The organism is Aminobacter sp. MDW-2 (assembly GCF_014250155.1).
GTDB lineage: Bacteria > Pseudomonadota > Alphaproteobacteria > Rhizobiales > Rhizobiaceae > Aminobacter > Aminobacter ciceronei.
In genome coordinates this window covers 56,272-112,704 of sequence record NZ_CP060198.1, presented here as the reverse complement: position 1 = coordinate 112,704, position 56,433 = coordinate 56,272, and the positions used below count along the sequence as shown (strand labels likewise).

At 63.3% G+C, this 56,433-nt stretch carries 55 protein-coding genes and 2 pseudogenes (2 of these 57 cut by a window edge); 52 read left to right on the top strand and 5 right to left on the bottom strand.

The window, feature by feature from the left end; genetic code table 11:
- On the top strand, positions 1 to 931 hold the 3' portion of the coding sequence (locus tag H5P29_RS29245) for a glycine betaine/L-proline ABC transporter ATP-binding protein (RefSeq protein WP_067967283.1). 314 nt of this gene lie to the left of the window's left edge; the window shows 931 of its 1,245 coding nt (coding positions 315-1,245); the start codon falls outside the window, past its left edge; its stop codon occupies positions 929 to 931.
- Between the two features lie 42 nt (positions 932 to 973).
- Here H5P29_RS29245 and H5P29_RS32745 read toward each other — a convergent pair whose 3' ends face one another.
- A complete protein-coding gene (locus H5P29_RS32745) occupies positions 974 to 1,147 on the bottom strand; it encodes a hypothetical protein (RefSeq protein WP_246787058.1) in 174 nt (57 codons plus the stop codon).
- A gap of 6 nt (positions 1,148 to 1,153) precedes the next feature.
- Here H5P29_RS32745 and H5P29_RS32740 point away from each other — a divergent pair.
- The 22 genes and pseudogenes from H5P29_RS32740 to H5P29_RS29135 form a co-directional block, all read left to right on the top strand.
- Positions 1,154 to 1,449: pseudogene (locus tag H5P29_RS32740) on the top strand (GMC oxidoreductase); the annotation flags it as partial.
- 397 nt (positions 1,450 to 1,846) lie between these two features.
- On the top strand, positions 1,847 to 3,061 hold the full coding sequence (locus H5P29_RS29235; RefSeq protein ID WP_067967289.1) for an ROK family transcriptional regulator: 1,215 nt from the start codon (positions 1,847 to 1,849) through the stop codon (positions 3,059 to 3,061).
- Positions 3,058 to 4,317 (top strand): M20 family metallopeptidase, encoded by a 1,260-nt coding sequence (locus H5P29_RS29230; RefSeq protein WP_067967291.1) that lies wholly within the window; start codon positions 3,058 to 3,060, stop codon positions 4,315 to 4,317. The genes H5P29_RS29235 and H5P29_RS29230 overlap by 4 nt, the downstream gene beginning before the upstream one ends.
- A gap of 33 nt (positions 4,318 to 4,350) precedes the next feature.
- Positions 4,351 to 5,406 carry a substrate-binding domain-containing protein gene (locus tag H5P29_RS29225; protein ID WP_154384508.1) on the top strand — a complete coding sequence of 352 codons (1,056 nt, stop codon included), beginning with the start codon at positions 4,351 to 4,353 and terminating at the stop codon, positions 5,404 to 5,406.
- Positions 5,407 to 5,478: 72 nt separating this feature from the next.
- Complete coding sequence (locus H5P29_RS29220) at positions 5,479 to 6,537, top strand: substrate-binding domain-containing protein (protein ID WP_154384450.1); 1,059 nt, start codon at positions 5,479 to 5,481, stop codon at positions 6,535 to 6,537.
- 37 nt (positions 6,538 to 6,574) lie between these two features.
- Positions 6,575 to 7,552: an ABC transporter permease gene (locus H5P29_RS29215; protein ID WP_154384451.1), complete on the top strand. Its 978-nt coding sequence runs from the start codon at positions 6,575 to 6,577 to the stop codon at positions 7,550 to 7,552.
- Positions 7,553 to 7,562: 10 nt separating this feature from the next.
- Positions 7,563 to 8,777, top strand: coding sequence for an alanine racemase (locus H5P29_RS29210; RefSeq protein WP_067967301.1), 1,215 nt, complete (start codon positions 7,563 to 7,565; stop codon positions 8,775 to 8,777).
- Complete coding sequence (locus H5P29_RS29205) at positions 8,774 to 9,532, top strand: ATP-binding cassette domain-containing protein (RefSeq protein ID WP_154384452.1); 759 nt, start codon at positions 8,774 to 8,776, stop codon at positions 9,530 to 9,532. The genes H5P29_RS29210 and H5P29_RS29205 overlap by 4 nt, the downstream gene beginning before the upstream one ends.
- Before the next feature lie 502 nt (positions 9,533 to 10,034).
- Positions 10,035 to 10,931 (top strand): LysR family transcriptional regulator, encoded by an 897-nt coding sequence (locus H5P29_RS29200; protein WP_067968402.1) that lies wholly within the window; start codon positions 10,035 to 10,037, stop codon positions 10,929 to 10,931.
- 105 nt (positions 10,932 to 11,036) lie between these two features.
- A complete protein-coding gene (locus H5P29_RS29195) occupies positions 11,037 to 11,840 on the top strand; it encodes a carbon-nitrogen hydrolase family protein (RefSeq protein WP_154384453.1) in 804 nt (267 codons plus the stop codon).
- A gap of 14 nt (positions 11,841 to 11,854) precedes the next feature.
- Positions 11,855 to 12,517, top strand: coding sequence for an RraA family protein (locus H5P29_RS29190; protein WP_067967307.1), 663 nt, complete (start codon positions 11,855 to 11,857; stop codon positions 12,515 to 12,517).
- A 57-nt stretch (positions 12,518 to 12,574) separates the two neighbouring features.
- A complete protein-coding gene (locus H5P29_RS29185; RefSeq protein ID WP_182574692.1) occupies positions 12,575 to 13,630 on the top strand; it encodes an ABC transporter substrate-binding protein in 1,056 nt (351 codons plus the stop codon).
- Entirely contained in the window at positions 13,630 to 14,736 is a 1,107-nt protein-coding gene (locus H5P29_RS29180) for an ABC transporter ATP-binding protein (RefSeq protein WP_067968408.1), read from the top strand. Before H5P29_RS29185 ends, H5P29_RS29180 begins: the two co-directional genes overlap by 1 nt.
- Positions 14,733 to 15,596: an ABC transporter permease gene (locus H5P29_RS29175; RefSeq protein ID WP_154384454.1), complete on the top strand. Its 864-nt coding sequence runs from the start codon at positions 14,733 to 14,735 to the stop codon at positions 15,594 to 15,596. Before H5P29_RS29180 ends, H5P29_RS29175 begins: the two co-directional genes overlap by 4 nt.
- Positions 15,597 to 15,606: 10 nt before the next feature.
- On the top strand, positions 15,607 to 16,401 hold the full coding sequence (locus H5P29_RS29170) for an ABC transporter permease (protein ID WP_067967319.1): 795 nt from the start codon (positions 15,607 to 15,609) through the stop codon (positions 16,399 to 16,401).
- 40 nt (positions 16,402 to 16,441) lie between these two features.
- Positions 16,442 to 16,952 (top strand): annotated as a pseudogene (locus tag H5P29_RS29165) (CbbBc protein); the annotation flags it as partial.
- Positions 16,949 to 17,206 (top strand): hypothetical protein, encoded by a 258-nt coding sequence (locus tag H5P29_RS29160; RefSeq protein ID WP_154384455.1) that lies wholly within the window; start codon positions 16,949 to 16,951, stop codon positions 17,204 to 17,206. The pseudogene H5P29_RS29165 and the gene H5P29_RS29160, both read left to right, overlap by 4 nt.
- 542 nt (positions 17,207 to 17,748) lie before the next feature.
- Entirely contained in the window at positions 17,749 to 19,275 is a 1,527-nt protein-coding gene (locus tag H5P29_RS29155) for an ABC transporter substrate-binding protein (RefSeq protein ID WP_154384456.1), read from the top strand.
- A 77-nt stretch (positions 19,276 to 19,352) separates the two neighbouring features.
- The gene (locus H5P29_RS29150) at positions 19,353 to 20,294 is read left to right on the top strand and encodes an ABC transporter permease (protein WP_067967325.1); all 942 of its coding nucleotides are present in this window, start codon (positions 19,353 to 19,355) and stop codon (positions 20,292 to 20,294) included.
- Positions 20,294 to 21,169, top strand: coding sequence for an ABC transporter permease (locus H5P29_RS29145; protein ID WP_067967330.1), 876 nt, complete (start codon positions 20,294 to 20,296; stop codon positions 21,167 to 21,169). The genes H5P29_RS29150 and H5P29_RS29145 overlap by 1 nt, the downstream gene beginning before the upstream one ends.
- 1 nt (position 21,170) lies before the next feature.
- A complete protein-coding gene (locus H5P29_RS29140) occupies positions 21,171 to 22,376 on the top strand; it encodes an amidohydrolase/deacetylase family metallohydrolase (RefSeq protein WP_154384457.1) in 1,206 nt (401 codons plus the stop codon).
- 87 nt (positions 22,377 to 22,463) lie between these two features.
- Positions 22,464 to 22,901 (top strand): RidA family protein, encoded by a 438-nt coding sequence (locus H5P29_RS29135; protein ID WP_067968411.1) that lies wholly within the window; start codon positions 22,464 to 22,466, stop codon positions 22,899 to 22,901.
- 9 nt (positions 22,902 to 22,910) lie between these two features.
- Here H5P29_RS29135 and H5P29_RS29130 read toward each other — a convergent pair whose 3' ends face one another.
- A complete protein-coding gene (locus tag H5P29_RS29130) occupies positions 22,911 to 23,729 on the bottom strand; it encodes an IclR family transcriptional regulator (protein ID WP_154384458.1) in 819 nt (272 codons plus the stop codon).
- A gap of 95 nt (positions 23,730 to 23,824) precedes the next feature.
- Between H5P29_RS29130 and H5P29_RS29125 the strand changes: the two genes are divergently transcribed.
- From H5P29_RS29125 to H5P29_RS29100, 6 genes are all read left to right on the top strand, one after another.
- Complete coding sequence (locus tag H5P29_RS29125; RefSeq protein ID WP_154384459.1) at positions 23,825 to 25,021, top strand: aminotransferase class V-fold PLP-dependent enzyme; 1,197 nt, start codon at positions 23,825 to 23,827, stop codon at positions 25,019 to 25,021.
- A gap of 37 nt (positions 25,022 to 25,058) precedes the next feature.
- Positions 25,059 to 26,891 (top strand): ABC transporter ATP-binding protein, encoded by a 1,833-nt coding sequence (locus H5P29_RS29120; protein ID WP_154384460.1) that lies wholly within the window; start codon positions 25,059 to 25,061, stop codon positions 26,889 to 26,891.
- A gap of 182 nt (positions 26,892 to 27,073) precedes the next feature.
- Positions 27,074 to 28,027 (top strand): DUF1403 family protein, encoded by a 954-nt coding sequence (locus H5P29_RS29115; protein WP_154384461.1) that lies wholly within the window; start codon positions 27,074 to 27,076, stop codon positions 28,025 to 28,027.
- Positions 28,028 to 28,029: 2 nt separating this feature from the next.
- The gene (locus H5P29_RS29110) at positions 28,030 to 28,707 is read left to right on the top strand and encodes an SMC-Scp complex subunit ScpB (RefSeq protein WP_154384462.1); all 678 of its coding nucleotides are present in this window, start codon (positions 28,030 to 28,032) and stop codon (positions 28,705 to 28,707) included.
- A gap of 188 nt (positions 28,708 to 28,895) precedes the next feature.
- Positions 28,896 to 29,267, top strand: coding sequence for an antitoxin Xre/MbcA/ParS toxin-binding domain-containing protein (locus tag H5P29_RS29105; RefSeq protein ID WP_067967357.1), 372 nt, complete (start codon positions 28,896 to 28,898; stop codon positions 29,265 to 29,267).
- A complete protein-coding gene (locus H5P29_RS29100) occupies positions 29,260 to 29,778 on the top strand; it encodes an RES family NAD+ phosphorylase (protein ID WP_154384463.1) in 519 nt (172 codons plus the stop codon). The genes H5P29_RS29105 and H5P29_RS29100 overlap by 8 nt, the downstream gene beginning before the upstream one ends.
- A gap of 170 nt (positions 29,779 to 29,948) precedes the next feature.
- On the opposite strand, the gene H5P29_RS29095 is transcribed toward H5P29_RS29100, so the two are convergent.
- The gene (locus tag H5P29_RS29095) at positions 29,949 to 32,366 is read right to left on the bottom strand and encodes a bifunctional diguanylate cyclase/phosphodiesterase (RefSeq protein WP_154384464.1); all 2,418 of its coding nucleotides are present in this window, start codon (positions 32,364 to 32,366) and stop codon (positions 29,949 to 29,951) included.
- A 10-nt stretch (positions 32,367 to 32,376) separates the two neighbouring features.
- Positions 32,377 to 32,907, bottom strand: coding sequence for a molybdopterin-dependent oxidoreductase (locus tag H5P29_RS29090; RefSeq protein ID WP_154384465.1), 531 nt, complete (start codon positions 32,905 to 32,907; stop codon positions 32,377 to 32,379).
- 218 nt (positions 32,908 to 33,125) lie between these two features.
- On the opposite strand from H5P29_RS29090, the gene H5P29_RS29085 reads away from it, so the two are divergent.
- The gene (locus H5P29_RS29085) at positions 33,126 to 33,497 is read left to right on the top strand and encodes a 6-carboxytetrahydropterin synthase (RefSeq protein ID WP_067968412.1); all 372 of its coding nucleotides are present in this window, start codon (positions 33,126 to 33,128) and stop codon (positions 33,495 to 33,497) included.
- A gap of 36 nt (positions 33,498 to 33,533) precedes the next feature.
- On the opposite strand, the gene H5P29_RS29080 is transcribed toward H5P29_RS29085, so the two are convergent.
- Positions 33,534 to 34,943 (bottom strand): PLP-dependent aminotransferase family protein, encoded by a 1,410-nt coding sequence (locus H5P29_RS29080; RefSeq protein WP_154384466.1) that lies wholly within the window; start codon positions 34,941 to 34,943, stop codon positions 33,534 to 33,536.
- A 247-nt stretch (positions 34,944 to 35,190) separates the two neighbouring features.
- Here H5P29_RS29080 and H5P29_RS29075 point away from each other — a divergent pair, with 247 nt between their 5' ends.
- The 22 genes from H5P29_RS29075 to H5P29_RS28970 form a co-directional block, all read left to right on the top strand.
- Positions 35,191 to 36,327, top strand: a complete 1,137-nt coding sequence (locus H5P29_RS29075) for an ABC transporter substrate-binding protein (RefSeq protein WP_210252506.1) — start codon at positions 35,191 to 35,193, stop codon at positions 36,325 to 36,327.
- A 114-nt stretch (positions 36,328 to 36,441) separates the two neighbouring features.
- Positions 36,442 to 37,302, top strand: a complete 861-nt coding sequence (locus H5P29_RS29070) for a branched-chain amino acid ABC transporter permease (protein WP_067967374.1) — start codon at positions 36,442 to 36,444, stop codon at positions 37,300 to 37,302.
- A gap of 25 nt (positions 37,303 to 37,327) precedes the next feature.
- Entirely contained in the window at positions 37,328 to 38,347 is a 1,020-nt protein-coding gene (locus H5P29_RS29065) for a branched-chain amino acid ABC transporter permease (RefSeq protein WP_185910444.1), read from the top strand.
- Positions 38,340 to 39,110, top strand: a complete 771-nt coding sequence (locus H5P29_RS29060; protein ID WP_067967381.1) for an ABC transporter ATP-binding protein — start codon at positions 38,340 to 38,342, stop codon at positions 39,108 to 39,110. The genes H5P29_RS29065 and H5P29_RS29060 overlap by 8 nt, the downstream gene beginning before the upstream one ends.
- Positions 39,107 to 39,823, top strand: a complete 717-nt coding sequence (locus H5P29_RS29055; protein ID WP_067967384.1) for an ABC transporter ATP-binding protein — start codon at positions 39,107 to 39,109, stop codon at positions 39,821 to 39,823. The genes H5P29_RS29060 and H5P29_RS29055 overlap by 4 nt, the downstream gene beginning before the upstream one ends.
- 9 nt (positions 39,824 to 39,832) lie before the next feature.
- Positions 39,833 to 40,576 (top strand): aspartate/glutamate racemase family protein, encoded by a 744-nt coding sequence (locus tag H5P29_RS29050; protein ID WP_067967388.1) that lies wholly within the window; start codon positions 39,833 to 39,835, stop codon positions 40,574 to 40,576.
- 38 nt (positions 40,577 to 40,614) lie between these two features.
- On the top strand, positions 40,615 to 41,523 hold the full coding sequence (gene puuE / locus H5P29_RS29045) for an allantoinase PuuE (protein ID WP_083948812.1): 909 nt from the start codon (positions 40,615 to 40,617) through the stop codon (positions 41,521 to 41,523).
- A 25-nt stretch (positions 41,524 to 41,548) separates the two neighbouring features.
- Complete coding sequence (locus H5P29_RS29040) at positions 41,549 to 42,796, top strand: allantoate amidohydrolase (RefSeq protein ID WP_067967393.1); 1,248 nt, start codon at positions 41,549 to 41,551, stop codon at positions 42,794 to 42,796.
- Positions 42,796 to 44,058 (top strand): ArgE/DapE family deacylase, encoded by a 1,263-nt coding sequence (locus H5P29_RS29035; RefSeq protein WP_067967395.1) that lies wholly within the window; start codon positions 42,796 to 42,798, stop codon positions 44,056 to 44,058. The genes H5P29_RS29040 and H5P29_RS29035 overlap by 1 nt, the downstream gene beginning before the upstream one ends.
- A gap of 267 nt (positions 44,059 to 44,325) precedes the next feature.
- The gene (locus H5P29_RS29030) at positions 44,326 to 45,480 is read left to right on the top strand and encodes a transporter substrate-binding domain-containing protein (RefSeq protein WP_154384469.1); all 1,155 of its coding nucleotides are present in this window, start codon (positions 44,326 to 44,328) and stop codon (positions 45,478 to 45,480) included.
- 13 nt (positions 45,481 to 45,493) lie between these two features.
- Positions 45,494 to 46,102 (top strand): ANTAR domain-containing response regulator, encoded by a 609-nt coding sequence (locus tag H5P29_RS29025; protein ID WP_067967401.1) that lies wholly within the window; start codon positions 45,494 to 45,496, stop codon positions 46,100 to 46,102.
- A gap of 488 nt (positions 46,103 to 46,590) precedes the next feature.
- Complete coding sequence (locus H5P29_RS29020) at positions 46,591 to 47,838, top strand: transporter substrate-binding domain-containing protein (RefSeq protein ID WP_154384470.1); 1,248 nt, start codon at positions 46,591 to 46,593, stop codon at positions 47,836 to 47,838.
- Positions 47,839 to 47,910: 72 nt separating this feature from the next.
- Complete coding sequence (gene urtB, locus H5P29_RS29015; protein WP_154384471.1) at positions 47,911 to 48,801, top strand: urea ABC transporter permease subunit UrtB; 891 nt, start codon at positions 47,911 to 47,913, stop codon at positions 48,799 to 48,801.
- A gap of 25 nt (positions 48,802 to 48,826) precedes the next feature.
- Positions 48,827 to 49,987, top strand: coding sequence for an urea ABC transporter permease subunit UrtC (urtC, locus tag H5P29_RS29010; RefSeq protein WP_154384472.1), 1,161 nt, complete (start codon positions 48,827 to 48,829; stop codon positions 49,985 to 49,987).
- A 3-nt stretch (positions 49,988 to 49,990) separates the two neighbouring features.
- A complete protein-coding gene (urtD, locus tag H5P29_RS29005; protein ID WP_154384473.1) occupies positions 49,991 to 50,785 on the top strand; it encodes an urea ABC transporter ATP-binding protein UrtD in 795 nt (264 codons plus the stop codon).
- A complete protein-coding gene (gene urtE, locus H5P29_RS29000) occupies positions 50,778 to 51,473 on the top strand; it encodes an urea ABC transporter ATP-binding subunit UrtE (RefSeq protein ID WP_154384474.1) in 696 nt (231 codons plus the stop codon). Before urtD ends, urtE begins: the two co-directional genes overlap by 8 nt.
- Before the next feature lie 51 nt (positions 51,474 to 51,524).
- Positions 51,525 to 51,977: an urease accessory protein UreE gene (ureE, locus tag H5P29_RS28995; RefSeq protein ID WP_154384475.1), complete on the top strand. Its 453-nt coding sequence runs from the start codon at positions 51,525 to 51,527 to the stop codon at positions 51,975 to 51,977.
- Complete coding sequence (locus tag H5P29_RS28990) at positions 51,974 to 52,657, top strand: urease accessory protein UreF (protein WP_067967419.1); 684 nt, start codon at positions 51,974 to 51,976, stop codon at positions 52,655 to 52,657. Before ureE ends, H5P29_RS28990 begins: the two co-directional genes overlap by 4 nt.
- Positions 52,658 to 52,669: 12 nt before the next feature.
- Complete coding sequence (locus H5P29_RS28985; RefSeq protein ID WP_067967422.1) at positions 52,670 to 53,365, top strand: urease subunit beta; 696 nt, start codon at positions 52,670 to 52,672, stop codon at positions 53,363 to 53,365.
- Positions 53,366 to 53,379: 14 nt separating this feature from the next.
- Entirely contained in the window at positions 53,380 to 55,092 is a 1,713-nt protein-coding gene (ureC, locus tag H5P29_RS28980) for an urease subunit alpha (RefSeq protein ID WP_067967425.1), read from the top strand.
- A 25-nt stretch (positions 55,093 to 55,117) separates the two neighbouring features.
- Positions 55,118 to 55,744, top strand: a complete 627-nt coding sequence (gene ureG, locus H5P29_RS28975) for an urease accessory protein UreG (protein ID WP_246341083.1) — start codon at positions 55,118 to 55,120, stop codon at positions 55,742 to 55,744.
- Positions 55,741 to 56,433 carry the 5' portion of an urease accessory protein UreD gene (locus tag H5P29_RS28970; protein ID WP_067967430.1) on the top strand. 186 nt of this gene lie beyond the right edge of the window, so only the first 693 of its 879 coding nucleotides appear in the window; its start codon is at positions 55,741 to 55,743; its stop codon lies beyond the right edge, outside the window. Before ureG ends, H5P29_RS28970 begins: the two co-directional genes overlap by 4 nt.

The window sequence follows — 56,433 nt, the reverse complement described above, 5'->3', positions numbered from 1 at the left end:
GTTTCGCCGCAGCGGCATTTCCATGGTGTTCCAGCGCTTCGGTCTGCTGCCGCATCAGACGGTGCTGGAGAACACGATCTGCGGGCCGATCCTGCAGGGCGTGGATCGGCGCGAGGCGCTGACACGCGGCATGGAGCAGCTCGAACTCGTCGGCCTCAAGGGGTTCGAGCACCGCTTTCCCCGCCAGCTCTCGGGCGGCATGCAGCAACGGGTTGGCCTCGCCCGGGCGCTTGCGACGCAGGCAGACGTGCTCTTGATGGACGAGGCCTTCAGCGCGCTCGACCCGCTGATCAAAAGCGACATGCAGGAACAGCTGAAGCAGATCCAGGCACGGCTGAAGAAGACCATCATCTTTATCACCCATGATCTCGACGAAGCCCTGCATCTCGGTGATCGCATCGCCATTCTGAAGGATGGCGAGCTGCGCCAGGTCGGCACCGGCGAAGAGATCCTGTTCCGCCCGGCGGACGACTATGTCGAGCGTTTCGTCCGCAAGGTCGACCTGTCGCGCGCGCTCCATGCCAACGACGCCTTTGCCAAGGTTCCCGTTTTGGCGCAGGCGGAAGCCACCGGCGGCCGGGCGGCCGCGCTGTTGCGCCAACATCCGGCGGTGATCGTCACGCATGGTACGGAGATGCGCGTTGTTACCTCAGGCGAGCCGGATAGTGCGAAGAGGGCTGCATGCATCGACGCTGCGGCGACACTTCGCCAGAGCTTTCTGCTCCTGGCGGATGAAGATGCCGTCGTGGTCATGGACGGTGGAGCGCCCGCCGGAGTCCTCACTCGCGAATTGGCATTTAAGGCGCTGTGTCGGTCGAGCGGCGCCGCCTACTTGGACCATCGCCAGAGACCGCAGGTGCTCGATGATGTTGTAAAGCGATCATCGAATGCGGCCGATGATCGCCTGGGCCAGGGTCTCTGCCGCGCGTGAGGCGCGAGCGGGGGTAGGCGATGTAAAACGGATCCTCGAAGGTCATGCGCTCGGGCAGCAGGAGCTGCAGATCGCATTTGCCACCGACTCCTCGGCATAATGGTCGGGGAGAAAGCCGATGTAGGCGCCGGAAAGCAACAGCAGCAGCGTGCCTTCCATGTGCGGGGTCGCCGCAGCCCAGGCGAAATCGACGCCGCAATTTGGAGTTTCGGTCACGTAGGTGCGCCCCGGCCCCAACATGTGCGCGACAATGGCGATATCGACGCCTGGGTGCGCGAGACGATGGAAAGCACCTACCACCCTTGCGGCTCGTGCCGCATGGGCGAGGATGCGATGGCCGTCGTCGACGGCCAGCTGAAGGTGAGGGGCATCGAGGGCCTCAGGTGATCGACAGTTCGGTCTTCCCGACCGAGCCGAACGCCGACGACATCGTGCGCGGCAACCTCCTGCTCGCCGCATCGAACGCCGCCATCGGGATCGCGCCCGGCGTCGGCCGGACCCAGCGCGCCAGCGAGCCAGCAGCCGGTTTCGTCGCCTTCAGCCTGAGCGCCGTAGCATGGGCGTGCAGCGTGCCTGGCACGCATCTGACGACTACTGCGCCAACGCCGTCAACGATTTCGACAACTCTTCCATCCGCGCGTCGTTGTTACCCGATGCGGACGGCGTAATCGGACACTGAGATCGCCGATCTCGAACGCGACATCATCGCCCATCCTGAAGAGCCTATCGGGCCGGTCGTACTGGAAGACCCGTGTTGGCGGAGCTGCAGCCAGGTCGGTCTGCGCTCGCGCCACACTGCGGACTGGCGCCGAAGGAGGAGGCAAGCCTTCGCCTGGCGACACAGTTTGAAATCATCTTGACGAAGCAGGTATATTGATATTTAGTTCGGTGACAGAACGAACTAATAGAGCCGATATGACCGATGCACCTCGTATCTCCCGGCAATTCTCGCAGCGCTCCGTCATGGAAGCGATCGTTCAGGGTGGGCCGATTTCGCGCGCCTCCATCGCCAAGCTGACGGGGCTCTCGAAGCAAACGATATCCGAAATCGTCCGGGACCTGGAGGATGGCGGTTGGGTGCGCGAGACCGGGCGCACGAGTGGTCATGTCGGGCGTACGGCAGTTACCTATGAGCTGGTCGTCGATGCCGCTTTCATCGTCGCCGTCGACCTGGGTGGCACCAAGGTTCGTGTGGCGGTGACCGATCTTGCCGGACAGATCGTCATCGAAGATACAGCTCCGACTGATCTGCGCGGAGGCAGGCCGCTCGTCACGCAGATCGCCGGTATGGCGCTTTCGGCCGCTGAAGGGGCCAAGGTGGCGCGTGACAAACTGCGGCTTGCAGTCGTGGGCGTTCCCGGTGCGCCCGACAACCGCACCGGCCGGGTGCTGCTTGCGCCGAATATCCGCGATTTCGACACCATGGATGTGCTGGAGGCCTTCAGGCAAGCGCTTGGCTTCGACGTCGTTCTTGAAAACGACGTCAACCTCGCGGCACTCGGCGAAAGTTGGCAAGGCCAGGGGCAGGGTATCGACAATCTTGCCTATGTGGCGCTCGGCACGGGTATCGGCAGCGGGCTCATCCTTGGAGGCAATCTCGTGCGCGGCGCTGCCAACGCGGCCGGCGAAATGGGCTTCCTGCCGATTGGCGCCAATCCATTCGATCCGGAGTCGCTTCGGGTCGGTGCCTATGAACGCGCGGTCGCCACGCACGGTATCATCGAGCGCTACGAAACTACCACCGGCGAGAACATAAGCGTTCCCGTCATATTTGAACGCGCCGCAGCCGGAGACGCAGCGGCCGTTGCCGCCATCGACGAAACATCGCGCCAGGTCGCCTGCGGCATTGCCGCTATCTGCGCCATCGCCAACCCGCAACTCGTGATCCTCGGCGGCTCCATCGGCCTTCGACCAGAAATCCTGGAGCGCGCACGCCATTTCCTGCCGCAGTGCTTTCCCTACCCGGTCGACGTCGTCTCCGGCGAACTTGGGGCGCGGGCGGCACTTGTCGGCGCGACGGCGGTTGGCCTCAGCCAGCTGCACAACACGCTCTTCGGCGTCGCAACGCCGAATGCCGGCCTTTCCCTTCCGCCTACCGGCGCGGAATCCTCCCAGGAGGCCGCAGAATGACGGTAGAAAGCGACCTTTTCGGCCGTCTTCGCGCGGCACTCGATGGCGATGCAGCCATCGACCTGTTCCGCGGTGCGATCCATCGCGACAGCATCACCGGCAACGAGGCCAATGTCGTCGCCTATCTTGCCGACGCGATGCGCAAGCTCGGCCTCTCCGACGTGACGACGGCAGACTTCCTGCCCGGGCGGCCGAATGTCTGGGGCGAGCGCAAAGGCGCCGGCGGCGGCAAACGCCTGCTCTTCATCGGCCATACCGACGTCGTCCATGTCGATGGCTGGCGCGAAAACTGGGCCGGTACCGAGCGTGAGGATCCCTTTGGCGCGGCCATCGTCGACGGCGCGATCTGGGGCCGTGGGGCAGGCGACCTCAAGGCCGGCATCACTTCGTCGCTTGCTGCCATGGCGCTTCTCGATGCGGCAGGGATCCAGCTTGCCGGTGACGTTTCTTTCGCCTTTGTCGGCGACGAGGAGAGCGGCCAGCCGGGCACCGGCGTCTCGGCCGGCATCAAGGACTACGTGGCACGCATGGAGGCCGGCGAGGTCGAGCGGCCTGATTTCGTCATCTATGTCGAGCCGACGCAGCTTGCCGTTTACCCGGCGCAGATCGGCTTCTTCATCACCGACATTACCATCACTGGGCGCTCGGCCTATTTCGGTGTGCCGGAACTCGGCAAGGATGCGCTGCGCGCCAGCCACGCGGCGATGAGCGCACTGTGGAAACACTCCGAGGTAATTTCCGCTCGCGCCGAGCACGCGCTTGTCGGCCGTTCCTTCCTGCTGATCACCGGGCTCAGCGGTGGCGGTTACATCGCCGTCCCGGAAAAATGCGAATTGTCGCTGATCCGCAAGCTTCTGCCGGGCGAGTCGCTCGACCAGGCAGCCGCAGAGATCGAAGCCGCCGTGCGTGGCGCCATCGACGACCCGGATATCGCGGTGGACTTTTCCTACCCTGCCGGCCGAGACCATGCACTCGGCGGTACGGCAGCCGAGATTGATGCGGGCTCCCCTGAGGTCGCGATGCTGTCGCAGGCGATCGGTAGCGCGCTGTCCGGGCGCGGCACCATTCAAGGGGCGCCGTTCTGGTCGGAATCGCCCTTCTTCGTGAACCGGCTCGGTATCCCCGCGGTCTATTGCGCGCCCGGCGATATCCGGAATTGCCACACCTACAACGAACACGTCGAGATCGAAGAATTTCTCGCGGGCGTCATCGGCTTTGCGGCCTTCATGGCGCGTTTTTGCGGAACAGTTGACTGAACCATCCGAACCAAAGGGAGTGAGACCATGCAGATGACAAAATGGCTGACCGGAGCCTTGACCGCCGGTCTTATCATGAGCGCCGGAACTGCCATTGCCCAGACCGTCGGCCCGGCCGGTGAGGCAGCAACGCCGAGTTCCGAAGTCACGCTCAGTGACGCTGACATCGCGGCGCTGAAGGACAAGGGCTACAAGGCAGCACTGCTCTGGCACACCTCGTCCGACTTCACCAATGCGGTCGGCCAGGGCGCGACCGATGAGTTCAAGCGCGCCGGCATCGACATTGCCGTGACGACGGATGCCCAGTTCGACGCCGCGCGCCAGCGCAGCGACATCGAGACAGCACTTGCCGCCAAGCCGAACGTCATCCTGGCATTGCCGCTCGATCCGGTGACGTCGGCCGAAGCGTTCCGCCAGGCCGTCGCCGACGGCGCCAAGCTGGTGTTCCTGTCGAATGTGCCAAAGGACTACAAGCACGGTACGGACTACGCCGCGATCGTTACCGACGACCTCTACCAGATGGGCAAGCAGGCGGCCGATGCGTTGGCCAAGTCCATCGGCGGCAAGGGTACGGTCGGCTACATCTTCCACGACGCCACCTACTACGTCACCAACCAGCGTGACCAGGCATTCAAGTCGACCATCGAGAAGGACTATCCTGACATCAAGATCGTCGCGGACCAGGGCATTTCCGATCCGGCGCGCGCCGAGGAGCTGGCCAATGCGATGCTGCTGAAAAATCCGGATCTCGACGGTATTTACGTCACCTGGGCCGAGCCGGCGGACGGCGTGTTGGCGGCGCTGCGCGGCGCGGGTAACACCAAGACGAAGATCGTCACGCTCGATCTCGCCGAGCCGGTCGCCCTCGACATGGTCAAGGGCGGCAATGTGACGGCGCTGGTCGCCGACAAGGCCTATGAACTCGGCCGCGCCATGGCGGCTGCCGGCATGAAGTCGCTGCTCGGTCAGGAGACGCCGGCCTTCGTCGTTGCCCCGGCGCTGACGGTCACCAAGGACAATGTGTCCCAAGGCTGGAAAGACTCGCTGAACCGCGACGCGCCGCAATCGGTGCTCGACGCAGCGAAGTGACCGCCTGACTGCGGCGGCGCCAGGCCGCCGCAGTCCCGTAACCCGAGTATCGCAGTTTCACGGGAGGAAACCATGCGCATTGCAACGACACTGGCCTTGATGACCGGCCTTCTTGGCGCTCACGCCTACGCGGCAGACGGCGCGACGACAGGACCGCATGGCGAAGGGCCGACGGCCGCAAGCACCGTCACACTGACAGCCGAGGAAGAACAGAACATCAAGGATGGCAGGTTTACCGCTGCCCTCGTCTGGCACGAGATGAGCGAATACACCAATGCGGTGAATGCCGGTGCCCAGGACGAATTCAAGCGCCTCGGCATCGAGGTCGTTGCGCAGACCGATGCCGGCTTTGACGGCGCGCGCCAGAAGGCCGATGTCGAGACGGTGCTGGCCAAGAAGCCATCGATCATCGTGTCGCTTCCGGTCGATCCGGCCAGCGCCGCCGCCGTCTACGATCCAGCCCGCGCCGCCGGGGTTAAGCTCGCCTTCGTCGACAATTCGCCGGCCGGCTACGAACATGGCAAGGACTATGTGACGATCGTTTCCGACGACCTGTTCCAGATGGGCAGCAAGGCCGCCATCGCGATGGCCGACGCCTTGGGCAAGAAGGGCAAGGTCGGCTACATCTTCCATGACGCCGATTTCTACGTGACCAACCAGCGCGACCAGGCCTTCAAGAAGACCATCGAGCAGGACTATCCTGACATGAAGATCGTCGCCGAGCAGGGCATGGCCGATCCCGCCCGCAGCGAGGAGATCGCCCAGGCGATGGTGACGCAGCACCCCGACCTCGACGGCATCTACGTTACCTGGGCTGAGCCGGCCCTGAGCGTACTGTCCGCGCTGCGCTCGGCGGGCAACAGCCACACCAGGATCGTCACCCTCGACCTCAATGAGCCGGCGGCGCTCGACATGGTCAAGGGCGGCAGCGTCGCGGCGCTGATCGCCGACGAGGCCTACAATATCGGCGTAACCGCAGCCCGCTCGGCGGCCGGCGCGATGCTCGGCAAGGAGGCTGCGCCCTTTCTCGTCGTCGATTCCCTAGCCGTCACCAAGGCCACGGTGAAGGAGGGCTGGAAGACGTCGCTGAACAAGGACGTCCCGCAATCCATTGCCGATGCCCTGAAATAAGCCACGTCCGGTCGGCTCTCATTCACGGAGATAAATCATGTCCAGTACCAATCAGGGTGCCGCGGTCCGCGCGGCGGGGCTGGCCGGCCGCGTCAACCTGCAGCAATATGTCGTCTACGTCGGCTTCCTGGCGATCTTCCTGTTCTTCGCCATCGTGCTGAAGGACAGCGGGTTCCTGACCGTCCGCAACCTCTCGAACATCGTGCTGCAGACCGCGCCGGTGACGATCATGGCCATCGGCCTCGTCTTCGTCATGTCGGCGGGAGAGATCGACCTCTCCATCGGCTCGACGGTTGCCGTGGCAGCGCTTGCTGCCGCGGTCACCATGCAGGGTTACGGCCTCGTCCCCGGCGTCTTGGCGGGGCTCGGATGCGGCCTGTTGATCGGCCTCGTCAATGGTGTGCTCGTCGCCTATGTCAGGCTGCCGTCCTTCCTTGTCACGCTTGCGACGCTGGGACTGTTTGCCGGTGTGTCGCGATCGATGACAGACCTGCGCAGCATTCCCGTCACTAATGAGGCCTTCACCGGCTTCTTCGGTTCCGGATCGCTGCTCGGCATTCCGTCGCTCATCTGGTGGACGGCGATTGCGGTCGCCTTCGGTCATATCCTGTATCGTGAAACCCGTTTCGGCGCGCATGTCCTGGCGATCGGCGACAATGCCCGGGCGGCCAGTGTTTCCGGCATTTCGGTGCCGAAGATGCGGCTTGCCGTACTGATGATCTCAGGTGCGCTCGCCGGCATTGCCGGCCTGCTCTATGCCGGTCGCCTGCAAGCCGCGAAATACACGCTCGGCGAGACCGACCTGATGACGGTCATCGCTGCCGTCATCGTTGGTGGCACGCTGCTCAATGGCGGCAAGGGCTCGATCATCGGCGCGCTCGTCGGCTCGCTGATGATGGGCATGCTCAACAATGGTCTCATCCTGATGGGCCTTTCCGTTTCCGACCAGATGATCGTTCGCGGTCTCATCATTCTTGCCGCAGTCGCCGTGTCGCTGCGCGAAAAGTCCCGCTGAGGAGGATCGAATGTTTCTCGACGTCTTGCGCCGGCGCAATCCAGGCTTCGTCGAAGCAGCGCAAAAACTTCACCGCGAGGGCAAGATCCCGGCCAATGCCTATGTGATCGACCTCGATACGATCGAGCGTAACGCCGGTGTCCTCAAGGACGAGGCGACGCGGCTCGGCCTGAAGATCTTTGCCATGACCAAGCAGTTCGGCCGCTCGAGCTCGGCCTGCCAGGCGATCCTGCGCGGCGGCATCGAGCGTTCCGTGGCCGTCGATATGGCCTGTGCCAAGGCGACCCACAGGGCCGGCCTCAAGCTTGGCCATCTCGGCCATCTCCAGCAGGTCGCCCGCCACGAGGCCAATGGGGCTGCAAGGGTGCTTCAGCCGGATTACTGGACCGTGTTCAATGAGACAAAGGCGCGCGAGGCCGCAGCCGGCGCCAAGGCTGCCGGGCGCGTACAGAACCTGCTCGCCCGCATCCATGCCGAAGGCGATACGTTCTACCGCGGTCACGAAGGCGGGTTCGAGGCGGCCGACGTCGTTGAGGTCGCCGGCATGTTCGACAGCCTCGATGGCGGCCGTTTCGCCGGCATCACCACCTTCCCGGCGCTGCTCTTCGATCACCAGGCCCGCAAGGTCCTGCCGACGCCCAATCTCGCAACGCTGACGAAAACCGCTGAGGCGCTGGCGAGGGTTGGGCGCCGGAATATCGAGGTCAACGCTCCCGGCACGACCTCAAGCGTGCTGCTTGCCGCACTGGCAGAAGCCGGCGCCACGCAATGCGAGCCTGGCAATGGCCTGCATGGCACCACGGCCCTTCATGTCGTGGATGACCTGCCGGAGTTGCCCGCCATGCTCTATCTCACCGAAGTCTCCCACCTCTCGGGCGGCAAGGCCTATTGTTTCGGTGGTGGCTTCTACATCGACCCGATTTTCCCGGACTACGACGTCAAGGCCATCGTCTCCGACGAGCCGACGGTCGCGGCAGGCGCCTTGCGCAGCGTCGAAATCCCGCCGCCCTCGGCCATCGACTACTACGCGATGATCGACGCGACCGGCCCTGGCGCGCCAAAGCCCGGCGACACGGCCGTCTTCGGATTCCGCGGACAAGCGTTTGTCACCCGGGCCTATGTCGTCGGTGTGTCCGGCATTTCGTCAGGCGTGCCGAAGGTGGAGAGCATCGAGAATTCATTCGGCGAAACCACCGCCTGGCCGATCGAAGAGGGCAGAGCATGAAGACGAACGCTGCCGTCAGCGGCCGCCCCGTTCTTGGGCTCAATGATATCCGCAAGACGTTTGGCGGCATCGTCGCCATCGAGAACTTTTCGCTGGAGGTCTATCCAGGCGAAATCGTCGCCCTGGTCGGCGACAACGGCGCCGGCAAGTCGACGCTGATCAAGATCATCTCGGGCGTGTACCTGCCGACTTCCGGGTCGATCGCCATCGAGGGCGAAACCGTCGCCATGTCCAATGCGACGATGGCGCGTGCGCATGGCATCGAGGTCGTCTACCAGGACCTCGCGCTCGCCGACCAGCAGACGGTCTATATGAACATGTTCCTTGGCCGCGAGCCGACGAATGCCTTAGGCCTTCTCGACCGGCGCCGGATGATCGCCGAGACGGAAAAGCTGGTGACGGAACTCGATGTCCGCATCCCCTCCGCGCATTCAACGATCCGCGACCTTTCAGGCGGCCAGCGTCAGGGTGTCGCCATCGCCCGCGCGACGCATTGGGCCAGCAAGCTGATCCTGCTCGACGAACCCACCGCCGCGCTTGGCGTCGCGGAAACCGCCAAGGTGGAAGAGATCGTCGCCTCGCTGAAGACCCGCAACATCGGCGTCCTGATCATCAGCCACAGCCTCGATCAGGTCTTCAAGCTCTCCGACCGCATCTGCGTGCTTCGCCGCGGCAAGCAGATCGGCGTGCGCGAGACCAAGAAGACCGACAAGAACGAGATCATCGCAATGATCACCGGTCTGCAGCAGAGCTGACTGCGCGCCCGGGTTTTGGAGCCGGCAAAGCGAATGACTGAAACTCAAATGTCGCGCCAGATCTGAAATACTCGAGAGCTTGTCGAGCAGCAGGGGAATCTCGCCTGGGCTCCCGCCGGCGACGATCGGTTCTTCCAGAACGCCCCGTCCACGATGCGCCGCTGCGGCTAGAACAAGCTGCCTTGCTGACAGTGTCCCCTCCGGCGGCCGTCCGGATTTGGTAAGGGGCTCCCAGTGTACTCGGATATGCCAAAACTATGGACCCGCGGTGTTGCCGTGGGTCTTTTTTGTGAGCGGTTTTGGCCGCTTGGCGCTGGAACGCACGTTGATGCAGGGCATTGTCGAAATGCTATGCTGAAAGTCCTTGACCAGTTGGGTGCCGACCTGCGGCGACAGCGGATTGTGATCGCCACTTCTCGTATGTCGAGCAGCTACAGGCGCGATGGTGACGAAGTGCCGACTTTGATTTGTCTTGGCCGATTGGCTGGACTATGGATCGGCGATGAACCTGCGCTTCGTCGAAACCTTCGTCTGGGTCGCCCGGCTGGGGAGCTTTCGCGCCGCGGCTGATCGGCTGAACGCGACGCAAGCGGCCGTTTCCAATCGCATCGCCAGCCTGGAAGCGGAGATGGGCTGCGAGCTGTTCGAGCGCTTGCCCGGCGGCGTGCGGCTGTCGACGATCGGGCAGCGGGCGTTGCAGCCGGCCGAGGAACTGCTCAAGGCGGCGACAAGTTTCAAGGTGGCGATCGGCAGCCCGCAGCAGCTGAGGGCAACGGTGACGATCGGCACCATCGATTCGATCGTGCATGCCTGGCTGCCCAACTTCATCGAACGCGTGAAGGAGCGTTTTCCCTCGCTCGGGCTCGATCTCAATGTCGACACGTCGCTGGCGATCGGGCGCGAGGTGAGCGAGCGGCGGTTGGACCTCGCGCTGCTGATGGGCCCGGTGCTGAGCCCGGGCCTCAAGAACATCGACCTCGGCAGCATGGAATGTGTCTGGGTCGCCGCGCCCTCCTTCGGTCTTGGCGACAGCAGGCTCAATCTGGAAGACCTTCGCGCCTATCCAGTGCTGACCTTCTCGCGCAACAGCGTGCCGCATATCTGGCTGCTCCGGCAGTTCGAGGAACTGGGTGTGTCGCCCCCCGTGATCTCCAATTCGAACTCGCTTTCGGCGATGTCGCGGCTCGCCTGCGATGGTGTCGGCGTCGCGTTGTTGCCGCTGCCGCTCGTGGCGCCGATGATCGCGTCGGGCGTGCTGCAGCTGCTCTCGATCACGCCGCAGTTCCCGGCGCTCAAGCTCCATGCCGTCTATGCCGATGATCCTGAAAATCTAATTCCATCAATGCTTTCGGTGATCGCGCGAGAGGCGTCGCTGCACACGATGGGCGTTTCGGCGTAGCCTTGGGTGCACAAGTTTTTTCTATCGGGGACGACAATTCTTTATCGTTTGTCATCACCTCGCCGAGGCCTGACGATACCTCCAGATGAGACTTGGAGGACTTCGATGAAGATCAGTATGGTGCAAATGAATTCCGGTTCCGACAAGGCGCGGAACCTCGACGATGCCGAGCGTTTGGTTCGCGAGGTGGTCGCCGCGGAGAAACCGGAGCTGGTGGTGCTGCCCGAATATTTCGCCTTCCTCGGCGAGGGTCGCGACGCGGTCCATGGCAGCGGCGAATATTTCCCCGACGGGGCTTCCTACAAGCGCATGGCGTCGTTGGCGCGGGAACTCGGCGTCACCCTGCATTGCGGCTCCATGGTCGAGAAGGCCGGCAACAACCACTACAATGCGACGGTCGTGTTCGGGCCGAAGGGCGAGGAGATCGCCAAATATCGCAAGATGCACCTGTTCGACATCGACACGCCCGGCGGCGTCTCCTACCGCGAGTCCGATACGATCAGCCGCGGCGAAGACGTGGTGACCTACAAGGTCGGCGACACGACCGTCGGCTGCGCCATTTGCTACGACATCCGCTTCCCCGAGCTGTTCCGTGCCCTGCGCGACAAGGGTGCCGACGTCATCGTCCTGCCGGCCGCCTTCACGCTGATGACGGGCAAGGATCACTGGGAGCTTTTGGCCCGGGCCCGTGCCGTCGAAACCCAGACCTATTTTGTCGCCGTCGGCCAGACCGGCGCCCATGCCGAAGGTAAGAAATGGTGCTGGGGCCATTCGATGGTCATCGACCCCTGGGGCCTGATGGTCGCCCAGTGCTCCGACGGCGTTGGTTCGGCCACCGCCACGGTCGACCTGAACCGCGTCGCCAATGTTCGCCGCGACGTGCCAGTCGCCCAGCACCACGTCCTCTAAGGAGCTGCCCCCCAATGTTCGTCGTCAATGCCATGCCGCAGCAGATCGCGCCTGACCTCATCAAGAAGATGGAGCAGGTCGAGACAGCTACCGTCGGCCACTTCCTGCATTCGGGCTTCATGGATCGCGAGCTGCGCGCCGTGCTGCCGGAGAAGCGCATCGCCGGCACTGCCGTGACCGTGCGCCTTCCTCATGCGGACTCGACCATCCTGCACTATCTCACCAAGCTGGTCCGTCCGGGCGATTTCGTCGTCGTCGACCGTTGCGGCGACAACAAGCACGCCTGCTGGGGCGGCGTGGTGACTCATTCGATGAAGCTCGGCGGCATCGTCGGCGCCGTCATCGACGGCCCGGCGACGGACTTCTCGGAGATCCGTCGGGTCGATCTGCCGATGTGGTGCCGCGGCCCGTCGCCGATCACCACAAAGATCCTCGGCCTCGAGGGCGCGATCAACGTGCCGGTGTCGGTCGGCGGCCAGACGGTCAACCCGGGCGATGCCATCATCGCCGACGAGAGCGGCGTCCTTGTGCTCGATCCTGCGAAGGCCGAATGGGCGGCCGACAAGGCCATCGGCATGCAGCAGAACGAGCTCGTCCTGCTCGAGCGGCTGCGCAACGGCGAGAAGCTGCCGGACATCTCAGGCGCCACCAGGATTGTGGACGCCTCGGCCGCCTGACGCGGCCCAATATCGACAAACGGGAACAATTTCGGTTCAGGAACGGAGGAATATCTGATGACTGCATTCAAACGCGCCGCCGGCGTGAGCATGACAGCGCTTGCCATGTCCATCGCGGCATCGGCGGCGATGGCCGACACGGTGGTACTCACCGCCTATTCGGGCATCTTCCAGGAAAACTACGTGAAGGCCGTCGTCGAGCCCTTCATGAAGGCCAACCCCGACGTCAAGGTCGAGTTCTACGGCATGCCGAACTCGGCCCAGATGCTCGGCACGCTCCGCGCCCAGGTCAGCGCGCCGCAGATCGACATCGCCATCATGGACGTCTCGGTGGCCAAGGCTGCCACCGATGAGGGCATCTTCGCCCCGATGGACGAGACCGTCACCAAGCACCTCGCCGACCTCTACCCGCAGGCCAGGGCCGACGGCGTCAACGCCGTCGGCGTGACCTTCGACAACCTTGTCCTGCTCTACAACACCGACAAGGTGAAAGAAGCACCGACCTCCTGGAATGCGCTGTGGGACGCACAATACGCCAAGCAGGTCTCCATCCCAGCCGTGCCTGACATCCAGGGCACGACGCTGACCATCATTACCGACAAGATGGCCGGCGGCACCGACTACATCCAGAGCGTCGACGCCGGCATCAAGCGGCTCGAGGAACTGGCGCCCAATGTCCAGACCTGGGAACCGCGCCCCGACGTCTACCAGCCCATCTCCAGCGGCACGGCTGCCATCGGCATCGGCTGGAACGCACGTGCCCAGGTCTATTCCGACCTGTCGGCCGGCAAGCTCGGCGTCGTGCTGCCCCAGGAAGGCAGCGGCTTCCAGATCAACGTCATCGGCCTGGTCAAGGGCGGGCCAGCGAGCGAAAGCGCCAAGAAGTTCGTCGACTATGCGCTGAGCCCGGAGGCCCAGGCGGCGTTCACCGAACAGATGTTCTATGCGCCGACCAACGCGAAGGCCGCCGCACTGATCTCGGAAAAGGCGCTCGAACGCACGGCGGCCGGCGTGATGGACAAGATGATCGCCATCAACTGGCTCGAGGTCGCCAAGATCCGCGAGGCCATCACCGAGCAGTGGCGCCGCCGCGTCATCCCGCTCAGCCGCTGATGTTGGTCCGGGAGTCGCACATGCCCGTCTCTTCCGCCCCCGAAGAGCATCTCAGGCTGCAAAACATTGGCGTCAGCTTCGGCAACGTCAATGTCATCCCGTCGCTCGATCTTTCGGTCCGCAAAGGTGAAATGGTTGCGTTCCTCGGCCCGTCCGGCTGCGGCAAGACCACGACGCTCAGGATCATCGCCGGGCTCAACACGCCCTCCCGTGGCCACATCGTGGTGGGAGGGCGCGACATCACGCGCCTTCCCATCCATGACCGCGACATTGGCATGGTGTTCCAGAGCTACGCCCTGTTCCCGCACATGAACGTCTCGCGCAACGTCCAGTTCGGTCTGCAGATGCGCAATGTCTCGGGACGCGAGGCGGAGGAGCGGGCAGGCCGGGCGCTCGAAATGGTGCAACTCAGCCATCTCGCCCACCGCAAGCCCAAGGAACTTTCGGGCGGCCAGCAGCAGCGCGTAGCACTTGCCCGTGCGCTGGTGATCCAGCCGTCGATCCTTCTGCTTGACGAGCCGTTGTCCAATCTCGACGCCAAGCTGCGAGACGAGATGCGCGTCCAGATCCGCGCCCTGCAGCAGGAGAGCGGCATCACCGCGGTGTTCGTCACCCATGACCAGGTTGAGGCGCTGTCGATGTGCGACCGCGTCGTTGTCATGCGAAACGGTCATGTCGAGCAGTTCGGCACGCCGACCGAGGTCTATGAGCGGCCGGCAACGGCCTTCGTCGCCAACTTCGTCGGCCGCACCAACAAGCTCAAGGGCAAGATCGGGTCGGATGGCGTCCTCTCGGCTGCCGGACAACAGCTCCACTCCGCCACCACGGTCGCCCCCGGGGCTGTCGAGGTCCTCGTGCGGCCGCACCGGATCCATCTCCAGGGTCAGGCGGGCGACACCAGGGAAGCCGACAACAAGGTCAAGGGCACAGTGTCGGGCCTCACCTTCGTCGGCGACCTCGTCCAATACGGGGTTCGTGTCGGCGACGACGAGATCGTGGTCGAAGAGGCGACGCGGCGCGAGCGCAGGCCGGTCGGCGTCGGCGACAGTGTGGTGCTCGGCTGGTCGGCCGAGGACACGCTGGTCTATCCGGGCGGCGGCCAATGAGCGCGGCAGCCACCCTCCCGCGCCAATGGCGCAACGGCGAACTGGCCGTCATGCTGCTCCTGCCGATCGCGCTGATCAATGCGATCGGTTTCATCCTGCCGGTGCTCAACCTCGCCCGCTATTCGTTCAACAAGTCGCGCATCGGCGGCGGCATCGAGAACGTCTTCACCTGGGACAACTGGGCCGGGCTGCTGAGCGATCCGTTCTATCTCGAACTGGTCTTCAACTCGGTCTGGATCAGCCTCGCCATCACGCTGACGACGCTGGTCGTCTCCTATCCGATCGCGCTTTACCTGCATCGGTCGACCGGCTCGTGGCGGACTTTCCTCACCGTGCTCGTCATCTCGCCGCTGCTTACCTCGGCGGTTGTGCGTACCTATGGCTGGATTGCCATTCTTGTCGACGACGGCCCGGTGGTCAGCGCCATCAAGGCCGTCGGACTGCCGGCGCCAAGCCTGATGTTCAACATCAAGGGTGTCTTCATCGGCCTGACCGAGATCCTGATGCCTTACATGATCCTGGCGCTGATGGCCGGTTTCGGGCGGCTCGACCCCCGCGTTGAGGAGGCCGCGCGGACGCTTGGCGCCACTCCGTCGCGGACCTTCCTGAAGGTGATCCTGCCGCTGACATTGCCCGGCATCGCCCTCGGTTGCCTCTTGTGCTTCGTGCTCGCAGTGTCGTCCTTCATCACGCCCAAGCTGATGGGCGGCGGCCGCGTCTTCCTGCTCGCCACCGAGATCTACGACCAGGCCATCGTGACGCTCAACTGGCCGTTGGCCTCGACGCTGTCGATCCTGGTGCTCATCGTCTTCGGGGCGGCACTCTGGGCATATTCCGCCGTGCTGCGGCGTCTGGACTGAGGAGGGCATCATGGAAATCCACAAGACAACCTGGCCGATGCGCATCCTCGTCTTCGTGCTGTTTGCCTATCTGCTTGCGCCCGTCCTGCTCGTCTTCCCGCTGTCTTTTTCGGGTGACCAGGTGCTGCGCTTCCCGCCGACCTTCTGGTCGACGCGCTGGTACGAGGCGCTGTTTGCCAACAGCCAGATGCTGAAGGCGTTCTGGACGAGCCTGTCGCTGGCGGCGATCGTCACGGCGCTGTCGATCGTGATTGCCGTGCCGGCGGCTTATGTGATGACGCGGCTGAAGTTTCTTGGGCGGGATCTTCTGTTCAACCTGTTCACCGCGCCGCTGCTTCTGCCCACCATCGTGCTCGGCCTCGCCATCCTGATCGTCTTTGCCTCCTTCGGATTGCTGGCGACGATGCAGGGACTGGTGTTCGCCCATCTGGTGGTGACACTGCCCTATGCGCTGCGCGTGCTGGCGGTGTCGCTCAGCACCCAGGACAGGGCCTGCGAGGAGGCGGCACGCACGCTCGGCGCCAAGCCGCTGACAGTGTTCTTCCGCGTCACGGTGCCGATGCTCACTCCCGGCATCGTCGCGGCTGCAGCGCTCTGCTTTCTCGTCTCCTTCGACGAGGTGGTGATCACGCTGTTCCTGACCGGCCCGCGCATCAGCACGCTCCCGGTCGAACTCTACAACTATGTCTACAACCAGGCCGACCCGCTGGTGGCCGCAGCCTCGGCGCTGCTGATCCTGCTGACGCTTGGCGTCATCATGGTCGTCGAACGGGCCATGGGACTGGGCAAGGCCTTCGTGAAATAGGTGTCCGGCGGCCGCGACCGCCGGGTTCAACCGGATCAGCTACAACAGGCGGCTGCGCAAGCCGCGCGGCTTCCATCTGCGCAATGCCGCGGCGCATCGGGAATGGAACACGCAGGCCGGCAAGGCGACCTTCGCCGCCGGGCCGCTGCCGGAGGAGACGGTGCATCAGCGCGCCCGCAAGAGCGGTGGACGCTTCGCGCTGCAGGCCTTCCGTTCGCAATACAACACCACCGTCTACGGCCTCGACGACCGCTACCGCGGCGTCTATGGCGAGCGGGAGGTGATCTTCATCCATCCGGACGACCTTGAGGCGATCGGTGCCCGGGCAGGGGACCGCGTCGATGTCGTCGGTGCGCATGATGACGGTATCGAGCGCGTCGCCCGCAATTTCCGCTTCGTGCCCTACGATGTCCCGCGCGGTAGCCTTGCCGGCTATTATTCCCGAGCTCAACGTGCTCGTGCCGCTCTCCAGCGCCGGCATCGAAAGCGCCACGCCGACATCCAAGTCGATCATGGTGTCGTTCCGGCTCCGCGAGGCCCAGGTGTCGTGAGTGATGGCGCCTTCATGGCGGCAGTGGAGCAGGTCCTGCAGGTATATCCCGATCTTAGCAAACTCCAGGCTGCCGTTATCGCGGCAGACGAGATGGACATCGCCCATGACGGCCGCATCTTCGCCCGCATCTTTGGCGTCGCGCACGCGCTGGTGTTGCGCCAGGTAAATGCGTTGGACGAGGCCGGGGCCTTGCTGAGGATCACCAAGCGCGAGCCAAGGACAATGCGCACGCATTATGTCGTGAGCTTGTGACGGAGACCAAACGCAGCATTCCAATCGCGCGGTGGGGGTGACCACTCAGGATGTCTGCGCCTGGCGCCGGGGAGGCGAGCATTCCGCGATCCTCGCGAAGCGATGCCGGCTTCGACGGGGGCGGGCTAGGTCGCCTATGCCTGGTTCGGCTACCGGTTCCATGCCCGTCATGCCAGCACAAACAGCCGCCCTTCACGCGGGCTGGAGACAAGAGTGGATCCATGTCTGTGTGCTGGAAAGCCCCAGTCGGTATCGATGTTGGAAGGCCTGATGGCTTCAAGATGAACGGGCGTTGGACGACAATTCGTAAAGTGTGTCGTCGACCTTGTAGTAGCCCAGAAAATTCAAGGTTTCCTTCATCGAGGCATTTCTTTCAAAGAAACTGGATGGATGGATGGGTTGTGAAAAATGCCAGAGATACTTGGCATTGTACCCAGATTCCCAGCTTCTTCGTCACGGGCATTGACAGCGGAAATCGCTCATGTACTCTCTAATAACAGCTTATATTCCATAAAAATGGAATACGTTAGGGAGGACGTTCAATGAAGCTGAAACTTGCATCCTTGGCTGCAGCACTTTTGTTCGCCTCGCCGGGTTATCTCTCGGCGCAGGAAAAGGGAGGGGTGATCAACGTCGCCACCATTGGCGAGCCGCCGACGCTCGATCCGATGACGTCGACTGCCGACCTGGTCGGCATCGTCACGCAGCATATGTTCGAGACGCTCTATACTTTCGACAAGAAATGGACCGTGACCCCGCTTCTCGCCGAGGCGCTGCCGGAGATCGGCGCCGACGGCAAGACCATGACCATCAAGCTGCGCCAGGGCATCAAGTTCCACGACGGCACCGACATGGATTCGGCCGACGTCGTCGCCTCGCTGAACCGCTGGGTCAAGCTCGCCTCGCGTGGCAAGCAGGCCGGCAACTTCATTGCCTCGATCACTGCGACCGATCCGTCGACCGTCACCATCGCGCTCAAGCATCCCTATGCGCCGCTGGCCTCGCTGCTCGCCTTCAACAACTCGGCCGCGATCATCATTCCGTCCGAGAAGCAGGCCGACACGATGGCCGAGTTTGTCGGCACCGGCCCCTACATGCTGAAGGAGCGCAAGGCCGACCAGTACATCCAGCTCGTGCGCTACGACGGCTACACGGCGCGATCGGAAGCGAGCGACGGTTATGGCGGCGCTCGCCATGCCTATCTCGACGAAATCCGCTTCGTGCCGGTGCCCGACGCCAACACCCGCGTTGAGTCCGCCGTCTCGGGCCAGTACGACTATGTCGACGCTTTGCCGGTGGAATCCTTCGACAAGCTGAAGGGTGCTGCCGCGACGCAGCCGATCGTGCTGAAGCCGTTCGGTTATCCGGTGTTCGTCTTCAACACGGCCGAGGGATCGGCGAAGAACGTCGAAGTCCGCAAGGCGATCCGCCAAGCGCTCAGTATGGAAGACATGCTGGCTGCGGCTTTCGGCAGCACCGATTTCTACGGGCTCGAAGGCAACATCTATCCGGCGAGTTTCTCCTGGAGCACCGATGCCGGCGTTGAAGGCAACTACAACGTCGCCAATCCGGAAGGCGCCAAAGCTGCTGCGGCGGCTGCCGGCTACAAGGGCGAGCCTGTCCGTATCCTGACCAGTCGCCAGTACGAGTTCCACTACAAGATGGCGCAGGTCGCCGCCGAGTATCTCAAGCTCGCCGGCTTCAATGTCGATCTGCAGGTGGTGGATTGGGCGACGCTGACCCAGCGCCGCGCCGAGAAGGGCCTTTGGGACATCTACATCACCCACAGCCCGTTCCTGCCGGAGCCGGCACTGATCGGTTCGCTGTCGACGACGGCGCCCGGCTGGTGGGACACGCCGGAACGCAAGGCAGCGGTCGATGCCTTCACCGCCGAAGTCGACCCGGCCAAGCGTGTGGCCCTCTGGGCCGACGTGCAGAAGGTCATCTACGGCGACGTGCCCTTCATCAAGATCGGCAACTTCAACGCCGTGGGCTCGATTTCCAACAAGCTCCAGGGCGTGGATCCCGCTCCGTGGCCTTATTTCTGGAACGCTTCGATCAAGAAGTAAGACGCTGACAACAGCGGGCGGCGATCAGACCGGCGCCCGCCCATTGCCGCGAAGCCAACGCGGATACGGGACCTGCCATGATACGCTATATCCTTCAGCGCATCGCCGGAATGATCGTCGTGATGTTCATCGTCGTGACGATCGTTTTCGTGATCGTGCGCGTCACACCAGGCGATCCGGCCGCCGTCATGCTGGGGCCCGATGCCACGCCCCAGGACATAGCGGAGCTCAGGACGCGCCTTGGCCTCGATAAGTCGATTTTCGTCCAGTATTTTCTCTATGTCGCCCAACTGTTGAAGGGCGATCTCGGCCACTCGATTTTCCTCAATATGCCAGTGTCTGCAGCCTTGATGGAACGCGCTGAGCCAACCTTCTTCCTCACCGTCTTTTCGCTGTCCATCGCCTGCGTCATCGCTCTGCCCATCGGTATCTATGCCGCCTACCGGCGCGGGTCCTTCATCGACCAGGCCTCGACGCTGCTTGCCATGCTGGCTGCCAGCATCCCGAGCTTCTGGCTGGGCCTGATCCTGATGCAGGTGTTCGCGGTTCGGCAGCAATGGTTTCCGGTGTCCGGTTACGGCGGGCCGGATGCGGCGTTTCTCGACAGGATGTACCATCTCACCTTGCCCGCCGTGGCACTCGGCCTGGTGTCGTCGGCGCTGATCCTGCGCTTTACCCGCGCCTCGATGCTGGACGTTCTGGGCGACGATTACATCCGCACGGCGCGTGCCAAGGGCGTCGTCGAGCGGCGCGTTGTGCTGAAACACGCACTCAAGAACGCCTTGATCCCGATCCTGACGGTGGTCGGGTTGACCGCCGCCGTGCTGATCTCAGGTGCTGTCGTCACCGAAACGGTCTTCGGCCTACCTGGTGTCGGCAACCTTGTGGTCTCGGCGGTGCTGAGGCGCGACTATCCCGTCATCCAGGGTGCACTGCTGGTCATTGCCGGCCTCTATGTCCTCATCAACTTCGCCATCGACATGCTCTATCTGCTGGTCGATCCAAGGGTGCGTTACTGATGACCGATCTCGCTTCCGCATCCTTGCCGGCCCCGGAGCCGAAGTTCCTGTTCCTGCGCCGACTGTTGAAGCGCAAGACCGTCGCCTTTGGCGTCATCGTGCTGGCGGTCTTTGTCCTGCTTGCCCTGCTTGCGCCTTGGATCGCGCCTTACTCGCCGTCCAAGCTTTCCATCGTCAACCGACTGAAGCCGCCGAGCGAGATGTTCTGGTTCGGAACAGACGAATTCGGCCGCGATATCTTCTCGCGCACCATCTATGCGGGACGGCTGTCGCTTTTGGTCGGTGCTGCGGTGGTCACGCTGTCTGCGCTCATCGGCGTGACGCTTGGCTTGCTTGCCGGCTTCTTCCGTTCGCTCGACACGCCGATCGCGCGGCTCATCGACGCCATGATGGCATTCCCCGACATCCTGCTGGCGATTGCTCTTGTTGCAGCACTCGGCCCGTCGCTGGTCACGGTGATCGTGGCGCTGTCGATCGTCTATGCGCCACGGCTGGCGCGCATCGTTCGCGCCTCGACGCTCGTCATTCGCGAGCTGCCTTATGTCGAGGCGGCGAAGTCGATGGGCATCTCGACCTTCCACATCATGACACGGCACGTGCTGCGCAACCTGGTGTCGCCGATCCTGGTGCAGGGCACCTTCCTGTTCGCCAGCGCCATGCTTGCCGAGGCTGGCTTGTCGTTCCTGGGGCTGGGCGTCAGCCCGGAAATCCCGACCTGGGGAACCATGATCGCCGGTGGACGCCAGTACATCGGCCAAGCCGACTGGATGACCTACTTTCCCGGCTTCGCCATCATTCTCTCGGTGCTGTCGCTGCAGCTGGTTGGCGACGGCCTGAGGGACATGCTCGACCCGAGACTGCGAAAGGACATGTAAGATGGCAGCCACAGCAACGGCCAAGCCCCTTCTCATTTCCAATGTCAGGCCTGTCGCCCTTGGCGACAGCACGTCGCTGCCAACCGACATACTGGTGGGGGCGGATGGCATGATCGCAGCCGTCGGACCGTCGCTTCAGGCGCCAGAAGGCGCGGAACGCATAGACGCCAGGGGAGCCTGGATTTCGCCCGGCTGGGTCGATCTGCACGTCCATGTCTGGTACGGCGGCACCGACATCTCGATCCGGCCGTCCGAATGCGGGGTCGAACGCGGCGTGACGACGCTGGTCGATGCCGGTTCAGCGGGTGAGTCCAATTTTCACGGCTTTCGCGAATATATCATCGAACCCGCGCGCGAACGCATCAAGGCATTCCTCAATCTCGGGTCCATCGGCCTCGTCGCCTGCAATCGTGTTCCGGAGCTGCGCGACATCAAGGACATCGATCTCGACCGCATCCTGCAGTGCCATGCCGACAACAGTGAGCACATCGTCGGCATCAAGGTGCGTGCAAGCCACGTCATCACGGGGTCATGGGGCGTGACCCCGGTCAAGCTCGGCAAGAAGATCGCCAAGATCCTGAAGATTCCGATGATGGTCCATGTCGGTGAGCCGCCGGCCCTTTATGACGAGGTACTGGAGATTCTTGGGCCCGGCGACATCGTCACCCATTGCTTCAACGGCAAGGCCGGGTCGAGCATCATGGAAGACGAGGACCTGTTCACGCTCGCCGAGCGTTGCGCTGCCGAAGGCGTGCGGCTCGACATCGGCCATGGTGGCGCGTCGTTCTCGTTCAAGGTCGCCGAGGCCGCGATCCAGCGCGGATTGATGCCGTTCTCGATCTCGACCGACCTGCACGGCCACTCGATGAATTTCCCGGTCTGGGATCTCGCGACGACGATGTCCAAGCTGCTGTCGGTCGGCATGCCGTTCGGCAGGGTCGTCGAAGCCGTCACCCATGCGCCGGCCTCGGCGATCAAGGTGGAAATGCCGAAATCGATCACTGTTGGTGCGCGTGCGGATTTCACCATCTTCGATCTCGTCGACGGCGACCTCGAAGCCACCGATTCGAACGGCGACACCTCACGGCTCAAGCGCCTGTTCGAACCGCGTTACGCAATCATCGGATCGGAGGCCGTTGCCGCCAGCCGATACGTGCCACGCGCCCGCAAGCTCGTGCGTCACAGCCATGGCCTGTCGTGGCGCTGAAACATGATCCCAGAGACTGGACCTGAATTGACCGCCTCCCAAGCCATCGCCGCCTCCGCAACCGCAAGTCCTGCCGACCGCCTGATCATGCTGGGTGTCCAGCTTCCGCCGGCACCGCCGCCGGTCGCCAACTTCGTCACCCATGTGCGCGAGGGTGACATGCTCTATCTCTCGGGGCAGGGGCCTCGCGAGGCGGATGGCAGGTTGTGGACGGGCAAGGTCGGCGAAGGTGTCAGCGTCAGCCAGGCCTATCAGCACGCCCGCCTTGTCGGGATCAACCTGCTGGCGGTGATGCAGGAAGCGCTCGGCGATCTCTCGAGGGTCAAGCGCGTCGTCAAGCTGCTCGGCATGGTCAATGCGTCGCCTGATTTTGAAGACCACCCACAGGTCATCAACGGATGTTCTGATCTCTTCATCGATGTGTTCGGAGAGGCCGGTCACCACGCGCGCTCGGCCGTCGGCTTCGGTTCTCTCCCCGGCAACATCACGGTGGAGATCGAAGCGATCGTGGCACTTCGGAGCTGAGCGATGACGCTAGCGGTTGCGCCAACCCATCGAGGTCTCGATCCGCTCGGCGGAGGCGCGCACGCGGTCTGTGTAGTGGCTCTCGTCGGACAGGACCTTCTGCTCCGGCAGCACGATGGAGATCGTCGCGACGCATTTCCCGTCGCGGTCGCAGACCGGCGAAGCAATGCAGGCCACCGCGTAGTCGGATTCCGCGATCTGCATCGAAAGCCGCTGCTGGAACGCCTTGCCCGCGGCGGCCGAAAGGGCGGTCGCATCCACTTCTGCACGACCGGTCGGCGACATGCGGGCGCAACGCTTGAAAAGGTCGATGCGCTCGGCTTCGGGCAGATGGCCGACGAGCAGCCGGCCGGATGCTGTCCAGTTCAGCGGCACCCGCGTGCCGACACGGGAGGCGACCTGGAACGGGCTCGGGCCGTCGGCCATGGCGAGCACCAGCATGTGGTCGCCTTCACGGCCGCACAGCTGGACCGTTTCGCCGACGTCGCGGCAGAGATCGTGCATCTCGCGGTTGGCGACGCCCATGAAGTCGAGCGAGCGCGCATAGGCGAGGCCATAGTGGTAGAGCCGCGCGCCAAGCCAGATGGAACCATCGGGGCTGCGGGCCAGCATGTTCTTCTCGACGAGATCGTCGATGATGACGTAGACGGTCGACAGCGGCGCCTTGATCGCCTTGGCGATGGCATAGGCGCCCGCTGGCTCGCCGGTTTCGTAGAGATAGTCGATCACCTGCAGGGCGCGGTCGATGCCCGAAACCCGAGAACGCCTGGCGCCGTTTGCCGACGTCGGTTCGTCAGTCGCATCAGTGGATTGAGTTATCGCGTCCAAGGGCGTGCTCCTGATAGTCTGGGTAATCTATTACATTATTATGGCATATCTTGTCGAGCCGAAAGCCGACGCTTGCCGATGCACGGGAGAGGAAAATGACCGAAGACGTCCGCCGCAAGCTCGGCCTGCGACCGGTGATCAATGTGTCGGGAACGATGACGAGCCTCGGCGCCTCGATCGTCGTGCCGGAAGCGATCGCCGCGATGGCCGAGATCCTGCCGCAGTTTGTCGAGATCAACGATCTCCAACGCAAGGCAAGTGCGGTGATCGCCCGTCTCACGGGCGCCGAAGCCGGCCACATAACCGCGTCGTGCTCGGCCGGGATCTCGCTCGCCGTCGCCGGCGCCATGACCGGTGACAACCTGCTGGCGATCGAACGTTTGCCGGATCAGACGCCTGCCAGGAATGAAGTAATCATCCAGATGGGGCACATCGTCAGCTATGGCGCGCCTGTCGATCAGGCCGTCCGCCTTGCCGGGGCGAAGCCGGTCATCATCGGACAGGCGACATCCACCCACCGTTTCCACATGGAGAATGCGATCACCGACAAGACGGCGGCGGCTGTCTATGTCGTATCGCACCATGTCGTCGACTACGGCCTGCTCAACCTGCTCGAATTCGTCGAGATCGCACATGCCAGGGGCGTGCCTGTCATCGTCGACGCGGCGTCCGAGTATGATTTGCGCATCTTCCTCGCCCAGGGCGCCGATATGGTTCTCTACTCCGGTCACAAGTTCCTGGGAGGGCCGACGTCCGGCATCGTCGCCGGCAAGAAGGAATTGGTCCGACACGCCTACCTGCAGAACCTCGGCATCGGCCGCGGCATGAAGGTCGGCAAGGAAAGCGTCTATGGCGCCATGGCCGCATTGGAAGCCTGGGAGAAGCGCGACCACGCCGGCATCCGTGAACGCGAGACCGGCTATCTCAGGCTGTGGAAGGAGACGCTCGACGGCCGCCCCGGCGTCAACGCCGTGATCGAGCCGGACCCGACGAAGAACCCGCTCGACCGGCTGCGCGTCAACATCAGCGCGCAGGAGGCGCATATCACGGCCTGGGATTTGGCATCTGCGCTGGCGGGCGGCGACCAGCCCATCATCGTGCGTGACCACGAGGTCGAGCATGATTACTTCTACCTCGACCCCTGCAACCTGCATCCGGGCCAGGAGACGATCGTCGCCCGGCGCCTGGCCGAGGAACTCGACAGGGCACGCGCCTCCAACGAGATCATCGCCACGCCGTTCGAGAACCGCAGCCGTCACCGCTTCGACGGCCTGCTGCGCTGGCCCGATTGAGCGCGCAGCCTGTCGATCAGGTCAGGGAGGAGAGATAATGAGCGTTCAGGAAAACAGCCTTGGCCAGACCGTCGATCCGGTTCTGTCGGTGCAGAAACTCACGACCTCGTTCATGGTCGACGGCAAATGGAAGCCTGTCGTGCGCGACATCTCCTTCGATGTCGCGCCCGGCGAAACCGTTGCCATCGTCGGTGAATCCGGGTCGGGCAAGAGCGTGACGTCGCTGTCGATCATGCGCCTGCTGCCGCCCGACACCAGCCGCATCGAGGGCAGGATCGTCCTCAACGGCCGGAACCTGACCGACCTGCCCGAAGACAAGATGCGGCAGGTGCGCGGCAACGACGTCGCGATGATCTTCCAGGAGCCGATGACGAGCCTCAATCCGCTCTTCACCATTGGTGACCAGATCTCCGAGGCGCTGCTCTGCCATAATGCCATGTCCTTCGCCGACGCCAGGGCCGAGACCATCCGGTTGCTGGAAAAGGTGCGCATTCCCTCCGCCGCCTCGCGCTTCGACGAGTATCCGCACCGGTTTTCGGGCGGCATGCGTCAGCGCGTGATGATCGCCATGGCACTGGCCTCGCGCCCAAAACTGCTGATTGCCGACGAGCCGACGACGGCGCTCGACGTCACCATCCAGGGACAGATCCTCGACCTGATCAAGATGCTGCAGGACGAGCAGGGAACGTCGGTGCTGTTCATTACCCACGACATGGGCGTGGTGGCGGAGGTGGCCGACCGCACGGTTGTGATGTTCCGCGGCGATCAGGTGGAAACCGGTGCCACCGCCGACATCTTCCATCGCGGCAAGCACCATTACACCCGCGCGCTGCTCTCCGCCGTGCCGGTGCTCGGTTCGATGGAGCAATACGACCGCCCGCTCCGCTTTCCCATCGTCAACACCTCGACGGGCGAGTGCACACTGCCCGTGGAAAAACCCGATACGGTCGTTCGCGACAGACCGGTCCTGCAGGTGAAAAACCTGGTCAAGCGCTTCGACATCCCTACTGGCCTGTTCGGCCGGGTCGGCGGGCGTGTGCATGCGGTGGAGAACGTTTCCTTCGACCTGTTTGCCGGCGAAACGCTGTCCCTGGTCGGCGAATCCGGCTGCGGCAAGTCGACCACCGGCCGCGCCATCATGCGGCTGATCGAGCCGACCTCGGGCGCGGTCAAGATCGACGGCAAGGACGTCATTGGCATGGACAAGCACGAGATGCGGCAGATGCGCAAATCGGTGCAGATGATCTTCCAGGACCCGTTCGCCTCGCTCAATCCGCGCATGACGGTCGGCCAGGCGATTGCCGAGCCCTATCTCGAGCACAGGATGGGCACGGCAAAACAGGGGCGCGAGCTGGTCGCCGATCTGCTCAGCAAGGTAGGCCTGTCGCCCGACATGGCGAGCCGCTATCCCCACGAGTTCTCCGGCGGCCAGCGGCAGCGCATCTGCATTGCACGGGCGCTGGCGCTCGAGCCGAAAGTCATCGTCGCCGACGAAAGCGTCTCGGCGCTCGACGTCTCGGTCAAGGCGCAGGTGATCAACCTGATGCTCGACCTGCAGCAGAGCCTTAACCTAGCCTTCCTGTTCATCAGCCATGACATGGCGGTGGTCGAGCGCGTCAGCCACCGCGTGGCGGTGATGTATCTTGGCGAAATCGTCGAGATCGGCCCGCGTGCGGCAGTCTTCGGCAATCCGCAGCACGACTACACCAAGCGTCTGCTGGCGGCTGTGCCGGTTCCGGACCCCGATCGTCGCCACGAAAAGCGCATGTCGGCCGCGGACGAACTGAAAAGCCCGATCCGTGCGCCGGACTACCAGGTCCCGCTGCGCCAGTTCCGGGAAGTATCAGGCGGCCATCTGGTGGCAGTATAGCCGGGCGGCGTCGGCTGTGCAGTGTTGCGCGCAATGTCTTGGGAAAGGGGGCGCGCTGCCGGTCGCAATGACGGATCGTTCATTGCGGAAGGCGAGGTGAGCCATTTGCCCGGTGAAATGGCTGTGCGCTTTAGGCCGGCAGCCGTGGCAGTAAGCGCACTGCTCGAATACGCTCGTCAGCGATGATTCGAGCGATCCAACCACTTGCCGTTCCGCCTGCGCTGCCGCGCATGCCTGCGTGGGCGCTGCCGGATGGGCCAGTGGCCAGTGACGCCGATGCCGCGTTCTACGCGGGTGCTGCGCTGTGTGCGCTCGACAATCTGGTGCGCTCCGAGCCGGCCTGGGCCGGCAGCTGGCGCCAACGGCTGGCACTGAAATGTGCCGTCGCTGCCGTTCGGCTGGCCGGACGCACGGAGGAAGAGGCCGCATTGCGTGACGCCTGGTATCTGCGCCCGGCAAGCGGAGATCCCGGGCCTGCCGGCAGCATCCTCGGGGCATGGCGCCATCTGGCCTCGCGGCCGCCAACGATCGACGCCGGCGGGCTGGCGCAGATCACCGAATGGCTCGGCCTGCGCGTCGACGACAGGTACGACAAACTTGCCGAAACCGTCGAGGAACTGGCCGCGGGGGACAAGCCGGCTCCGCTGGCTGCGGCGGCGATCGCCGGTCACGTCGTTGCCGGTCGGGGAGATGCCGAACTCTTGGCCTGGTGGCTGGCCGATCTGGTTCTGGCGCGAAAGCTGGGCTGGTCCCGACCCGTGCCGCTTCTGGCCGCGCAGCTGTATTCCCCGGCCTTCCGTTCCGGCGACGGCCGCGGCAAACGCATCCGGCCTGGGGACGCTGCATTCGAGCGGGCGGTGTGTGTAGCTCTGGCAAACGGGGCCGGTGACGGCTTGAGGCTCGCGCTTGACATCGCCCGGCGCGCCGAGCGGCTTGCGGCGGCAACGCCGAAGCTGCGGGCGAAAGGAGCAGGCGAAGCGATCCGGCGATTGCTCGACGACGATGCCGTCCCCGGCACGCTGAGCACCCGCAATCTGTCGCGATTTGCGGCACGGCGTCTGTTCGAACGGCTGCAGACATTCGAAGCGGTGCGCGAACTCTCCGGGCGCGCCTCCTTCCGGCTGTACGGCCTGTAGCGATGACGGAAGCGCGCCGAAAGGACAAGGATCAGCCGACATTGCTCGACACCGAGCTCGAGCACCTGCCGCCGGAGCTGCGCTGGCGCGAATGGATGGGCCGGGTGGAGGCGGTGATCTTTGCCGCCAGCGAACCCGTACCGCGCGAGATGCTGGTTCGGATCGTAGGCAGGAATTGCAATCTCGACCTGATCATCGACGACATCAGGGCAGAGCTTGCCGGTCGGCCCTATGAGCTGGTTTCGGTTGCCGGCGGCTGGCAGCATCGCACCAAGAAGGCGTTTGCCGATGCCATTCGCGCGGCGACGGGGCAGGTCGATATGGCGCGCCCACTGTCGCAATCGGAAGTGCTGGTGCTGATGTGCATTGCCTATTTCCAGCCGATCACCCGAGGCGAACTGACGGCGTTCTTCGGCAAGGAGGTCAGCCGCGATCTGATCGGCGTGCTGAGGTCGCATGACTTCATTGCCTCGGGACCACGCAGTCCGACGCCGGGCGCGCCCTACACCTACGTTACCACCAAGACGTTCCTGTCGCAGTTCGGCCTCGATACGCTGCGCGATTTGCCCGACTTCGAAGCGCTCGAAGATGCCGGGCTGCTCAGCAAGGAGCAGTTGCTTGCCGGAAATGTTGCCCTGGGACTTGGAGGAGCCGCCGAGGTCGACCAATCCGAGGATTGACCGCTTGCCTGCCATGACGTCTCTTCGTGGCGGAGGCGATGGCGCCTGCACGACATGCGTGAGGGAGCGGGTCGAGCAGAGTAACATGCACGCTGGCAATGACCTGGAGGTCATAATCCGGGCTTGAATTGGGCGCATGATGCGCACATATTGAACGAGTGGATATCAAAATACGTCAGGAACGTGTCATGGCAGCTCAGAGTTTGGGAATGTCGGCGGCCCATTTCGGTGAGGCCCGGTCGCAGTTTCTCTCGGCTCGCCGCGTGTCGGAACTGCTGGGTGTCACCCAGGCCGACCTGGCCCGGCTCGTTGGCGTTGCCCGCAACACGCTGACGGCGCGCTCCGGAGCACGCAAGGTCGACCAGGCGCTCAGCCCCGTTGTCCGCATCCTGGCGATGGCCGCCGAGATGGCGGGCGACGAAAGCCGCGCGGCGATCTGGTTCAAGCATCAGCCCATCCCGGGCTGGGCCGGCAAGACGGCCTATGACCTGGTCGGCGAGGGCAAGGCGGACAAGGTTCTGGCCTATCTGGAGGCGGTGCGCTCCGGCGTTTATGCCTGAAGCCGCCCTGCGTCAGCAGCGAACCTTGTGGCGGGCCTTCGTGCCGCGCTGGGCGCATATGCCGCTTTCGGGCGAGGGCGCTGCGCGTTTCGGCGGGCGCTGGAACCCGGTAGGATCGCCGACGCTGTATGCGGCCTGTGAGCTGTCGACCGCCTGGGCCGAATACAACCAGGGTTTTGTCCAGCATCCGGCGCTGATCGCCCAGCTCGAGCTGTCGGACGCGAGGCTGGCCGACCTGACCGATGCCGCGATGCTGGACGAACTCGGCATCGATGCCGGCATTCACAGATGCGAGTGGCGTTCCGATCTCGACGACGGCAGGGCACCGCAAACCCATCTGCTGCAGCAGCGCCTGCTCACCGAAGGCTTTGACGGCGTCGTCTATCCGTCCTTCATGTCGCCCGGCGGCAGTTGCGTAGCATTGTGGCGCTGGAACGGTCCGGGCCAGCCGTCGCTCAAGGTTATAGATCCTGATCAGCGCCTGCCCAAGACGCAGGCCTCCTGGCTTTAGGTGTGGTTGTACAACCAATCTTGCGGCCGACGAATCTGTGCTGTGACCACTGCATTGCGTCAAGGGGCGGAGCCACGGCGCGCTGTCTCAAGGCATGACATCTCGCTCGGCCCCTGCAACACTCGGCCATCTTCCAAAATCTTCGGCCGGGAACTTCCCATTGGAGCCTATTACGCCAGCGTCAGCTTGGCGCGCTGGTCTTCGAGATATCGCCTGAGCTGCGCAACCGACATTGGCGGACTGAAGAAGTGTCCCTGGACGGCGTCGCATCCGGTGGCCCGGACGATCAGCAGCTGTTCCTCGGTCTCGATGCCCTCGGCGACAGTAGTCATTTCCAGCGCATGCGAGAGATTCACGATCGCGCTGACGATCGCCCAATGGTCGCGATTGCCGGCGATTTCGGCGATGAAGGTGCGGTCGATCTTGACCTTGTCGACGGGGAAGTTCCTGAGATAGCTGAGGGATGAATATCCCGTCCCGAAATCGTCGAGCGAAATCTTGACGCCAAGCGCATGCAGCCGGTTCAGGGCGAGCAGGGTTTCCTTGTTGTCGCCCAACAGCAGGGATTCGGTGATTTCGAGTTCAAGCCGCTCGGGGGCAAGGCCTGTCAGCTTTAATACGTTGGCGACAGTGTCGACTATGTTTCCCCGCCTGAACTGGCCCGGCGACAGATTGACCGCAACGTTGATGCTGCCCGGCAATTTGATGGCTTCCCGGCAGGCCCTTTCGAGGACCCAGGCGCCTAGCTGTACGATCAGGCCCGTGCTTTCAGCGATCGGGATAAACTCGTCGGGCCGGATTTGGCCACGCTGGCAACCGGGCCAGCGCAGCAATGCCTCGACCACGGCGACTTGCTTGCTCTGGAGATTGACGATCGGCTGGAAGACAAGCTCGAACTCCTTGTCGAAATCAGCGGCCCTTAGATCGAGTTCGAGCATGCGACGACGTTGCAGCCGGTCGTCCATCTCCGGCGCGTAGAACTGGTAACTGCCGCGGCCATCGCTCTTGGCACGGTAAAGTGCCAGGTCGGCATTCTTCACCAGGTCGTCGGCAACCCCATCGCAATCCGACGCCAGTGCGATACCGATGCTTGCTCCAATGACGATGTGGTGGGCGTCGAGATGGTACGGTTCCTCGAGCGACTCGATCAGCCGTTGCGCGACATGGGCGACATCGTCACGTCTGACCGCCGGCTGGATGACGATGAACTCGTCACCGCCGAGGCGCGCAACGACGTCATATTCACGAACCATGCCCGAAACGCGGTTGGCAACCTCGCGCAGCAATGCGTCGCCGACGGGATGGCCGAGCGTGTCGTTGACGTTCTTGAAGTTGTCCAGGTCGAGGCAGAGGACCGCAGTGTCCTGATGATGCCTGCGGCCATGCGCAAGCTCCTGCTCCAGGCGCTCGCGCAGCATCAGGCGGTTTGGCAACCCGGTCAAAGGATCGTGGCGCGCCATGTGGGCGATGCGCTCTTCCGAGAGATGGCGTTCGGTAATGTCCTCATAGGTGGCAACCCAGCCGCCTGAATCCATCGGCTGATGCAGGATCGAGACAATGCGGCCGTCGACGAGCTTCTGCAGCAGGACGCCGGGCTGGCCCTTTTCAATCAGCTGTTGCTGGGAGCGATGGGCAAGTTCGGCACTATGCTGCGTCGACGTTGCGGCATCGATCGACGCTTGCATGATCTGCTTCGGCGTAGTCCCCGGCGCAAGGCTACCTTCGGGGAGGCCGTACATGGCGGCGAACTTGCTGTTGCTGACGATGAGCCGCTGGTCGGCATCGAACATGCACAGGCCCTGGGACATGTTGCTCAGGGCGGCATCAAACAGGCCGTTCTGAGTGGCAAGCGCGTGGTTGGCCCCAAGCACCGCGGCGTTCGCCCTTTCGAGGTCATCGGAAGTGCGGCGCAGGTCGTCATTTGCAGCATTGAGAGCGTCGGAGGTCTGCGTCAGCAGCCGATTGTGCCACCCCAGAAGCGCGATGAAGGCAAGGCTGCACAGGAAGAAGCCGATCGCCACGGCGGAGAAGCCGCTGTGGAGGCGCAACAACTCGTCGTCGACCTTGGCCGCCTGCACGGCGCTGTACTGGTTGGCCTCCGAGGCGAGGCCGATCAATTCGGCCTCGAGCGCGCGCATCGATGTCAGTATGGATTGCGCCTGGCCCGGGGCGTCGACCCTGGTGATGATGCTGTCCATGTCCGCGACGAACTTGGACAGCTGAGCTATTGTTGCCTTTCGCTCGGGCGCCTCGGCGACAAATTCCTCGAACTGGCCGGTGCTGAAGCCACCGAGGCGGCTCTTCAGAATCTGAAAGCGAAGCTGCGTGTCGGCCTTGAGCTGATCGTTTGGCGATGCAGCCAGCGTGGCTACCCGCTGGTAGAGGCGCAGATATTCGTTGACGCCCTGGCTGGCACTCCACGCCACGTCGTATCGCGAGAGCTTCCCGATAGATGCCTGACGTTCGAAGATGACGACGGACAAATAGGCAGCTGCGACAGCGAAGACGGCAATGGTGCCGATCAGCAGTGCCTTGAGCAGATGGAATGCAAATGCACGGCGGGATCCAGGCGCCAACAAAGCGGCCATGACATCTTCCCTACCGGATGATCAACCGGGCCAGCTGCCAAACCGAGCGCGAATAGAACTTCTGGCTCTGAAGCTCCGGCTTGCTGTCATAGGGATAGACGATGAACAGCGGGCCCTTGTCGCTGACCTCCATGTACTGGCCGTCGCGCTTGAGCGCCAACAGAACGTTGTGGAGCGCAAAATCCTCAGTCGGGATCGTCGTCTTGTAGTCGTTGAGGGCAACTGCAACGGCCTCCTTCCCGTCGGCGCCCACGAGTTCCATGATCTTCTGGAGCGGAACGCCCTCGAACTTGACCATGCCCGTAAACCACGGTGTCGTGGTCTCGATCGAGGTGACGCCGAGCGCTTCGAGCATGTCGCGGTCAAACGAGGCCACACCATTGCCATTCGTGACGCTGATCTTGCCTTCGATGACCAGGATCGGGGTGCCCTTGGGTGCCTGCAGTTTGCTGTCTTCTGCCTGAGCCGACGACGCCGCGAAAAGTGCCAATGACGTCGCCACTGCCACAGCGCGGATGATTGAAGACACAAGATGATTCATTAGCACGTACTCCCCGGCACCGTCAGTTTGCATCGGACCATGCCAAAGGTCACTGAAAAACACATTAACGACGTTGAATATGCCACAATAATCAGCACCATATCGTGCATCAGCAAGTAGCAAGCGGATGTTTCTTGTTTTGATCGAATTGACCGGCTCAGAAGCCGGTGGCAGATATCCGGCACCAGGTTGAGCATGACGATGGGCAGGACGGCAAAATGATCGAGACTTACAAGGAGTTCACCTTCGAGGCAGCGCACCAGCTGCAGCCTTTTTCGGGCCTCCACGGTCACTCGTTCCAGGTCAGCGTCCACCTCGTCGGAGACCCCGACCCGGTCTTTGGCTGGCCGGCCAATCTCTATGAGCTGGAACAGCAGATAGAGGTCGTCCGGATGACCCTCGACCATAAATATCTCAATGAGATCGAGGGGCTGTCCGTGCCGTCGCTCGAAAATGTCGCGCGCTGGATCTGGGACAAGCTGGAACCCCAGTTTCCGCAGCTCGATCGCGTGGCGGTTCGGCGGGGCGCGCAAGGTCAGGCCGAGGGTACGGTTTACAACGGGCGCGCCCTGCAAAAGGCTCGCGCATAAGCGGCTCCAGCTTCCGCTCTCCGTCAGCCTTCCCGGCTACACATAGCCGATCGATTGCAGATCCATGTGCGGCTTGGGCTGCGAGTTGAGCAGGCCCATCAGTCGGTTCAGGCCCAGCGCGATCTGCGGCAGTGAGTGTGCTGCTCCCAGGCAAAGCCGCACCGCGTGCGGTGCATGATCGCGTTTCACCGCAAAGGCGTCGGCGGTGATCACCCTGACGCCCTCGCGCAGGGCCGTGGCGGAGAACGAATCCATTCGCCAGGGTTCGGGAAGCTGCAGCCAGAGGTGATAACAGGATGTGGACGCGTGCTCCGCATGGTGGCCGAGGATCCGATGGGCCACCTCCTGGCGCTCATGCGCCTGGTTGCGGTGCCAGGCGATCAGCTTGTCGGCATAGCCGTTTGCCATCCAGTTGGTCACGATCGCCGCCATGAACGGTGGCGACATCCAGTTGCTCATGGTGACGATCTCCTGGACGGAGCGGCTGAGCTTGGCCGGTACCACCAGGAAGCCGATACGCAAGCCAGGCGCCATGCTCTTGGAGGCGCTGGTGAGGTAGATGGTTCGTTCCGGAATGAGAGAGGCGAAGGGCCGCGGCCTGGTCTCGGCCAGGAAGCCATACACGTCGTCTTCGATGATCCAGAGACCATACTCCTCGATGATCGCGGCGATCTCCCGCATCCGTTGCTCGGACATGGTGATCGTCGTCGGGTTCTGGAGAACGGGCATGCAATAGAGCGCCTTCGGCCGCTTGGTCTCGCAGAGTTCGCGCAAGGCCGCAGGATCCAGACCCTCGTGGTCCATTTGAACCGCGGCGAGAGTGATGCCAAGCTGATGCGCGATGGCCCTTGCACCCGGATAAGTCAGCTGTTCCGTGGCAATTGACTCGCCATGGCCGGCCAGCGCCATCATGCTGATCAGAAGGCCGTGCTGTCCGCCATTGCAGATGATGACATTGTCCGGATGCGCCCTGATTCCGATACCCTCCAGCCATTGCGATGCGGCGGCGCGGTGCGAGATCATGCCCGCGCTGGGCTGATAGGTGAGAAGCGCGTCGAGCGAGCCTGACCGCGACAGATCCTTCAGGGTCGACCTGAGGATTTCGTCGGCTTCACCAATGGCGGAAAGGTTCAGTCCGAGGTCGATTACCTCCGGTTGGGGTTTTTCCGGCACCACCAGCCGGGTGATGTCGTCGCGATGATTGTCGAAATCGTTGATGAACGTGCCGCGGCCGACCTCGCCGACGACGAGGCCTCTTACCGCCGCCTCGGTGTAGGCTCGCGCAATCGTCCCGACCGTCACGCCCAGCCGATAGGCGAGGTCGCGGTGCGGCGGCAGCTTCTCGCCGGGCTGCAACTGACCTTCGGCTATTCCGCGCTCGAGCGCATCGCAGATCGCCACGTAGATCGGCCCGGCGCCCTTCCTGATCTCCGGCTTCCAGTTCATGCGGCTCTCGCTACTTTGACACCGTGTCAATGAAATAATTGACACCTTCAGGTGCCAGACATACGCTCAAATAACAACAAAAACAAGGGAACATAACTGCGTAATCTGAGCATATTGAACCAATTGACATGGGTTCAATTGCAGATGAAGGCCGAGTATCACAATGGAGGACAAGATGATTTTGCGTCAGCAGAGACAAAGTGCCCTGCGCAGGGTGCTTATATTAGGAACGGCAACCGGAGCATTGGTGTTTGGATCTTCGGCATATGCCGAAGAAACTCTGAAGATCGGTGCCCTGGGCGTGATGAGCGGGCCGTTTGCCGGCTGGGGTGGCGTCATGTGCCAGACGTTCAAGTCACGGGCCGGCATGTGGAACGACGACGGCGGCGTGGCGATCGGTGACAAGACCTACAAGATCGAGGTCGTGTGCGTCGACGACAAGGGCGATCCCAAGGGCGCCCAGACCGGTGCCGAAAAGCTGGTGTCGGAAGGTGTCAAATATATCCAGGGGCCGAACACTGACTCCACGGCGGAAAGCGCCAAGACCGTCATGGAGGCGAATGGCACGGTCAACATGCCCTACGCCTTCTCCAAGTCGCTCTACAAGGCACCTGCCTCCCAGTCGATCCTCGGCATGGTGGCATCTTACCAGGTCGGCCCGGTCATCTACAAATGGCTGATGGACAACAAGGGCGTGAAGAAGATCGCCTTTGTCTCCGAAAACAACGCCGATCCCATCAAGCAGCGTGACGAAGGCTCAGCCGGCGCCAAGGCGCTCGGCCTGGAGGTCGTCTCCGACCAGGAAACCTACGAGTCCGGCACCACCGACTTCTTTCCGATCCTGACCAAGGTGATCGGTACCTCGCCGGATCACATCGTGCTGTCAGGCGTATCGCCCTCGGATGTCGGCCCGCTGATCAAGGCGGCGCGTGAACTTGGCTTCACGGGAACCATGAGCACCGAGACCGGGCAGGACCCGAAGGCCATCTTCGAAGTGGCCGGCGACGCGTCGAACGGGTTCATTGCCGCCGGCGGCGCCAGCACAGAGGCGATCCGCAGCGACTTCATGGTCAAGTTCATCGAGCGCTACACCAAGGACTGGGGCGAGTGGAACGATGTCGCCGGCCTCTATGTCTACGGTCCCGAGATCATGATCCAGACGCTGCAGAGCGCCGGACCCAAGGCGATCGAGGACACCAATGTGTTCAAGGCGGCACTCGACGGCTTCGTCGGCAAGAACCCGTTCCTCAAGGACGGCGGCGAGTTGAAATATGTCGGCCGCACCGACTACGGCCAGCCGCGTCAGGTCTCCGTGCCGATCGTCGTGCAGCAGGTCGAAAACGGCGAATACAAGCCGCTGTTCGTCGGAAAACTCCCTGACTGACGAACACGGGCGGCGGTTCGCCCCCAATGACCGCCGCCCGCACTTCCCTCGCATGAGGTCCGCATGACGCGGACCGCGGATGGGCGGAAGGTCCATCCTCACAGGAGACTTCGCATGACGCAGGTTATGCTCAATGCACTTGTCGTCGGAACGACTTACGCGCTGATCGCGCTCGGCATCACCATCATTTTCAGCATCATGAAGGTGGTGAATTTCGCCCATGGTCAGCTCTACATGATCGGCGGGTTCGTCGTTTACTACTTCAATGTCGTGTTCGGGCTGCCGTTCTGGTTCGGCCTCGTCATGTCCTTCCTGATCGTCGGCCTGCTCGGCGTGGCCATGGAACTGTTCCTGTTCCGGCCGGTGATGCTGCGCGTCAAGCGCGAGGAGGTGACGATGCTGCTGGCCATGGGCACGGCGGTGTTCCTCGAAAGCCTGGCGCTGATCGTCTTCGGCGAAAAGCAGCGTGGCGTTCCCCCAATCGCAACCGGCGTCATCGAAGTCTTCGATGCCAGGCTACCGACCGGACGCATCGTCGTCATCGTCGTCGCAGCAATGCTGATCGCCGCCTTGATGGCCTTTATCGGCTACACCAAGACCGGCCGGGCGCTGAGGGCCATGGCGCAGGACCGCGAGGCGACCGCTCTTCAGGGCGTCAATCTCAAATGGCTCTCGGCCATGGGCTTCGGTCTCGGCACCGGCCTTGCCGGCCTGTCCGGGGGCCTGCTCGTGGCCATCTTCGCCGTCCACACCGGTGCCGGCACGGCGATTTCGATCAAGGCATTCCTGATGATCATGATCGGTGGTGCAGGCGTGCTCTCCGGCGCCATCCTTGGCGGCTTCGTCCTCGGTTTCCTCGAATCCGTCGGCTACGCGCTTTTGCCGGGCTCACTGACCTTTCTCATCATCTTCCTGATCGTGATCTGCTTCCTCATCGTGAGGCCGAACGGGATCATGGGTAAGCCCTGGGGCTGAGACGACCATGCAAAAGACCATATCCATGCCAAATCTGAACCTGTCCCCAAGCGAGCAGCGAAGCTCCTCGCTGAAGCCCATCGGGCTGGGGCTGCTGATCGCGGCAGGTTACTTCCTTGCCATTCCGCTGGTCTTCGGCGCCAATGGCTATCTGCTCAACGTGTTCACCACCATGGCTGCCGTCAGCTTCATCAGCTTCGGTGTCTGGCTGACCTTCGCCATCGGTCGCATCAACCTTGCCCAGGCGGGATTTGCGCTGATCGGCGCATACGTAACAGCCATCCTGGTGTCGCGGCTCGGCGTCTCGTTCTGGATCTGCCTGCCACTGTCGGGAGCCGTCGCGGCCCTGCTCGGCGGCCTGATCGGCTGGCCGGTGCTGCGTCTCAAGGGCGTCTATTTCGCCATGATCACGCTCTGCATCACCGAGGCCTGCCGCCTGACTGCGTTGAGTTTTCCGGCCCTGACCAATGGCGCCCAGGGCATCGTCGACCTTCCGCTTCCCAGCGAATTGTCGTTGTTCGGCCTGACCATCATTCCGGCCTTCGAAAAGGGCGCGCGGCTGCCGTTCTTCTACCTCGCCGGCACGCTGATGCTGCTCGGCCTTTGGTTCATGTGGCTTCTCGACACCAGCCGCGTCGGCGCCGTGTTCCGCTCGCTCAGGCAGAACGAGGATTTGGCGTCGAGTCTTGGCATCAATGTCGCCAAGTATCGTGTCGTCGCCTTCATGGTCAGTTGCTTCTATGCCGGTGTCGGCGGTGCCTTCTTCGCCACTCTGCAGCAGAACGTCTACCCCACCACTTTCCAGGTGCTCGATAGCGTCTACTTCATGGTCTACTGCTTCGTCGGCGGTCTCGAATTCGTCGTTGGCCCGCTGGTCGGCGCCGTCGTCATGATGAGCAGCTTCGAACTCCTTCATGAGTTCCAGCGCTATCAGACCGTCATTTTCTCCGGCCTGATGATCCTGTGCATCCTGCTCATGCCCAACGGAATCCTGAGCGTCATCAAGCGGCGCTCCGGCAAGTCGGAGGAGGCATCCAATGCTTGAAGTTCGCGGATTGACCAAGATCTTCGGCGGCCTGACCGCAGTGAACGACCTGAACTTCACGTTGGATGCGGGCGAGATCCTTTCCATCATCGGCCCCAACGGCGCCGGCAAGAGCACCTGCTTCAAGCTGATCGCCTCCTTCCTCAACCCGACGAGCGGAACCGTCCGTTTCAACGGCAAGGACATTACCGGCATCGGACCGCATGCGGTTGCCCGCCACGGCATCGTCAGGACGTTCCAGGAAAACACCAGCTTCCAGGACATGACAGTGCGCGAGACGGTGCTGCTCGGCTACCACAAGGACTGCAAGGCCTCGCTCGCCGGCATGATCTTCCGGACGCCGCGCGCCAGGAAGGACGAGCGGGAAGCCGGCGAATACGCCGATCACGTACTCGACCTGCTCGGCATGGCACATCTTGCCAATACGGTGTCCGCCGCCTTGCCGCACGGCATGCTGCGCAATCTCGGCATCGCGGTAGCGCTTGCTGCCAAGCCAAAGCTCATCCTGCTTGACGAACCGTTTGCCGGGCTGAACTCGGACGAGACCAAGCGCGGCGTCGAGCTGATCCGCAAAATTCGCGACGAGGGCGTCACGCCTATCCTGGTCGAGCACGACATGGCCGCGGTGATGTCGGTCAGTGAACGCATCGTGGTCGTCAGCTTCGGCAGCAAGATCGCCGAGGGCACGCCGGCGGAGATCCAGCAGAACGAGAAGGTCATCGAAGCTTATCTCGGCGCGGAAGACACGGAGATCGGCCTATGAGTGCGCAATTCTCGATCCGGGACCTCGCCGTGTCCTATGGCAGGGTTCGCGCCGTGAAGGGTGTTTCCCTCAATGCCGGCGAGGGGGAGATCATTTCCCTCATCGGGGCCAACGGCGCCGGCAAGTCCTCCATCCTGCGCGCCATTACCGGCCTGACCGCGCCTGAGAGCGGTGAGATCTGGTTCGACGGCGAGCGCATCGACGGCAAGGGACCTGACCAGATCGTGGCACGCGGCGTGGCGATGGTGCCGGAAGGGCGACGCATCTTCCCGTTCATGAGCGTGCGCGACAACCTTCTGATGGGCGCCTATCGTCGCAAGGACAATGCGGGTGTCGCCGCCGACCTCGAAGGCATTCTGACCCGGTTTCCCCGCTTGCGCGAGCGCATCGGCCAGCAGGCCGGCAGCCTGTCGGGCGGCGAGCAGCAGATGGTGGCGATCGGTCGCGCGCTGATGTCCAAGCCGCGGCTTCTGCTGCTCGACGAACCGTCGCTCGGCATCGCGCCGATCATCGTCCGCGAGATCGCCCGCTTCATCACCAGCATCAACCGCGACAATGGCGTCAGCGTCATTCTCGTCGAGCAGAACTCGCGCATGGCGCTCAAGCTCTCCAGCCACGCCTATGTGCTCGAGACGGGCAAGATCGCCTTGTCTGGGCCTTCGCATGAGCTGGCCGAGAACGACGACGTCCGCCGCGCCTATCTCGGCGGCTAGGGGAAGATCATGAAGATCGAGATCATCAATCCCACGACCACTTCCGCATTCGCCAGGAAGAGCCTGGCTGCAGCGCAAGGCGTTGCCTCGTCGGGCACCGAGATCCTGTCAGTCTCGGTCGAGAGCGGCCCGCCGTCGATCGAAAGCCACTATGACGAGGCGCTGAGCACGATCGGCATCCTCGAGCGTATCCGCGAGGGAGAGAACGCCGGTGTCGACGGCTATGTCATCGCCTGCTTCGGCGATCCCGGCTATCTCGCCGCCCGCGAGATCGCGCGCGGGCCGGTCATCGGTATCGCCGAGGCGGCCTTCCATGTCGCCAGCATCGTGGCGACCCGCTTCTCCGTGGTCACCACGCTCGCCCGCACCAAGATCATCTGCGAGCACCTGCTGCAGGTTCACGGCTTCGAGCATCAGTGCCGCAAGGTCCGGGCTTGCGGGCTCGAGGTTCTCGAACTCGAGGAGACCGGCATGGCGGCCTGCCGTGACATCGTCGAGGAATGCCGCCGCGCCGTCGCCGAAGACGACATCGGCGCCATCGTGCTCGGCTGCGCCGGAATGGCCGACCTGGCCTCGCATATCCAGGAGCAGATCGGCGTTCCGGTCATCGAAGGCGTTACCGCTGCGACCAAGCTCATTGAAGGCATCGTCGCCCTGAGGCTCGGCACCAGCAAATTCGGTGACCTCGCTTATCCGCTGCCCAAGCGGCTGAGCGGATCGGTCAAGCATCTTGAAATCGCACCGCGCGACTAGGCCGGCGTCCGTCTGGAACAGGTAGAAAGGATCGAACAATGTCATACCCCCGCGATATGGTCGGCTACGGCAACAGGCCGCCGATGGCCAACTGGCCGAACGGCGCCAAGCTCGCGCTGCAGTTCATCGTCGCCTTCGAGGAGGGGTCCGAGAACTGCGTCCTGCACGGCGATGCCCATTCGGAGAACTTCATCTCCGACATCATCGGCGCGCCGCAACTGTTCGGCGTGCGCAACATGAACATGGAGTCGCTCTACGAGTATGGCACGCGCGTCGCGTTCTGGCGGGTGTTCGACGAGTTCAAGCAGCGCGGCATCAACACCACTGTTCTGGCCAACGGCCTGGCGCTGCAGCACTACCCCGAGGCCGGCAAGATCATGCACTCCCTCGGCCACGAGATCGCCAGCCACGGTTGGAAGTGGATCGACCACCAGTGGATGGGCGAGGACACCGAACGCGCCCAGATGAAGCTTGCCATCGACACCATCACGCGGGTGACTGGCGAGCGGCCGGTCGGCTGGTACACCGGACGCTGCAGCCCCAACACGCTCAAGCTGGTGGTGGAGGAGGGTGGCTTCCTCTACGATTCCGACACCTATGCCGATGACCTGCCCTATTGGGAAAACGTCAACGGCAAGCAGCATCTGCGCATTCCCTACACACTCGAAGCCAACGATATGCGTTTCGTGGCGGCCGCCGGCTTCAACTCTGGCGACCAGTATTTCACCTATCTCAAGGACACGTTCGACGTGCTCTATCGCGAGAGCGACAGGACCCCGCGGATGATGTCCACCGGGCTCCACCTGCGCATCGTCGGCCGCCCCGGGCGTTGGGCTTCGTTCCTGCGCTTCCTCGACTACGTCCAGAAGCACGAAGGCGTCTGGATCTGCCGGCGCGACGAAATCGCCCGCCATTGGCACAAGCACCATGCACCTGAGCGGCAGTAGCGGCGCAAGGCTCCGGGATAGCATCATGTCGACTTACCTCAACGAAACCGACGCCGGGCGGCGCATCATGCGGCGCTGCGACGAGCTTGGCAGCATCAGCGAGCCGGGCATTGGCGTGACGCGGCTCTATCTGTCGCCGCAACATCGCACGGCCGCCGAAACCATTGCCGGATGGATGCACGATGCCGGCATGGACGCGCGTATCGACGAGGCCGGCAACGTCGTCGGCCGCTACCATTCCGAAAGCGGCGGCGGGCCCTATCTCGTTACCGGCTCGCATATGGACAGTGTCGTCCATGCCGGCCGCTATGACGGTCCGCTCGGCGTGATCACCTCGCTCGACTGCGTTGCCGTGCTCAACGGTCGCGGCCGCCGCCTGCCGTTCGGTATCGAGGTCGTCGCCTTCGGCGACGAGGAAGGTACGCGGTTCCGGACGACGCTCGCCGGAAGCCGCGCCATCACGGGACAGTTCGGTGACGACCTGTTCAACGCCAAGGATGCGCAAGGCATCAGCCTTCGCGAGGCCATGATCGCGTTCGGTCTCGATCCCGAGGCCGTCGCCAGGGCAGCCCATCGGCCGGGCGACATGATCGGCTATGTCGAGCTTCATATCGAGCAGGGACCAGTGCTCCAGGCCGAGGGTTTGTCGGTCGGCGTGGTGACCGCGATCAGCGGCCAGACGCGCGCCGTCGTGACGCTCAAGGGTGCGGCCAATCATGCCGGCACGGTGCCTATGGGCATGCGCAAGGATCCGCTCCTGGCAGCAGCCGAGATCGCGCTGGCGGTCGAGCGCATCGCCTCGGTCCATCCCCATACGGTGGGCACAGTCGGCTTCGTCAAGGCCGACCCGGGACTGATCAATGTCATCCCGGGCGAGGTCTCTTTGACCGTCGACCTGCGCTCGCAGGCTGACAGTGTCCGCCACGCTGCCTTCGACGAACTCGGCGTCGCTGCCCGGGCCATCGCGGCAAGGCGCGGAGTGGAGATCGACATCGACAAGATCCTCGATCTCAAGTCCTGCCCATGCGCGCCCGATTTCGTCGACCGTATCGCGGCCGCCGTCGAAGCGGCCGGAACGCGCCCTCTGCGCCTGCCCAGCGGTGCCGGCCACGACGGCATGGCGATGAGCACGATCACCGACATCGGCATGATCTTCGTTCGCTGCAAGGACGGCATCAGCCATTCGCCGGAGGAGTCGGTCACCGCGGCAGACGTTGCAACGGGGGCGGCTGTGCTCTTGCATTTCATCGAGAATTTTCAGGGAAAACCCTAATGGAACCGAACCCTATCGAAAAAAGCCCCGGCCTCGGTTCAGAGCGTTTGCTGGATTACATCCGTTTGCATCGTGACGACCAGGTGCGCATGCTGGCGGAGCTGGTCAAGGTGCCGTCTGACAACCCGCCCGGAGATTGCGCAGCGCATGCCGATCGCGCTGCCCAATTGTATGAAGGCCTTGGTTTCACCGTCGAGCGACACAAGGTGCCCGATGCGCTGGTTGCGAGCGTCGGCATGATCAGTGCCACCAACCTGATTGTCCGCCATAGGTTTGGGCCCGGTCCGACGATCGCGCTCAATGCGCATGGCGACGTCGTGGCGCCTGGCGAAGGCTGGACCGTTGATCCCTACGGCGCCGAGATCAAGGATGGCTGGATGTACGGCCGGGGTGTGGCAACCTCGAAGTCCGACTTCGTCACCTATGCCTATGCGCTGCTGGCGCTGCGCGCATTGGGCGAGAAGCTGTCGGGCACGATCGAGATCCACCTGACCTACGACGAAGAGGTCGGCGGCGACATTGGCCCGCTCCATCTGCTTCAGCAGGGTTTGACCAAGCCGGACTATGCGATCTGCGCCGGCCTGTCCTACGGCGTCGTCACTGCCCACAATGGCTGCTTGCATCTCGACATCGACGTCCGTGGCAAGTCCGCCCATGCGGCGCGGCCCGAAACAGGCATCGACGCACTTGAGGCGGCAACGCACATACTGAGCCGGCTCTATTCGTTGCGCTCGGGTTTTTCGGAGCAGCGCTCGTCGGTCGAAGGCATCACCACGCCATCGCTGGTGGTGGGGCTTATCTCCGGCGGCATCAACACCAATGTCGTGCCCGACAAGATCGTGATGCGCGTCGATCGCCGGATGATCCCGGAAGAGAACGGTCCGGAGGTGGCGCGCGACCTGATCGCCTTCATTGAGGCGACCGCGCGCGAGATTCCGGGCGTCGAGTGCCATGTCCGCCAGCTGATGCTGGCCAATCCGCTGAAGCCGCTCGTCGGGCAGGAACGCCTAGCCGGTGCCTTGCAGAGGCATGCCTCGGAGCTGGCCGGCGAGGCCGTCCCGACGCACGGCGTGCCGCTCTACACCGATGCGCGGCACTACAGCAATGCCGGCATTCCGACCGTGCTGTACGGCGCCGGTCCGCGAACGATGCTCGAGGCCAATGCGCACCGTGCCGACGAAAAGCTCAAGATCGACGACCTCGTCCTGGCAACCAATGTGGTGACGCTGGCGCTTTACGACATGCTTACCGGCAACGCCTGACAATTTGTGGCTTGGGCATTCGAACAAGACGGTAGGCGGTCATGGACCGCCTACCTGCCGGCAATGGCTCGGAACACGCTGTCCACGGACACTCCTCTCCTTCGCGGCAGATCCGCAGAGCCGCGTTGCCTTTCCCGAGCTGTCAGGATATCTCTATGGGACTGGAAACAGTGGCGTTTCCCAAATCTCCCAAAGCAGACTCCGCCCGGCTCGCGCCGATGACCGGGTAGTATTCTATCGACCTGCTCAATAGGTGGCTTATAGCGCATGGCGACTGGTGACTGGCGGATTGGCGTCCTGTTTTCCAACAGCGGAGTGACTGCGGCGGCCGAGACGGCCGAAGCGAACGCGACGCGCCTTGCTATCGAGGAGATCAACGCGGCCGGCGGCGTTCGTGGGCGGCAGATAAAGGCGGTCTTCTACGATCCGGAATGCTCGGCCAAAAAGTACCAGGAACTCGCCGTTCGCCTCCTCGCCGAGGACGGCATCAAGATCATCTTCGGCTGCTACATGTCGTCGGCGCGCAAGGCCGTCCTGCCGGAAATCGAAGCCTATCGCGGCATGCTGTTTTACCCGACCTTCTATGAGGGGTTCGAGTATTCGACGCGTTGCTTCTATACCGGTTCGTCGTCGAACCAGAACGCGGTCCAGCTCGCGCGCTATCTGATCGACAACTACGGCACGCGCTTCCTGCTGGTCGGCTCCAACTACGTCTTCCCTTACGAATACAACCGCGTCGTCATGGACCTTGTCATGAGAGCCAAGGGGACCATTCTCGACGAGCTCTATGTGCCCGTTGAACCGGTGCGCAAGGATTTCAATCGTGTCATCAAGCAGATCAGCAAGCTGAAGCCGGACATCGTGGTGTCGACGGTCGTCGGTACGGGTGCGGTCATGCTCTATGAGGCCTACAAGGAAGCCGGTTTCGACGTCGCCACGATGCCGATCGCCAGCCTGACGACAACGGAAGCGGAAGTGGCCGAGATGGCGCCTGACATCGCGGCGGGACACCTGACCTCGGCGTCGTTCTTCGAGACGCTCGACACGCCGCAGGCGCGCCAATTCGTATCGTCCTTCAAGCAGCGGTTCGGCGCCGACGCCCCTGTTACGGCGGGCGCCGAGGCTGCCTATTTCCAGGTTCATCTCTATGCCAAAGCGCTGGAGCTGGCCGGTACGGACGAACCGGAAGCGCTGGCCAAACATCTCGCCGGGCTGGAGTTCGACGCGCCGCAAGGGCGGATACGCATCGACCCCGACAACCACCACACCGAATTGTGGTCGCGCATCGGGCGGGTCAATGACGAAGGCAAGTTCGACATCATCTGGCAATCCGAGACGAGGACCAGGCCCGACCCCTACTTCGTCACGGCGTCATTCGATGATTGGATGAGCAAACCCCATCAGCTGAAACGCAAGGCTTAGCGGATCGTTCTCGGTGGCAACCAGCATTCTCCAGGACCTGAAGGGCCTGCGCGTCCAAGTCATCCACCCGCCAGATGCGGCGGGGCTGGCGCTGGTCGAGCATCTCAGGCGCATCGGCTGCAGTTGCGAAACGACCTGGCCCTTGCCCGATGCGATAAACCCGTCGGCGGTGGTGGTGCTGGTTTCGATCGAGCAGGAGAACCGTGACAAGATCCTGAGCCTGTTCCGGCCGGTGGAGCCATCCGATCCCGCCTTGATTGCGGTCGTCACTTATGAGGATCCAAGCACGCTGCAGGTGGTGCTGGAGTGCGGGGCGCTGGCGGTCATCGAGCGGCCGATACGCCCGTTCGGCCTGTTGACAAATTTGACCATCGCGCGCGCGCTCTGGCTCGAGCGGCAGAACGCCAGCAAGCGCATCCGCAAGCTTGAGCGCAAGCTGGCCGGCAACAACCGCATCCTGCGTGCGAAGAACATTCTCATGGAAACGCAAGGGCTTAGCGAGCAGGACGCGTATGAGAACATCCGCCGGCAAGCGATGGCGAAACGCGTGCCAATGGATGATCTGGCGAGTGCGATCATCAACGCGCATGAGCTCTTGACGTTCAAGGACATGCGTGACTAATATGAAAAATAATTGACGCCGGGTGAACCTCGGATGTCGATACGGTGTGAGACAATGTGGTCCGCGCCGAGTGGCTATGTAGCCCGCAAGCTCCTCGCAGGAGTTGGCGGGCTTTTTTGTTTTTCGGCTTCCGACAAGGCCGTTGGCAGCCGTTGGTTCGATCTGCAGCACTTTCTTGACGCTCTTCGGTCAGCGCGTGCGAACGCGTGCGCGGCTCCGTTTTGTCCGATGTCTGGAGACATGCTGCCCTACTTGTGAAAGGATTCGCTCCGTAACGTCGCAAGAAAAAACACAATCAGAATATTTATTTACAATTATGCGCAGTAACATGTGCTGAATATATACGTATAATTGTCGAATCATTCGGTATACGAAAAATATACTTATAGATGTATTGACTATTAGGAGTTTCTAATAAAGCGTGCAGGTGGTCGCGAATGGGGCGGCTTCACAAAAATCAACGCACAACGATGCGAACAGGAGGACCTATGAAGAACCATGATCGGCGTACATTTCTGAAAGCGTCGGGCCTCGCGGCAATCGGGCTGGCCGCTCCTTCAATCCTGCGTCTCGGCGACAAGGCCTGGGCAGCCGACGAGATTCCCGTCGGCATCATGTATTCACTGACCGGAACCACCGCGATCGTCGAGAAATCGATGAACCAGTGCGCCCAGATGGCAATTGACGAAATCAACGCCAAGGGCGGTGTTCTTGGTCGCAAGCTGCGCGCCATCATCGAAGATCCGGCGTCCGAGCCGCGCATCTACAGCGAAAAGGCCCGCAAGCTGACGATTGAGGACCAGGTCCCGGTGATCTTCGGCTGCTACACCACCGCCAGCCGCAAGGCGGTGCTGCCGGTCGTCGAGCGGCGCAAGGGCCTGCTCGTCTGGCCGACCTGGTACGAAGGCGAGGAGTGCTCCAAGAACGTGCTCTATGCCGGCTCCGCTGTGCCCAACCAGCAGCTGGAAAACTCGCTGCCGTGGCTGCAGAAGAGCCTGGGCAAGAACAAGGTGTTCATCGTCGGCTCCGACTATGCGTTTCCGCGCGGAATGGCGAAGACATCGAAGACGATCTGCGAAAAGATCGGCATGCAGGTGGTCGGCGACGAGTACCTGCCGCTCGGCCACACCGAGTGGGCGTCGATGGTCTCCAAGATCGGCTCGAGTGGGGCCGACGTGATCTTCTCCAACGTGGTGGGTGACTCAATCGTCGCCTTCTACAGGGAACTGCGCAACCAGGGCTACGATTTCGACAAGCTGCCGCTCTGCGCTTCGACGACGACGGAAGTCGAGATCAAGGCGATGGGCCCGGAATACGCGCTCGGAAGCTATGTTTCGCTGCCCTATTTCCAGACCGTCGACACGCCGCAGAACAAGGTTTTCGTCGAGGCGTTCAAGGCCTATGCCGGCGCCGATGCCGTAACCCACGCTGCGATGGAGGCGGTCTATATCGGCGTCAACATGTGGGCGATGGCAGCGGAAAAGGCAGGCGACCTCGCGCCCGATGCGATCGTTGCCAATGCCGGCGGTCTGTCCTTCGATGCACCCCAGGGTAAGGTCACCATCGACCCCGACAACCTGCACAGCTACCTGACGCCGCGCATCGGCAAGACCCGCGCCGACGGCCTGCTCGACATCGTCGACCAGTACGCAGAACCGCTGGTGCCGCTGCCTTACTCCAGCGTTGGCGAGACCGCTGACAAGCGGGTCTGCACGACGAGCGGGGCGACGCTCTAGCCCCCTGACTGCCAGCTGTGCCGGCGCGGATTCCGTGCCGGCACGCGCCCCCGACCAACGGATGGAAGCGGCATGGAAACCTTTGTCATCGGCCTGAGTATCGCATCGATCTTGTTCATGGTCGCCCTTGGCCTGGCGATCATCTACGGCACCATGAACGTCATCAATCTCGCCCATGGCGAGATGGTGATGATCGGCGCCTACACCACGGTGCTGGCGACCAAGCATCTCGGCTTCAACATCTATCTCTGCCTGCCGCTGGCGTTTCTGGTGACGGCGACATTTGGTCTGATCATCGAACGCACCGTGGTGCGCAGGCTGTACGGCCGACTGCTCGATACATTGCTGGCGACGTGGGGGATCGCGCTCATCCTGCAGCAGCTGATCCGAATCCATTTCGGGCTCGGCCTGTTCGGCGTCGAGATCGACGGTCTGGGCTCCGACCTGCAGAACGTTCCGGTTCCTGCCGAACTGCAGCAGGCCATTCAACTGTTCGGCGCCAATATCCCGGTCTACAGGGCCTTCGTCTTCGTCACCGCGCTGGCGCTCGGCGCCATCACCTGGCTTGTGATGTACAGGACGCGCTTCGGCAGCCAGTTGCGCGCTGTTTCGGTCGCCCGGAACACCGCCGCGGCCTGCGGCATCAACGACAAGCGCGTCAACATGCTGGCCTTCGCCTATGGCTCCGGCCTTGCCGGCATCGCGGGAGTTCTGGTGTCCGGCTTCAAGACCGTGTCGCCCGACATGGGCACGCCCTATGTCGTCGACGCCTTCCTTGTCGTCGTCGCCGGCGGTGTCGGTCATCTGCTCGGCACCTTCGCCTCGGCAGGCATTCTCGGCGAAGTCCAGAGTTTCGTCGCCACCTGGGCAAACGACGTTTACGGACGGACGGTCCTGTTTGCCGTCGTGATCTTCATTCTCCTCTTCAAGCCTCAGGGCCTCTTTGTCACCAAGAGCCGCTGAGCTTGGCTGCAACATGGACGAGCGCATGACTTACCGCACCGCTTCCATCATCGCCTACATCGCCTTCTTCGCCGTTGTGCTCGCGTTTCCGCTGGTGCTCAACAGCTTCTGGACCAACCGCGTCGCGATCTATCTGGTCTATTCGATCTGCGCGATCGGCATCAGCATGTCGTGGGGCTATGCCGGCATCCTCAGCCTCGGGCAGGGCCTGTTCTTCGGCATGGGCGCCTACATGCTGGCGATGTCGCTGACGCTTGCCGTGCCGGAAAACAATCCGGTGCCGCAGCTGATGCTTCTCAACATGGAGCCCAATGCGGTTCGTGACCTGTGCTGCGTCACGACGGGATCGTTCCTGTGGATCCCGTTCCGTTCGGTGGCGGTCGGCATGATCGCGGGCATCGTCGTGCCCTGCATCCTGGCCGCCGGCATCGGCTACGTCATGTTCAAGCGGCGCACGACCGGCGTCTATGTCAGCATCATCACGCTGGCCTTCGCGCTGATCGGGCAATTGCTCATCATCAACAACCAGCCGCTGACCGGCGGCTTCAACGGGTTGGCGAACCTTGCGCTGCTTGAGATCGGCGGCTTTGAATTCGACCCCTACGGACCGAGCGTCTACTATGCCGTTGCGCTGACGTTGATCGCGGTGATCCTGCTCGCCCGCTACATGCTGACCGGACGTATCGGCCAGGTACTCAAGGCCATTCGCGAGGACGAGGCGCGTGCGCGTTATCTCGGCTACGACGTCGAGAACTACAAGCTCTTCATCTTCTGCGTCTCGGCCGGCGTCGCCGGCCTGGCGGGAATGCTGTTCACGGTCACGTCGGAATTCGCCACGCCGTCGCTGATGGCGACGTCGCTCAGCATCTCGATGGTGATCTGGGCGGCGACCGGCGGCCGCGCCTCGTTGCTCGGGGCCTGCATCGGAGCGCTGATCGTCAACTTCGTCGGCTCGCTGGCCAGCGAAAGCGCGACTTTCCAGCCGGTGTGGCCTATCATCCTGGGGCTGCTTTTCGTCGTCGTCGTGCTGTTCATGCCGAACGGAATAGCCGGGATCTTCAAGGCTTTCATCGATCGTCCCGGCAAGGCTGAGCGTCTCGGCGGAGCCAAGCTCTCCGGCAAGACCGAGCGCTCCGACAAGGCCGATCTTCTCGTCAAGTCTGAGCTGTCGGCAAGGGAGGCGTAACCGATGAATGCCGTTCATAGGCCATCCCAAGCAGGCGCGGTGTCGACTGCACCGATCCTGCGGACACAAAACCTTACCGTGCGCTTCGATGAGTTTCCCGCCGTGCGCGACGTCGACCTGTCGATCGCCGATGGCGAGCTCAGGGTGATCATCGGCGCTAACGGCGCCGGCAAGTCGACCTTGCTGGATCTCCTGTGCGGCAAGACGCTGCCGTCCGAAGGCGAGATCTGGCTGCGCGACCGCAACATCACCGGCATCGGCGAGGCCGCAATCGCCCGCAGCGGCGTCGGTCGCAAGTTTCAGACGCCGACGGTGTTCAAGGACATGACGGTGCTGGAAAACCTGCAGGTGGCGAGCAATCGCCGTGTCCGCGTCTTCGAGAACCTGTTCGAGCGGGTGAAAGGGAGGCCGAGCGACAAGGAGGTAGCGGTTGCCGAGCGTACCGGGCTTCTCGGCTCGATGAAGCGCAAGGCCTCGGAGCTGTCGCACGGCCAGCTGCAATGGCTCGAACTGGCGATGGTGCTGAGCCAGGAACCCAAGATCATCCTGCTCGACGAGCCGGCCGCCGGCATGACGGCGGCCGAAACCGACAAGACGGCGGAGCTTTTGCTCGATCTCGCCGGCGGTCACACCGTGTTGGTGATCGAGCACGACATGGCCTTCGTCCGCCGCATCTGCCGGACCATCACCGTGATGCACCAGGGGGCTGTGCTCGCCGAGGGGACGGCCGAGGAGATCGAACGCAACCCCGCAGTGATAGAGGCCTATCTGGGATCGGCGACACTCAGCCATGCTTAAGTTCAAAGACCTCAACGCGTTCTACGGAACGAGCCACATCATCCACGATCTCAACCTTGAAATCCGCGAGGGCGAGGTCTTCTGCATCATGGGCCGCAACGGCGTCGGCAAGACGACGCTGCTGCGCAGCCTGCTCGGCATCGGCGTGCAGACCAAAGGCGCCATCGAGTTCGAAGGCGCCGACATCAGCGGCGACCTGACCTACCAGCGGGCACGGCGCGGCATCGGCTACGTGCCGCAGGGGCGCGAGATCGTGCCCGGGCTCAGCGTGCTCGACAACATACTGCTCGGCTGCAACGCCCGCGCCGACGGCCAGACGTCGGTGCCGCCGCTGGTCTGGACGCTGTTTCCGTTCCTGAAGGATCACCTCCACCGGCGCGGTACCAACCTCTCGGGCGGACAACAGCAGCAGCTGGCCATTGCCCGCGCGCTTGCCACCGACCCGAGCATCCTGGTTCTCGACGAGCCGACCGAGGGCATCCAGCCCAACATCGTCGAGCACATCGAAGAGGCGATCGTGTCGCTCAACCGGGACCATGGCCTGACCATCATCCTGGTCGAGCAGAAGATACGTTTTGCCCGTACCGCGGCGCACCGCTTCGCCATCCTCGAAAAGGGACAGATCGCGGCGGCCGGCGACACCGCCGACCTCAGCAACGAACTGATCCACAAGCACATGGGCCTCTAGCCGCGAACGCGACCGGCGGCCCGAAACGTCAAGCGCAGAAAGGATTTTGAGATGCTCCGAGTTGAAGGGGTGCTTGGCAGCCGAAGCGATCCGGCAATGCATGAGGCGATCCATCATCTCGAACACCACCACGCCGTGGAGTTCGTGACGGTGGCCGTCGGCGATCTCGACCGCCGGCGGCTGATGGCGCGAACCGACAAGGGTGAGGAGGTGGCGATCACCTTGCCGCGCGACCAGAAACTGCATGACGGCGCCGTGCTGGTGCTCGACCATCATCGCGCCGTGATCGTACGCGCTGGCGAGCAGCGCTGGCTGAGATTCACGCCGCGTTCGGCAAGCGACGCGCTTGAACTCGGCTATCACGCCGGCAACCTGCACTGGCGGGTGCGTTTCGACGGCCAGGATCTGCTCGTCGCCCAGGACGGTCCGGCCACGGCCTACGCCGCGCGCATCGAGCCGCTCATCTCGGGCGGCCGCGTCGAGATGACCGAGGAGGCCGAATGAGCGTTCCATCGGCACATCTGCTCGTCGCCCTGCAGCATGCAGACGGGCAGTTCCCTTCCGGCGGCTTTGCCTTCTCGCAGGGGCTGGAGGCCTCGTCCACGCTTGCCGGAAAACTGGGTGCCTTCGACTTCGCTGCTTTCGTCGACATCCAGATCCGCCATCGCTGGGCCGATGCCGACCGTGTCGCGCTGGTTCGGGCCCACCGGCTCGGCGGCGATCTCGAGGCGTTGGCCGAACTCGACCGCGAGGTCGAGGCCTCGACCTTCGTCGAGGGGCTGCGCTCGGGCTCGCGCCGCAACGGCATGGCGCTTCTGACCACGCATGAGCGGATCGGAACCTGCGGCGCTGCCGCCTATCGCGCCATGGTCCGCAAGGGCGAAGCCTGCGGCCACCTGCCGGTCGTCCAGGGCCTCGCCTGGCAGGCGCTCGACCTTGACGAGGCGAGTGCCGTAGCGATCGGCGGTTACCAGATGGTGGCGTCGCTTTCGACTGCCGCCGTGCGGCTTGGCGTGATCGGCGCCATCGACGCCCAGAAGGTTGTCGCACGCGCTTTGCCTGCCATCGAGGCCGCGGCCCGCTTGCCTGTCGGCGATGACGAACCGCTGCGGTCGTTCACTCCGCTCTGCGAGATCGCGGTCGCCATGCATGGCGCTTCGGGCCAGCGCCTGTTTTCGAATTGAGGAGTACCCACGATGTTGCTGACACCGACCGAACTCGAGCGCCTGACGATCTATACGGCGGCCGAACTGGCGCGCAAGCGGCGGGCCAAGGGGCTCCTGCTCAACTATCCCGAAGCGGTGGCGATCATCACCGACGAGATCCTCGAAGGTGCCAGGGAAGGGCGCTCGGTCGCCGAGATGATGTCGATCGGCTCGGCCATCCTGACCCAGGCCGATGTCATGCCCGGGATCGCGGCAATGCTGCCGATGCTGCAGGTCGAGGCGACGTTCCGGGACGGCACCAAGCTCGTCACCGTGCATGAGCCGCTGCGCCCGGCGGCGGGTGCTGCTGCCGACGACGTCGAACCCGGGGCAATCGTCGCCGAGGATGGCGACATCGAGCTCAATGCCGGACGCCGCAAGCTGACGCTGAAGGTCGTCAACACCGGTGACCGGCCGGTGCAGATCGGCAGCCACTATCATTTCTTCGAGGTCAACAAGGCGCTCGACTTCGACCGGGCGGCTGCCTTCGGCATGCGTCTCGACATCGCCGCCGGTACCGCCGTTCGCTTCGAGCCGGGTCAGGAGAAGGATGTGCCGCTGACCACCTTTGGCGGACAGCAGCAGCTTTCCGGCCTCAACGGACTGTCGAACGGCTCGGCCGACGATCCGGCGGCCAAGGCCGCGGCTCTTGAAAATGCCCGCGCCCGCGGCTTCCGCGGCGCCTGAGGGGAGGAACGATCATGGCAACCCTGTCACGCCGCGACTATGCGGCAATGTATGGCCCAACTACCGGTGATGGCTTCCGTCTCGGCGACACCTCGCTCGTCGCCGTCGTCGAAAAGGATTTCGCCGTCTATGGCGACGAATGCCTGCATGGCGGCGGCAAGACGCTGCGCGACGGCGCCGGCCTCGCCGCCGGCGTCACCAGCGCCGAAGGCGCGCTCGACTTCCTGTTGTGCAACGTCACGGTGATCGATGCCGTCGTCGGCATCGTCAAGGGCGATCTCGGCATCCGTGACGGCAAGATCGTCGGCATCGGCAAGGCCGGCAATCCGGCCACCATGGACGGCGTCGACCCGCGCCTCATCGTCTCGGCGGCGACCACCGTGCGCGACTGCGAAGGCCTGATCGCAACTGCCGGTGCGCTCGACGTCCATGTCCATTTTGACAGCGCACAGCTCTGCGACCATGCAATCGCCTCCGGCATCACCACCATGCTCGGCGGCTCGCTGGGTCCGATTACGGTCGGCATCGACTGCGGCGGCCCGTTCAACGTCGGCAAGATGCTGCAGGCGGCCGAGCACTGGCCGATCAATTTCGGCTTCCTCGGCCGCGGCAATTCGCACCGACCTGCGTCGCTCGTCGAGCAGATCGAGACCGGCTGCCTCGGCCTCAAGCTGCACGAGGACTGGGGCACCATGCCGGCCTCGATCGACACCTGCCTGACGGTGGCCGACGAGCTCGATTTCCCGGTCCAGATCCACACCGACACGCTGAACGAGTCCGGCTTCCTCGAGGATACGCTCGCCGCCATCAACGGCCGCACCATCCACATGTACCATACCGAGGGGGCAGGGGGCGGGCATGCGCCCGACATCATCAGCGTCGCCGGCGTGCCGTGGTGCCTGCCGTCGTCGACCAACCCGACCAACCCCTACACGATCAACACTTTCGACGAACATCTCGACATGACGATGGTGTGCCACCATCTCAACCCGGCCATCCCAGAGGATGTCGCCTTTGCCGAAAGCCGAATCCGCGCCCAGACCATTGCCGCCGAGGACATCCTCCATGACATCGGCGCGATCTCGATGCTTGGCTCCGACAGCCAGGGCATGGGTCGCATCAACGAGGTGATCTGCCGGACCTGGCAATTGGCCGACAAGATGAAGAAGCAGCGTGGCCGCTTGCCCGAGGAGGCGACGCGTTTCGGCGACAATGAGCGCATCAAGCGCTATGTCGCCAAATACACCATCAATGCCGCGCGCACCTTCGGCATCGCGGAGCATGTCGGCTCGCTCGAAGACGGCAAGATGGCCGACATCGTCATCTGGCGGCCGGCCTTCTTCGGCATCAAGCCGGAGCTCGTCATCAAGGGCGGCTTCATTGCCTGGGGCGCGATGGGCGACAGCGCTGCTTCGCTGATGACCTGCGAGCCGCTGCTGCTGCGTCCGCAATGGGGTGCCTTCGGCCGGGCCAAGCAGGCACTGTCGGCATGCTTCGTCAATCCGCTCGCCATCGAGCGCGGACTGGCCGCGACGCTCGATTTGAAGAAGGCATTGCTGCCCTCACGCGGCAATCGCACCCTGTCGAAGAAGGACATGCTGCACAATGACGCCTGTCCCAACATCCGCGTCGATCCGCAGACCTTCGACGTCTTTGTCGATGGTGAGCTGGCGACATGCGAGCCGGCTTACGAGTTGCCGCTCGCCCAACGCTACATGCTGAGGTGACATCATGGACACCAGGACGACCTCAATGAATCCGCCTCCCTCGCGCGTCGGCGCCGCCCGCATCGGCATCGGCGGTCCCGTCGGCTCCGGCAAGACCGCGTTGATCGAACGGCTGATCCCGGCCTTTGCGGCGCGCGGCGTGTCGCTGGCGATCGTCACCAACGACCTTGTCACCGCCGAGGACGCCGAGCGCATCCGCCGCTCGGGCCTGATCGACCCGGCACGCGTCGCGGCTGTCGAGGCGGGCGCGTGCCCGCACACCGTCATTCGCGAGGATCCCACCCTCAACATCGCCGCCGCCGACGATCTCGAGGCGCTGTTCCCGGATGTCGAGCTGATCCTGATCGAAAGCGGCGGCGACAATCTCGCCTCGACCTTTTCGCTCGACCTCGTCGACTGGTGGATGTTCGTCATCGATGTTGCCGGCGGCGATGACATTCCGCGCAAGAACGGCCCCGGCGTGCTCAAATGCGATCTGCTGGTCGTCAACAAGACCGACCTTGCCCCTTATGTCGGCGTCGACCTCGCGGCGATGGCAGCACAGGCTGCCACCGCGCGCGCCGGCCGGCCGATGGCGCTCACAAACTGCCGCAGCAATGAAGGGGTCGACACGATCGCCGACCGCATCCTCTCGGACGTGTTGTTCAGATGATCAGCCACTGGCCACAACTGCGCTCCGAGCATGCCACGCCGCATCCGCGCCAGGCCGGGGCGCGCAACGGCCGCTTCGAGCTGTCGCTGTCCCGTCATGGCGCGCGTACGCATATCGGGCGCCAGTACGTCTCCTACCCGTTCCACATGACGCGGCCGTTTGCACTCGATGTCGCCATCCCGTCCCTGCTCACCGTCTACCAGCAGTCTTCCTCGGGCGGGCTCTACCGGGACGACAGGCTTTCGAGCCGCCTCGATGTTGGGACGGGCGCCGCCGGCCACGTCACCACCCAGGCGGCCACGGTCGTTCACGACTGTTACGGCCAGGTGGCTCGCCAGACGACCGAGATCGTGCTGCAGGAAGGGGCGTTCCTGGCGCTGACCCCCGATCCGCTGGTGCTGTTTCCCGGTGCCGCGTGTTCGAACATCACCCAGGCCCGGCTCGCGCCCGGTGCGGTGCTGTTGCTGTCCGACGCCTTCGCCCTGCACGACCCGCAGGCGCGCAACCGTCCGTTCGAGAAGTTGCAGGCGAAGGTCGAGATTCGGGACGCCGACGGACGGCTGCTCGTGCGCGACAATCTTGACATCGCCGGAGCGGACCTTGCCGGACCCGCTTCGCCCGTCGGCGCATGGAAAGTCGTGTCCAGTTTCATGCTCGTTGGCGCGCCTGACCGGCTGCCAACTGTCGAT

Excerpts from the sequence above, each read along its gene's own strand:
- H5P29_RS29115 (WP_154384461.1), top strand. The coding sequence starts at position 27,074 with ATGATTCGAGCGATCCAACCACTTGCCGTTCCGCCTGCGCTGCCGCGC.
- H5P29_RS29060 (WP_067967381.1), top strand. The coding sequence starts at position 38,340 with ATGCTTGAAGTTCGCGGATTGACCAAGATCTTCGGCGGCCTGACCGCA.
- H5P29_RS29190 (WP_067967307.1), top strand. The coding sequence starts at position 11,855 with ATGTTCGTCGTCAATGCCATGCCGCAGCAGATCGCGCCTGACCTCATC.
- H5P29_RS29065 (WP_185910444.1), top strand. The coding sequence starts at position 37,328 with ATGCCAAATCTGAACCTGTCCCCAAGCGAGCAGCGAAGCTCCTCGCTG.
- urtD (WP_154384473.1), top strand. The coding sequence starts at position 49,991 with ATGAATGCCGTTCATAGGCCATCCCAAGCAGGCGCGGTGTCGACTGCA.
- H5P29_RS29055 (WP_067967384.1), top strand. The coding sequence starts at position 39,107 with ATGAGTGCGCAATTCTCGATCCGGGACCTCGCCGTGTCCTATGGCAGG.
- H5P29_RS29150 (WP_067967325.1), top strand. The coding sequence starts at position 19,353 with ATGATACGCTATATCCTTCAGCGCATCGCCGGAATGATCGTCGTGATG.
- H5P29_RS29200 (WP_067968402.1), top strand. The coding sequence starts at position 10,035 with ATGAACCTGCGCTTCGTCGAAACCTTCGTCTGGGTCGCCCGGCTGGGG.
- H5P29_RS28990 (WP_067967419.1), top strand. The coding sequence starts at position 51,974 with ATGAGCGTTCCATCGGCACATCTGCTCGTCGCCCTGCAGCATGCAGAC.
- H5P29_RS29210 (WP_067967301.1), top strand. The coding sequence starts at position 7,563 with ATGTTTCTCGACGTCTTGCGCCGGCGCAATCCAGGCTTCGTCGAAGCA.
- H5P29_RS29220 (WP_154384450.1), top strand. The coding sequence starts at position 5,479 with ATGCGCATTGCAACGACACTGGCCTTGATGACCGGCCTTCTTGGCGCT.
- H5P29_RS29120 (WP_154384460.1), top strand. The coding sequence starts at position 25,059 with ATGAGCGTTCAGGAAAACAGCCTTGGCCAGACCGTCGATCCGGTTCTG.
- ureC (WP_067967425.1), top strand. The coding sequence starts at position 53,380 with ATGGCAACCCTGTCACGCCGCGACTATGCGGCAATGTATGGCCCAACT.
- urtE (WP_154384474.1), top strand. The coding sequence starts at position 50,778 with ATGCTTAAGTTCAAAGACCTCAACGCGTTCTACGGAACGAGCCACATC.
- H5P29_RS29175 (WP_154384454.1), top strand. The coding sequence starts at position 14,733 with ATGAGCGCGGCAGCCACCCTCCCGCGCCAATGGCGCAACGGCGAACTG.
- H5P29_RS29105 (WP_067967357.1), top strand. The coding sequence starts at position 28,896 with ATGGCAGCTCAGAGTTTGGGAATGTCGGCGGCCCATTTCGGTGAGGCC.
- H5P29_RS29135 (WP_067968411.1), top strand. The coding sequence starts at position 22,464 with ATGCTGGGTGTCCAGCTTCCGCCGGCACCGCCGCCGGTCGCCAACTTC.
- H5P29_RS28985 (WP_067967422.1), top strand. The coding sequence starts at position 52,670 with ATGTTGCTGACACCGACCGAACTCGAGCGCCTGACGATCTATACGGCG.
- H5P29_RS29070 (WP_067967374.1), top strand. The coding sequence starts at position 36,442 with ATGACGCAGGTTATGCTCAATGCACTTGTCGTCGGAACGACTTACGCG.
- urtB (WP_154384471.1), top strand. The coding sequence starts at position 47,911 with ATGGAAACCTTTGTCATCGGCCTGAGTATCGCATCGATCTTGTTCATG.
- H5P29_RS29180 (WP_067968408.1), top strand. The coding sequence starts at position 13,630 with ATGTTGGTCCGGGAGTCGCACATGCCCGTCTCTTCCGCCCCCGAAGAG.
- H5P29_RS29145 (WP_067967330.1), top strand. The coding sequence starts at position 20,294 with ATGACCGATCTCGCTTCCGCATCCTTGCCGGCCCCGGAGCCGAAGTTC.
- H5P29_RS29100 (WP_154384463.1), top strand. The coding sequence starts at position 29,260 with ATGCCTGAAGCCGCCCTGCGTCAGCAGCGAACCTTGTGGCGGGCCTTC.
- H5P29_RS29040 (WP_067967393.1), top strand. The coding sequence starts at position 41,549 with ATGTCGACTTACCTCAACGAAACCGACGCCGGGCGGCGCATCATGCGG.
- H5P29_RS29095 (WP_154384464.1), bottom strand. The coding sequence starts at position 32,366 with ATGGCCGCTTTGTTGGCGCCTGGATCCCGCCGTGCATTTGCATTCCAT.
- H5P29_RS29195 (WP_154384453.1), top strand. The coding sequence starts at position 11,037 with ATGAAGATCAGTATGGTGCAAATGAATTCCGGTTCCGACAAGGCGCGG.
- H5P29_RS29185 (WP_182574692.1), top strand. The coding sequence starts at position 12,575 with ATGACTGCATTCAAACGCGCCGCCGGCGTGAGCATGACAGCGCTTGCC.
- ureE (WP_154384475.1), top strand. The coding sequence starts at position 51,525 with ATGCTCCGAGTTGAAGGGGTGCTTGGCAGCCGAAGCGATCCGGCAATG.
- H5P29_RS29090 (WP_154384465.1), bottom strand. The coding sequence starts at position 32,907 with ATGAATCATCTTGTGTCTTCAATCATCCGCGCTGTGGCAGTGGCGACG.
- H5P29_RS29205 (WP_154384452.1), top strand. The coding sequence starts at position 8,774 with ATGAAGACGAACGCTGCCGTCAGCGGCCGCCCCGTTCTTGGGCTCAAT.
- puuE (WP_083948812.1), top strand. The coding sequence starts at position 40,615 with ATGTCATACCCCCGCGATATGGTCGGCTACGGCAACAGGCCGCCGATG.
- H5P29_RS29080 (WP_154384466.1), bottom strand. The coding sequence starts at position 34,943 with ATGAACTGGAAGCCGGAGATCAGGAAGGGCGCCGGGCCGATCTACGTG.
- H5P29_RS29215 (WP_154384451.1), top strand. The coding sequence starts at position 6,575 with ATGTCCAGTACCAATCAGGGTGCCGCGGTCCGCGCGGCGGGGCTGGCC.
- H5P29_RS29110 (WP_154384462.1), top strand. The coding sequence starts at position 28,030 with ATGACGGAAGCGCGCCGAAAGGACAAGGATCAGCCGACATTGCTCGAC.
- H5P29_RS29230 (WP_067967291.1), top strand. The coding sequence starts at position 3,058 with ATGACGGTAGAAAGCGACCTTTTCGGCCGTCTTCGCGCGGCACTCGAT.
- ureG (WP_246341083.1), top strand. The coding sequence starts at position 55,118 with ATGAATCCGCCTCCCTCGCGCGTCGGCGCCGCCCGCATCGGCATCGGC.
- H5P29_RS29035 (WP_067967395.1), top strand. The coding sequence starts at position 42,796 with ATGGAACCGAACCCTATCGAAAAAAGCCCCGGCCTCGGTTCAGAGCGT.
- H5P29_RS29140 (WP_154384457.1), top strand. The coding sequence starts at position 21,171 with ATGGCAGCCACAGCAACGGCCAAGCCCCTTCTCATTTCCAATGTCAGG.
- H5P29_RS29050 (WP_067967388.1), top strand. The coding sequence starts at position 39,833 with ATGAAGATCGAGATCATCAATCCCACGACCACTTCCGCATTCGCCAGG.
- urtC (WP_154384472.1), top strand. The coding sequence starts at position 48,827 with ATGACTTACCGCACCGCTTCCATCATCGCCTACATCGCCTTCTTCGCC.
- H5P29_RS29030 (WP_154384469.1), top strand. The coding sequence starts at position 44,326 with ATGGCGACTGGTGACTGGCGGATTGGCGTCCTGTTTTCCAACAGCGGA.
- H5P29_RS29085 (WP_067968412.1), top strand. The coding sequence starts at position 33,126 with ATGATCGAGACTTACAAGGAGTTCACCTTCGAGGCAGCGCACCAGCTG.
- H5P29_RS29235 (WP_067967289.1), top strand. The coding sequence starts at position 1,847 with ATGACCGATGCACCTCGTATCTCCCGGCAATTCTCGCAGCGCTCCGTC.
- H5P29_RS29155 (WP_154384456.1), top strand. The coding sequence starts at position 17,749 with ATGAAGCTGAAACTTGCATCCTTGGCTGCAGCACTTTTGTTCGCCTCG.
- H5P29_RS29170 (WP_067967319.1), top strand. The coding sequence starts at position 15,607 with ATGGAAATCCACAAGACAACCTGGCCGATGCGCATCCTCGTCTTCGTG.
- H5P29_RS29225 (WP_154384508.1), top strand. The coding sequence starts at position 4,351 with ATGACAAAATGGCTGACCGGAGCCTTGACCGCCGGTCTTATCATGAGC.
- H5P29_RS29020 (WP_154384470.1), top strand. The coding sequence starts at position 46,591 with ATGAAGAACCATGATCGGCGTACATTTCTGAAAGCGTCGGGCCTCGCG.
- H5P29_RS29125 (WP_154384459.1), top strand. The coding sequence starts at position 23,825 with ATGACCGAAGACGTCCGCCGCAAGCTCGGCCTGCGACCGGTGATCAAT.